Source organism: Dialister hominis (assembly GCF_007164725.1).
GTDB classification, from domain to species: domain Bacteria; phylum Bacillota; class Negativicutes; order Veillonellales; family Dialisteraceae; genus Dialister; species Dialister hominis.
Genome location: NZ_AP019697.1, coordinates 1,509,050 through 1,566,720 on the forward strand (window position 1 = coordinate 1,509,050; position 57,671 = coordinate 1,566,720).

The window sequence follows — 57,671 nt, forward strand, 5'->3', positions numbered from 1 at the left end:
TGAGCCGAACTTGATCATCCCGTACAATTCTCCTTTTTTCAGGGTATCGCCCAGGTTCTTCCAGGTAACGACCCTGCGGGCAAGGATACCCGCGATCAGAATGACCAGGATGGAGCGGTCGCGTCCTTCTATGCCGATCGCGCCTCTCTCGTTTTCAAAGCCGACTCCGTCCTTATAGGCAGGAATGAAGCGGCCCTGAACATACGACTGGTACTTGATTTCCCCTGCCATCGGCGAGCGGTTGCAGTGCACGTCGAAGATTGAGAGGAAAATCGTGATCTTATGGCATTTTTCTCCCAGGTATGTGTACTCATAGACATCATCAGACACGTCGACGACGGTACCGTCGGCCGGAGAAACGAGCACATCGTCTCCGGGCGGGATTTTCCCGTTGCGCGGCGGGCATCTGAAGAAATAGGTGAAATACACTGAGATCACGAGGGGGATCACCGCCAGGTAATACCATTTCATCCAGAAGAAGAAGCAGGCCAGAGCCATCGTCGCCAGGATGAACGGAAACCCCTCAGGCAAAATGAGTGGTTTTTTAAGCATTATTTTCTCCCTTGTTCCTTTTTCCATTTTTTGACAGCTCTCATGAATTTAGGAAGAGCCGTCATTCTTCCGATCCGGCTGGGCTGCAGATACAAGCGGTAAGCCCATTCCAGCCGGTGGTTTCGCATCCACATCGGTGCGCGCGGCAGTGTGCCGCTCATGACATCGAAGACGCCGCCGATGCCCATGGAGACCGGTACGCCCAGTTCATCCATGTGATCGCGGATCCATTTCTCCTGCTTTGGCACGCCCAGACCGGCCAGAAGGAGTTTGGCTCCGCTTTTCTTGATGTCTTTTATAATCTTTTTCTCTTCTTCGCTATCGAAGTAGCCTTCATGGCATCCTGCGAGCTTGAAGGGAACGTGAAGTTCCATGAAACGGGCTGCGGCTCTCTGGGCAATGCCCGGCGCGCCTCCCAGGAAATATACCGGCCACTCTTTTTCCGAGGCAATCTTCAGAAGTTCTTCAGCAAGGTCTGCGCCCGCCACCCTTTCCGGGAACGGCGTGCCAAGCTTTTCGCCTGCCCAGAGCACCCCGGCTCCGTCCGGAACGACCAGGTCGCACGTATTCAGGATTTCCTTAAGCTCGGGATCCTTCTGCGCAATCATGATCATTTCCGCATTCGCCGTAGCAATCATGCGGGGCTTTCCTTCAAGAACAGCTTCCTTTGCCCACTCGAGAGCGTCCTCCATGGTGACCGCATGCACGCGGACATCCATGACAATCTGCTGCTTTTTACTGATATCTGTCATTTGGCACTGTAGTTAGGCGCTTCTTTGGTGATCATCACATCATGCGGATGGCTTTCATCAAGGCTTGCGCTCGTAATCTGAATAAACTGCGCCTCTTCCCTCATAGCTGCGATGTCTTTGGCGCCGCAGTAGCTCATGGCTGCCTTGAGGCCGCCAGAGAGCTGGAAGAGCACGTCTGAAACATGACCCTTGTAAGGAACTCTTCCCTCAATGCCTTCGGGAGCTGTCTTTTCAAGGACGCCGCCGAAGAAACGGCCGCTGCCTGCTGCCCTGAAGGCGCCGGCAGAATCCATGCCGCGGTAGAGTTTATAATTTCTTCCCTGGAAAATCACCATCTCGCCGGGGCATTCATCTGTCCCTGCCAGAAGGTTTCCAAGCATGACGCAGGAAGCACCGGCTCCGATTGCCTTGGCAATATCGCCGGAATAACGCATGCCGCCGTCGGCAATGACGGGGATGCCCGCTTCTTCGCAGGCTCTTGCGCAGTCATAAATAGCTGTCACCTGCGGAACGCCTACGCCTGCAATGACGCTCGTCGTTCCCACCGATCCCGGTCCTACTCCGACCTTCACATCCGAAGCGCCGGCTTCAATGAGAGCCTTTGCCGCATCATAGGTCGCAGCATTTCCTGCAACGATTTCTGCATCAGGAGCGGATTTCCTGAGATTTCTTACGATTTCAAGCGTCCTCTTAGCGCCTCCGTGGAGAGCTTCCACGAAGAGCACGTCAGCGCCTGCTTTAAGGAGTGCTCTTCCGCGTTCTTCTGCATCATCGGAAGATCCGGTCGATGCACCGACGAGAAGGCGTCCTTCCTTATCCTTCACTGCATTCGGGTATTTCTTTGTCTTTTCGATATCACCGATTGTGATCAAACCCTTCAGGTAACCCTTGCTGTCAACGAGAGGCAGCTTTTCAATGCGGTGTGCCTGCAGGATCTTCTTCGCATCACGAAGCGATGTATGTTCCGGAGCCGTTACAAGGCCTTCCGAAGTCATGACTTCGCTGATCGGTTTTGAAAGATTTGTCTCGAAACGCATATCACGGATCGTGATGATGCCTACGAGCTTTCCGTCTTCCGTAATCGGAACGCCGGAAATATGGTACTTGTTCATGAGATCATCTGCATCAGACAGCATATCATCGGGGGAGAGGCAGACCGGATCCACGACGACGCCGTGTTCGGACCGCTTCACCAGCTGGACTTCGCGGCATTCCTCGCCGATGCTCATGTTGCTGTGAATGACGCCTAAGCCGCCTTCACGAGCCATGGCAACGGCCATTGCCGTCTCAGTCACTGTATCCATGCCTGCGCTGATGACCGGAATATTGAGAGAAATATTCTTTGTCAGACGGGTCGTCACATCGACCTGTCCGGGGAGCACTTCGGAATATGCAGGGACCAGCAGTACATCACTGAAGGTCAGTCCCTTCCTGCCAAACTTGTCTGCTCTCATCACAGCCTCCATTCCGGAAACAAAGTTTCCAATGTTGCCATTCCTAATTATCTGTCAATTTAATTATTATAGCATAATGCAAGTATACTTGTCATGGAACTTGCCCGCCCGCTGTCAAATCCGGCAGGATCTGCATTCCAGCGTGATTTTGGCTTATAAAAAATAAATTCAGCATGACCGAAACCTTGACCGGAAATTGACTTCCTTTTACAAATTCCGGGGCCGGTCTCCTTCTCTCAATATATGCTGTTTTCCCTTCACATGCAACACGAATTCAAATGCAGCATGCGATTCTAATGAAACAATAAAAAGCGCTCCGAAGAGCGCCTTATAAAAAAGTTAAATAAAATATTCAAACTCCTTATTCCTTCTCTGCTTCTTCCATTTTCTTGAAGAAGGCACCTCCGAAGCGGTGGCGGAGTTCTTCGGTGAAGTCCATGCCCTTATCGACGGCTTTGGCGGCTTCTCTTCTTGCTTCTTCAAGAAGGGGCAGGTCGCGGATGATGTCGGCGGCTTTCAGGTCCGGCATACCGTGCTGATGATAGCCGAAGAATTCACCGGAGCCTCTTAAGAGGAGATCCTTTTCTGAAAGGAGGAAACCATCGGAGATTTCGCACATGAGGCGCATGCGGAGCTGCGTGACTTCGTTCCTGTTATCCGTATAGAGGATGCAGTAGGACTGGCTGCTGCCGCGGCCGACGCGGCCTCTCAGCTGATGGAGCTGGGAAAGGCCGAAGCGGTCTGCGCCATAAACGAACATGATTGTCGCATTCGGTACGTTGATGCCGACTTCGATGACGGATGTCGCCGCCAGAAGTTTGATTTTCCCGTCCTTGAAGTCATTCATGACCTGGTCTTTTTCTGCGCCCTTCATGCGTCCGTGGACGAGGCCCACTTTGAAATCAGGAAATACTTTGTCCCGGAGTTCTTCATAGACGGCAACGGCCGAAGCCAGGTCCTGCTTCTCGCTCTTTTCAACGAGTGGGCAGACGACGTAGATCTGGTGGCCTGCCTGCATTTCCTTTCTCATGAAGTTGAAGACGCGCTTCAGGTACGAGCCGTCAATGGCATACGTTTTGACCGGATGGCGTCCGGGCGGCATGCCGCGGATGGCGGACACGTCGAGGTCCCCATAGACGGAAAGCGCCATGGTGCGCGGAATCGGCGTCGCTGTCATGACAAGGATGTGCGGAGACTCGCCCTTGCTTTCAAGCGCTTTTCTCTGCTTGACGCCGAAGCGGTGCTGCTCATCCATGATGACAAGACCGAGGTGCGCAAAGATGACGTCCTTTTCAATCAGGGCATGCGTGCCGATCAGGACGTCGATTTCCCCTTTCGCCAGTTTCTCAAGGATTTCATTTCTTTCGGATGTCTTCGTCTGTCCGGAAAGGTAAGCGACGCGGATGGGAAGGCCTTTATAGAATTGCTGGAATGTTTCATAATGCTGCCCGGCAAGGACTTCCGTCGGCACCATGAGCGCTCCCTGATAGCCGTTTTCGACGATCTTGGCAAGGGCAAGCGCCGCAACGGCCGTCTTGCCGCTTCCGACATCGCCCTGCACGAGACGCTGCATGGGGACGAGCCCTTCCATATCATCCTCGATATCACGGAAGGCGAGCTTCTGCCCGTCAGTCAGCTCGAAGGGGAAATTCTTAAGGACAGCGCGGACGAGCTTTCCCGAAGGCGCGCACTTGACCGAGGACGCTCCCTTTTCCCTCTTCCTTTTAAGGAGCAGGAGGCCTGCCTGCATGAAGAAGAGTTCTTCGAATGCCATTCTCTTCCTTGCCGCCTGCCGCATCGTTTCATTTTCAGGATTGTGCATGACGCGGATGGCTTCGGCGCGTTCCATGAGATGTTCTTTTCTCACCGTTTCGAGCGGAAGATTTTCGTCAAGGTCCTCCACGCGGTCGAGCGCTTCCTGGATCATCTGCCTCATGCGGTTGATCTTGATTCCTTCTGTCAGAGGATAGATCGGGACAAGCTTCTGGAAAGACGGCAGCTCTTCAGGTGTAACGGCTTCCGTTTCCGCATTGCCCATCTGTATTTTCCCATAGCCATATTCTGCCCTTCCGTAGGCAAGGACGTTCAGCCCACGGGAGAATTCATCCTTCTTCCATGGCTGGTTGAAGTAAGTGAGCGTCACGGCGCCCGTCCCGTCCGTCATGGTGACGTTCAGAATGGAAAGGCCCCTTCTTGGATGGATTTCCTTCACATCAAGGATTCTTCCGTAAATGACGGACTCTTCCCCGCTCACAAGGTCTTCCATCTTCGTGATCTGCGTCCAGTCCTGATATCTTCTCGGGTAAAAGGAAATGAGGTCTTCCACAGTGCGGATGCCAAGGTGTTCCAACCTTTCCGCCATTTTCGGGCCTACCCCTTTGACATATTTAACGGAATCTGATAATTTCATAGTATCTCCTTCTTGCCGGCGGAGGAACGCGCCGGCGGAAAGCGAATTAAGTCCGGAAACCAGAGCCGGTTTTCCGCTGACGGCGGATGGTACGGCATAGAGAGATCCAGAGCTTTATTTTTTTATTATAATTCTCTCTATATACTAATGTAAAATACTTGATTAAAAAAATGAATTGTGATATATTATGAATGTTGCAATCACGGAAGTGCAAGGAGGTGTGGCACATGGCTAATTATTGTGAAGTTTGCGGAAAGAAAACCGCTACAGGATTCAACGTATCCCATTCCCATTTGAAAACAAAAAGAACCTGGAAACCAAATATCCAGAGAGTGCGCGTACTGGTGGACGGACAGGTCAAGAGAATGAATGTCTGCACTCGTTGCCTTCGTTCTCATAAGGTAAACAGGGACATCTGATTTCTGCATGATCGGCCGGCAGCGGAGCCGGCCTTTTTTGCGCCTTGACGAGCGAAGAACAATAAGAATGGGGCTGTGACAAAATGGTTAATCATTTTGTTGCAGCCCCATTTTTGCGTGAGTATATTTGATTAGTGGATTATCCAACACATTTATATATTTTTGTTATCTGAAAACCTCGCTGCGCTCGAAGGAAATGAACCTCCTCAGGCGCTTCCAGCACCAGCTCCCCCTACAGGGCGAGCTCTGACACCCTTAAACCGAACTTCGTTCGAGAAAAGAGAAAGCAGTGCTTTAGCGAATTTTGTCACAGCCCCTTTTTATTTCCCCTGCTACGGATAAATGAACCCGAGCACAGGAGGCGCTTTCGTGATGGCCACAGGATGGACGTCGGGCAGAAGCTGTCCGTGGGAAGTCATCGTGCCAAGCGTTCCTTTGACGCGCACCCAGCTTCCCATCGGAAGCTTTCCATGATCGCTATAGGCAGCAATGCCGAATCTTGATGTATCGGCAATGCAGCAGGTCATGGCGACTCGCCCCACTGTCACGACGCCTTCAGGAAGCGAACGGTCGTCGCGGCTGACTTCGCCGGTCAGCAGGATCGTCCAGCCTTCATATTTCTTCGGGTCTTTGGAGATTTCAAGGATCGTCTTGTAGAAATTATCCGAGGACAGCTTGATCGTCTTGTTCCATTCATCGACGCTCCCCTCTTCCTCAACGGGCGCCTGCACGGCTCCCGGTTCAGGCGACTTTGCCTTGACGGCAGGAGGCGGAAGGAAGGGCGACGCAGCAAGGAGAAGGATGAGCGTCAGCGGTGCAAAGAGCGCGTGGTAATTTCTTTTATACGACCTTCTTCTCCATTCCCTGATAGCCAGAAAAAGCCAGGCAGCAAGGGCGAAAAGAGAGGCAAAAAGCGCATATCGTACGTAAGGCACCACATAATTCTGATACCCCTTTGCTGCGAAAAGTGCGAGAAGCGCAATCAGGAGAAAGGAAATGAAGACGCCTGCCATTCCCCTTTTATTAGAAAACAGTCCCATCATACCCCTCCTTTCAGGAATACGAAGAGCATCGAGCAGGCAAATGTCGTAAGGATCGTTACCAGTGCCCAGCGGATGACGAAGGATTTCCTGCACATGGAAGACATGAGAAGGACATTCCTGAGATCCATGACAGGACCTAAGAGAAGGAAGCCCATGACGGATGACGGTGCCATGGAGAGCGAAAGGCTCTTTCCGATCATGGCATCCGATGTCGCACAAAGCGAGAGGCAGAACGCGATCAGCATCATGCAGAGGACGGATGAAACACCGGACGTAAGGCCTGCGCCTTCGAGAATCGGTCGTATGGATACCTGGAATATGGCGGCGAGCCAGGCGCCCATGATGACATAGCGGAAGGTGTACCAGAATTCATATCGGCTGTGGAGAAGAAAGAGCGAGGCCTTCGAATCTTTTTCTGAAGGAATCAGCTCTTCTGTCCCCTGCGGCCCTGAAAAAGCCTTCAGCGGATTCTTCTTGTAGAAGGCAAAGGTAGCGCCGACGAGGACGGCATTCAGCCATCCAAGAAGAAGCCTTCCTCCCACCATCGAAAGGTCGCCGCCAAATGCATACCATGTGCTAACGAGGACGACCGGATTCGTCAGAGGGCCTGCCATGAGGAATATCATGGTAATCGCAACGGGCACGCCCCTTTTGCAGAAGCCCCTGAAAAGCGGCGTCAGCGCGCAGTCGCAGAAGGGAAAGAAGAACCCTCCGATGAGCGCAAGCGGCACAGAGAGAACCGGGTGCTTCCTGAGATAGATTTCCCACGGCGGACGCGAGCTGTACAGCTGCATGCCCGTCGAAAGGAGCACGCCGATCAGGACAAAAGGCAGTGTCTGCAGCGTGATGCCGACCGCCAGAAGAGAAATACGGAGAAGATTTTCCCCCCTCGTAAGAAGCGCTGCTGCCAGGAAAAGAAATGACCACAACAGGATAAAAATATCCAGCCTTCTCTGCCAGAGTCCTTTGAAATGGTCTGTGAACCTTCCGGACCTGACATACAAATTTCCGGCAGACTTCGGTGTCACGATGCGGAAAGAGGCGGAAGGATTCCATGCGGAAAGCTTTTTCCCGGCTTCCTTCACACCTTTTCCCTTTTCGTCATTGGCAAAGAAAAGAATCTCATCGGCAGATTCCAGCTGCGTTAAGATGGCTGTCCCCGTCTTTCCCAGAAAGAAATTCACAAAATTTTCATCGGCGGAAAAGTAAACGCGTTTCGGCTCCATCAGGCGGGAAAGATGCGTCTCATAGATAAGGTGCTCCCAGTCGGAGAAGGGACGCATGCCGTTCCATTCCCACCAGATTTCTCCGATCCAGTGGTCACGGATGATGCGGCCTGCTTTTTCAACAAGCTCTTCATCCGAAAGGGAACTCGCATCAAGGACGATCTTGTCCTCTGTCGAAACGTCCTTCCTCCCCTTTTCCGAAAGGATGACCAGACATTTTCTGTACCGCCTCTGGGCAAGGATATCGTTCAGCCGATGGCTCTTTCCGCTCCCCAGAAATCCCGTCATCACATAGACGGGAATCCTATCCATGAGAAGCTCCTGAAAGTTCTCCGGCCGCCTCCTCTGTCTTTTCGCTTCCGATAAGGACGAGTCCGGTCGGTTCCTTATCCGTACCTTTGATCAGGAGACTTCCCGGCGTCCCCTGTAAAAGAACCGGCTTTCCGCCAATGCGTATGATGCCCTTGGCGCGGATGAGTGAATAGCGGACCATAAGGCCCCTCAGTTTTCTCTTGAAAGATTCCACGGATTCATCCGGGAAATCGACCGTCACGATGGACTGCTGCAGCACTTCCTCTTCATGGTCATGGTCGTGTTCATGCTCGTGGTCGTGATCGTGCTCGTGTTCATGCTCATGGTCTGCTGTAACGGATCCAAGGTACTGGAAGGTCTGGTCTTCCTCAACTGATCCTTCCCCGATGAATCCTTTGACCCAGGCAGAAACTTCTTTTTCGTCCCAGTCCTTCATGAAGAATTCTGCTTTCTTTGCATGTTCAGCAAGAAGTTTCTGCAAGAAGGATTCCTGTCCTTCCGGGCAGCTCCTGACAAAAACGGCATCGGCTTCCTTGAGCTGGTCTTTGTAGAACATCCAGAAATTATGGATGTACATGGGAGCCGCTTCTCCGTCGACAAGCGTCACGACGCCTTTGACTTCACAGAGCCCTGCTTCTTCCGGTTCCTTCAAAGCGGACAGGACATCGGATGCCATAGCGACGCCGGACGGCTCGATCAGGAGCAGTTCAGGCGATGCAGCGGCGGCGACAGCCCTTACCGCATCCCTGAAATTTCCGCGAAGACTGCAGCAGATGCATCCTGCCGTCAGTTCATACAGAGAAAGCGGTTCGCCTTCCATCAAAGCACCGTCCACATTGACCTCGCCGAAATCATTCTCGATCAGTGCCAGTTTCCCCCGCACCGGATTGTGATCAATCAGCATTTTGATCCACGTCGTCTTGCCGGCTCCGAGGAACCCGCTGACGACTAAGACTTTCATTTTTCCAGTACTCATGATAACCCCCTTTATCATTTTTCTTGATGATAGCACATGATGGAAATGATTTCCATTTTCTAAATAAACGATACTATTGGCCGATTTTCCCGTATTGTCCTCTTCTAAATTCTTGTCAATTCTTCGTATTTTCCGCGTAAAAAAGGGGCTGTGACAAAATTATTACACATGTTGTCACAGCCCCTTCGTATTTATTTCCTGATCGTTACTGCTTTTTCACAGGACTTTCTGGGACGCATGCGCGGTGATTCGTCCGCATACCCGATGGCAAGCGCGGCATAAAGCTCGCCGTCTCCGCCCTGCCAGTCCCTGAGGCGCTTTAAGGCAAAGCAAATGTCTCAGATTCAGAGGCTTCCAAGCCCCAAAGCTGTCGCCATGAGGGCCATGTGCTCTACGGCGGAACCGATGGAAAGCGCATTGCAGATTTCCGACTCTCTTTCATCAATGGCAAGTTTCTCTTCCAGCACCTTCCCCAGCTTGTTTCGGATGAGGATGATGACAGGCGCTTCCTTCATGGCTGAATCATATTAAGAGCGGCTGTGAACTGCTGAGAGAAAAGGTCGCACAGGAGGTCGTGAAAATCCATCAGGAATATCCGGATATGGGATACCGCCGGATGAACGATTGGATCAAGAAGTATAGCGAGAGCCACCTTATGGTAAGTGACAGTCTGGTTCTTCGTGTCAGGCGGATACTTAATATTAAGTCCGTGATCAAATACAAGACCGATGGCTGCACTCGTAACGCAAAGGATCCAAAGTACATTTTTGAAAACCTGCTGAACCGTGATTTCGATGCAGGCGTATCCAATGCAAGATGGATGACGGATGTCACCGAATTCAAATACACAACGGCTGATGGAGTTTTGCATAAGTTATATTTAAGCGCCATTATTGATGGCCATGACCGTCGGATTGTCTCTTATGTCATCGGCGACAGAAACAATACTGCACTGGCTTTTGAGACAATGGAAAAGGCGCTTAAAGAGAATCCAGGAGCACATCCAATGATTCATACTGACCGCGGATTCCAGTATACAAGCAACGGATTCCATAAGATCGTTGAAAAAGCAGGACTGGTTCACAGCATGTCCCGCGTAGGCTGCTGTGCAGACAACGGTCTGATGGAAGGGTTCTGGGGAATGCTGAAGCGCGAACGTTACTACACACGTAAATTCACCAGCCGCAAAGCAGTGGTAAGCATGATCAACGGCTACATCTACTTCTACAACAACAAACGCATTCAGCGCAAATTACATCTTTTAGCCCCAATGGAAGTATTCAACGCAGCTCCAATGGCTGCATGATTAAGATTAAGGTACGATTAGATTTTTTATGATATTTATTTGTCTGTATTAACAAATCCGCACCAGAAGCAGAAGCATTAAAGGAATATACGAAAGAAACTAATAATCCAGAGCTCCAGAAGATGGCCAGGGAAAAGAGCCATGAAGAAAGGAAGCTTTATACCGAATTAAAGAAATCCCGATGGATACTGTTAAAGAAGGACGACCACCTGAATGAAAGGCAGAAAACTCATCTGTTGGATATCCTGAGCGAGCATAGGGATTTGGCGATTTGTTATGCCATGAAGCAGGAGATGACTCGTCTGTTCACATTGACTGACTATGAAGAAGCTCTCGCCGGATGGACAAAATGGATTCAGGCTGGACTGGAGAGCGGGATTCCTGCCCTGGTAAAGTTTGCCCGGCAAAAGCAGAAGCGAATCAAGGGACTGGCTGCTCATGCCCTGTATCCTATCAATACGGGGAAGCTTGAAGGATTCAATAATAAGATCAAGGTACTAAAAAGAATCGGATATGGGTACCGAAACATGGATTATTTCTTTACCCTTATCCGATTCCATTCTTTACCTAAAAATTATTCATCCCCCCAAATTTCCGTGAAGAGCCAAACCTAACGCTGCTCGACGGAAATGAATCATTAAGAACCGTATAACCGGACTTCGTCCGTCAGTAATCAACCCTATCCGCCCTTCGGGCACCTTCCCCGTCTGGGAAGGCGAGTTTGACTTCCGCTGGGACTTTTCCTGACTGGCGTTAATTTCCTGCAGCAAAAAAGCCGTGACAAAATGCAGGATCATTTCGTCACAGCTCTTTGTGATTCTTATTTATTTTTTGCCTTTTCTGAATGGAATGATTTTGGCTGGTTCAGCTTTTTTGGGTTCTTTGATATAGAATCCGTCCACGTTTTGAGAGAAGGGGTTCAGGATTACTTCCGGAAGGTCGCTGTTCTGAAGGGCGGGGATGATAGCCTCAAGTGCTTTTCTGATATCCCAGAGGATGAGGTCGATGTAGATGTGGTGAAGGCCTGTGGCCACGCCCATGACTGTGCCGTTCTTACCTATGAGGTCCTCAATGGTTTCTCTGACGTTGAAGAGTGTATCGGGTACGAGGTCTTCTTGTATGTCTTTTGTGGGTATGCAGAGGAAAACTGGTGCTACAGGGAGGTCCAACAAGTCGTCCAGGTTGCCGTCTTCACCAAATTCGTAGGATGTGACCAATTCTTTGCAGCGTGCTGTGCCTGCAAAGATGTCGCCTCTCCATCCGTCTTCATCATTGATGTCTGGTTCTCGTGTATAGGGGCGCTCTTCCCTCAGTTCCTCTTCCGGGTCGACATCAATTTCTTTTCCTTCTTTTCGGAGAAAGTCCGGAAGATCTGCCAGAGTCATGCGGATTCCTTTTTCGGGAAGTTTCTGAAATGAAAAGCTGTTGATATTTTCCTCAAAGGCATAATCTCCTATGGCTCTCATAAGGGCATCTACAGCCAGATCCGGTGCGTCATTTTTGACCACGTTTTCCAATTTATTATCAATTGTGATGTCGTAGTAGGTATTATTGTCAGGAAGCTGCATCTCTTCTACAGAAATATTGATTTCATTCCACGGTACATGAACTGTCCCGTCATCAATGGCTCCGTCTTTTTCTATTTTCCTGCCGACATGGATATTCCATTTCTTTGTGACCGATTTTGGTGCATGGTCTTTGATGCATTTCATTGCGTAGAGAATGTAAGGTCTGCCGAATAAGCGCAGGTAGAGATCATACTTCTTGCCCTTCCCATTTACGCTTTTACCGACGTTGATTCTGGGGAGGAAACCCAGTTCCCATGATGCATCCCTGACGTTTTCCATGGCTTTTAACCCCGGGAATTCACCGGTTCCGACCGGCCCTTTTTCTATTGCGTCAATAATTGCATTTTCATTTTTCTTGAATACTTTCCAGAAATCCTCTGCGCGCTTAACGAAGGAGTCATTGATATCAATTAAATCGTCATCATCATCGTAATCTTCGTCATCATCATCGAGACTGCCAGAGTCGTCAGAGCTATAGGGATCAGGCATCGCAGATAATCCTGCTGATATTCCTTCATATGTTTTCCGTATTTCTTCATATGTCAGACTGCCGAGGTCGGTGAATGGCTTTTCCTCAGGATCATCCTCGAAATCGTATTCGCCGATATCTCCGATGTCTTCTCCCATTTTGAGCAGCTTTATATTCAATTTCGAACCTTTGATCATTTCACGGATATCACTCTTAGATATAGTATCTCCGCCTTTCGGGTAAAGCTTCAGTGCCTGATTCAGATAGGGAAGTGCTTTCTCATCCTGGAAGGTAAGGGCGTAGAGGTGCCCCATGAAAAGATTCCAATCATAATCCTTTTTCATTTCATCCGCATGGCGCTGCATGATTGTGATGGCCCTTTTGCGGAATTTCGGATGATCGGGATTATCAAAGCTTCCAATTTGACTGTAAATTTTTGCCAAAAGCAGATCTATCTCTCCGGTATGAAGGCTTGGCGGAAGATATTCCAGTTCGGCCATGGCAGGTTTCAAATCTCCATTTTCCTGCATCTCGCCGGCAGCATCAAGAATTGCCTCCGTACACATCTGCTGCATCACTGGAGGAATCGCCTCATAGAAGTTCCTAATATGTTTGATAAGATTTACAGCGGCTTCCAGGTCCCTATCCTGTTCTTCATTATTTTTCTTCATGATCTTCCTCTTTATTCCAAATGCCAGTCGTCAACTTGATGAAATATGCCTTTTTCGTCACGCTCGAAGGCAGAGCCGCAGGGGGCTTTCAGGAGCGGGAGGACGTCGGGATCGATGGAAACGATGGTGATGAGTTTGTAGATGCCGGAGTTTTCCGGTTTGTCCATGTACTCATGGCTTTCATCGCCTGCCATGAAGCGCCAGCCGCTGTCCCATTCTCCGGCGGGTTTCGTGCGATAGCAGAAGCCTACCTGCATCTTTTCCACAGCGACACGCTTTGTGGAAATACAGCCGTCGGGCCCTTCCCATTCTGTAAGCTGGATTTTTCTGTCCTCCATGAAAACAGCCATTTTCATTCTGGATTCATTCAGGATCACGCCTTCTCTATATTTGCCACAGCGCATGACTGAGTCCTCCTTGTTCCCAGGATTGTTATCCTGTATATATTCATTCTATCAGATGAAAGCCCCCTCGTCATTGATTTCCATCGTTTTTGTTCATGATGATTCTATCGTTTTTGTTCATGATGATTCTATCGCTCTGGCAGCAGAGGCATTCTTTACCATTGGATAAGAAAAGCCGGGCAGCGTATTCAGTTTGCCCGGCTTTTAAAGTTCATATGAAATTAGCTGTTCTTTCCCGGGGATTTCTTTTTGGCATAGGTCCAGTCGCAGGAGCTTTCGCAGCGGTAGACTCGGCGGAGTTCATCCCTGACTTCCATCAGTGCAAAGCCGAGCATGTTCTCGCCTTTCCAGTCGCGCGGATCTCTTGCTTCTTCGTCGTAGGCGGATGCGCCGATGCCCCAGATGGTGTCATACGGGCTTGCTTCCACGATGATGTTCTCTCCTGTGGAAAGGAGAAAATCACGCAGTTTCTTGTTCTGTGTGAATTTGCGCCAGTTGCCGTTGACGACAATCGAGTGCTTGAATTCGTCCCAGACGTCCTGTTTCAGGTAAATGACAGTGCGGCCGAGGGCCTGAATGACAGCCGGGTCGTCGCTTTCAAATATCTTTTCCCTGACTTTTTCATCGCTGAAAAGGTCTGCTTTTTCGGCCATCATGTACTGCTCCATGCAGTTGTATTGATAGATGCCGACGGAAAATTTGGACGGATACCACTGGCTGAGGCAGGACTGCGTCAGCGTGCCGTCTTTTTCATCATGGTCCCAGAAGTAACAGAAAGGCCGCCTGTTTCCTTCTTCCCATTCTTTGATGAGCTGCGCCCTGGTGTACTTGGGCTTGCCGCCTTCGCGCCATGCGCAGGTCGAGTAATTCTTGTAACGCAGAAGTTCGGTTTTATCTTCTCCGTCCCACCAGCCTTTCCAGGTGATGCGTTCCGGGAACATTTCCCGATAGACTTTCTTTTCCTTTGGCGTCATCATTTTGAGCCATGTCTGGAACTTTTCTGCATAAGCTCCGCCGAAGCCTGTCCTCCAGCCGACGGATGAGCGTCGGATATATGGGCAGACCATCCAGGGCGGAGGCATGATCCTCCTGCCTTGGAATTCGTTATCCCCCGTAATATTCACTTTCATAGATCATTTCCTCCAGATTTAAAAATTCTCTTCCAAGATTTTCCCCCGAAAATCCGAAGAGGCATGACCTTATACGCTTATTTTATCAAAAATATACATGCACGTCATTATTATGACGATTTATTTAAATTTTTAAATAAATCTGCACAAAAAGCAGGTTCTTCCGTATAAGCATAGGAGCAAAAACGCACCGTATCTTGCAGTGTGTAGGTTTGTGGACGGAGGAATGAGGAAATAGAAAGTGGAGACTTTAAAAACTCACAAAAGAAGTATTGATGGATAAAACCGTACAACCAGCCTGCGGCTGATGGTAATTAACCCCTTTCTGCGTGAGAGGAATGGCTTTACTTAAAACTGCACCCCTTTCGGCCATTATGGAAATAACACAAACATTTCTGTGATTTCATATGTAATCATTGGTATAATGGCCACTTCCCCCGAAGGAGGCAGACTCGCAAGGAATAAAAGAAAGAATTCAACTCTTATTTGTTTGGAACCTTATGTAACCCCATCCCTACATACTCCTTCCCCTAACGGGGACAGCTAAATCTCGCCGCCCTCGCTTTTCCCCAATTTCCCAATGAAAAAAAGCGTCTTTCCATTTCTGGAAAGAACGCTTTTTCATTGTTGATTAGTAGAGTTTTGCGCCTGCCGGGATGTGGTTGTCGACCATGAGGAGGTGGAGTTTTTCTTCGCCTTCTTCTTCATGGATGGCAGAGAGGAGCATGCCGCAGGAGTCGATGCCCATCATAGCTCTCGGTGGCAGGTTGACAATCGCGATGAGGGTCTTGCCAACGAGTTCTTCCGGTTCATAGAATGCATGGATGCCGGAGAGGATGATGCGGTCGGTGCCTGTGCCGTCGTCGAGAACGAATTTCAGGAGTTTCTTGGATTTCTTGACGGCTTCGCAGCTCTTGACTTTGACTGCTCTGAAGTCAGATTTGCTGAATGTATCGAAGTCTACATAGTCTGTGAAGAGTGGTTCTACTTTGGCTTTGGAGAAGTCGATTTCGCTGTTCGGCTTGAAAAATCCATCGTTGCCTGTTTCTGCCATGGCAGCTTCTTCAGCAGCTTTCGCGTTTGCTTTTTCCTGTGCGGTTTCCGGTTTCATAGCCGGGAAGAGGATGATGTCGCGGATGCTGGAGGAGTCGGTCATGAGCATGAAGAGACGATCAAGGCCGATGCCGAGGCCGCCTGTAGGAGGCATGCCGTATTCGAGGGCGGTGAGGAAGTCTTCATCGATCGGATGAGCTTCGTCGTCGCCGTGTGCTCTTTCTTCTACCTGCATTTCGAAACGTTTTCTCTGATCGATCGGGTCGTTTAATTCGGAGAAGCCGTTTGCGAGTTCGCGGCCGTAGATATAGGATTCGAAGCGGATGGTGTATCTCGGGTCCTTCGGATCGAGTTTGGAAAGCGGGGATACTTCGATCGGGTGTTCAGTAATGTGAACTGGCTGGATCAGTTTTGCTTCTACGTATTCATCGAAGCAAGCGGAGAGGATCTTGCCGAATCCGTCGAATTCGCCGTATTCTACATGGAGTTTGTCAGCAATCTTGCGAGCGTCTTCGATGGTTTCGCATGCATCGAAGTCTTCACCTGTGTATTTCTTGACAGCGCCAGCCATGGTGAGTCTTGGCCACGGGCCTTTGACGTCGATTTCGGTGCCTTCATAGGTGACTTTGGTTGTGCCGTAGGATGCGAGTGCGCAGGCTTCGACGATTTCTTCTGTCTGTTTAATGACGTCTTCGATGTCGCCGTATGCCTGGTATGTTTCGATGGCTGTGAATTCCGGGTTGTGACGGGTATCCATGCCTTCGTTTCTGAAGTTTCTGGTGATTTCGAAAATTCTTTCATAGCCGCCCACGAGGAGTCTCTTCAGGTAGAGTTCCGGTGCAATGCGCAGGTACATGGTCATGTCGAGTGCATTGAAATGGGTGGTGAATGGCTTTGCGTTTGCGCCGCCATAGAGTGGCTGGAGAACCGGGGTTTCGACTTCGAGGAATCCGTGGTCGGTGTACCATTTGCGGATAGCTGCCATCATGGCTGCTCTCTTGACGAATGTGGTGCGGACTTCAGGATTGACCATGAGGTCGAGGTATCTCTGGCGATAACGCTGTTCCTTGTCAGTCAGGCCGTGCCATTTTTCCGGCAGCGGACGGAGGGATTTGGACAGCATGGTGAAGTGGTGTACGCGGACGGTGAGTTCACCGGTATGTGTGGTGAATACGACGCCTTCGATGCCAAGGATATCGCCCATGTCGACGAGCTTCCAGAGGTCCCATTCCTTTTCGGAGAGGACGTCTTTTCTGAAGTATAACTGGATGTCGCCTGTCTGGTCGCGGAGGACTGCAAATGCTGCCTTGCCTGCGCCGCGGCGGATCATGATGCGGCCGGCGATGCGGACCGTGGTTTCATTCTTTTCAAGTTCTTCTGCGTTTGCACGGATATCAGCTGCATGGTGGTCCCATTCAAACTTTTCACCGTATGGTTCAACGCCAAGAGCACGAATCTTGTCCAGCTTCTCACGGCGAACGATCATCTGGTCATTCAGCTTCGGGCCGCTGGTCTGTACGTTCTTGTTCTGATTATTCTCTGCCATTAGAAATTCCTTTCAACTAGTTTATTTCTTCATCAGGATCTTAGTCGTCGATGCTGATGACTTTGTACTTGATTACGCTGTTCGGAGCGTCTGCTTCAACGATGTCTCCAGCTTTAGCGCCTACGAGGGCACGGCCTACCGGGGATTCATTGGAGATGCGGCCTTCGAATGGGTTGGATTCAGCGCTGCCGACGATGGTAACGGTTTCTTTTACGTATTCTTCCATATCTTCGATGGTAACGGTAGAACCAACGTCAATGCGGTTCTTTTTGCCTTTGACGATGATCTGAGCGGTACGGATCTGCTGTTCCAACTGAACGATACGGCCTTCCAGGAATGCCTGGGCATTCTTTGCTTCATCATATTCGGAGTTTTCTGAAAGGTCGCCCATTGCAATGGCTTCCTTCAAACGCTGGGCTACTTCCGCACGTTTCGTGGTGCGAAGGTCTTCCAGCTCCTTCTGCATCTTTTCAAGGCCTTCTTTGGTAATCAGGGTCTTCTGCATTTCTGCCATGACAATTTGCCTCTTTTCTTAAGTATTTCTTAAACACAAACAAGACGCCCTGCGTAAGGGCATATTTCATAGTATATAGCAGAATAAAAAGTCATGTCAATGGAAATCGGGAAATATCGCGAGAAGGTTTCAAAAGTCTTTGAGATTCTTTATATATAAGGATATATATTATTAATATAATTAGTACATTATAGAGAAGGATGGAAATTTGGAAGGGACAGTGCTTGCTAAAAATGCTCTTTCAATTTTAAATGGTATCCTGATCGTTTGGAAATTTATGGGATGGAGAAAGAAAATAATACGACCGCGCTGCACCTTGAAAGAAATCAACCCGATCCAACTCTTTTAGAAAATGAACCCCTTTCGGCGCATGCGCGCCACTTTACCCTGACGGGGACAGCTTCACGCGGAATAAAAGAAAGAGCTCAGCTCTGATTTGTTTCGGACCTTTCGTACCCCATCCCATACTCCCTTCCCCGTCTGGGAAGGCAAGTTTAAACCAAACAACCGAGCTGCGCTCGTGGGAAATGAACTTCATCCGTCGCCTTCGGCGACACCTTCCTCTACGAGGCAAGGTCAAACACCCTTAACCCAAGGCTGCCTCTCTCCTCCCTTTTGCTTCTTTTTTGGCTGATTCTATGGGACTGGCGGGGATCTGGGGTGGGCTGCGGTCAATTTCGGGTCGGTGAGTACCCTTAAATTTCCTGAATTTCCTGTAAATTTCCGGGATAGATATGGATAGAGGATGATGGCGTGCGTTTTTCTTCGTTTTTCATTTTATTGATTTCCTGTTTTCTTTCGATTTTTCTCTCTGTAAAAAGTGGGGATTTCTTTGAGGCAGACTAGGAAATTTTTATATAAAATAATTCTTTACCTATGATAGCAAAAAAACTTTTATTCTCATTTTATCTTCTTTTTTCTCATTTAAAATTTGAAATTTTGCTCTGTGGGGTTATTTGGGGGCATTTTAGGCGTTTTCAGGCGCTGAGGGGCTAAATGGATTTTAGGCAGTATACAACATTGTGTATTTTTATTTTGTACATTGCATAATTATTTACATATAGATACTATGAAATTTGAGGTCAAAAGCTGAAATGCGCCATAAAATGGGCATTCTGAGATTTTCTGCATTTCTATGTCGCAAAAATGGATACATATTGATTTATAATGCCAATCCATGCCAATCCGTGATGGCTAGCGTTTTCTTCCGTTTTCCTCGTTTTTCCTTCAAAGTTCTCAAAAGTCCGTGGTACTTTGTGTTCAAAAACTTTACAAAAAAGTTTTAAAAAAGGTCTTGTCATACCCCTTCATCTGTGGTATATTTCAGTAAATAAAAATTCACCGCGCCCTGCAGAAGTGCAGTAGAGCAGCGCCTGGCGGTCTGCGTCAGATGGTTTTCTTTTTCACCCTGTTTCTTTCACCATAATGAAAGCAAATGGGGTTCATGCATGCCTTGATGATTTCACGACAGCATCATCCGGTTCATTCCGGGACAACTTTTTCCCCCTGTCAGAGGATTCCCTCTGATTATGGAAGCAACAAAAGAAAGAAGGGAACAACCTTGTCTAAGAGCAAAAAAATGGGAGTCGTCCAGTTAACGACAGTCACTGCCATCAACATGATGGGTTCCGGTATTATTCTTCTTCCAGCTACGCTGGCTGAAATCGGGACGGTCTCTATTTTCGCATGGATTCTTGCCTCCATCGGTGCAACTTTTCTCGCTTACGCTTTCTCTAAGTGCGGGATGTACACGAAAAAGGTAGGAGGCATGGGCGGTTACGCAGAATACCGCTTCGGGAGAGCCGGCAATTTCCTCTCCAACTTCTGCTACACGATTTCTCTGATCATCGCCAACGTTGCTATTGCAAGCGGCGTTGTCAGCTACGGTTCTTATGTTTTCGGTTTCAACCTTGATCCGGTTGAAGTCTGCCTGGCTACAATCGGCGTCCTTCTGGCCGCTGCTACGATCAGCCTCGTAGGACCTAAGAATTTCGGCAAGTTCTCCACCCTGGGCGTTATGTGCGTCGTAACCCCGGTCATCGGCCTGCTTTTCGCAGGTGCATTCTTCTTCAGCCCTGACGTCTATGTACAGGCTTGGAACCCGGGAGATCTTCCTTTCTACGAAACAATGAAGCAATCCATCGCAGTCATCCTCTGGGCTTTCCTTGGTCTTGAAACTGCATGCGCTAACTCCGACACTGTTGAAAATCCGGAAAAGAATGTTCCGATCGCTGTTCTTGCAGGCACACTGCTCGCAGGCGCTTGCTACACCACTTCCACCGCTATCATCGGCGGCCTCGTTCCTTACACTGAACTGATGAATGCCAATGCTCCTTTCGGCCTTGCATACGCTACCATGTTCGGACCAACCGCAGGCTACATCGTTTCCTGCATGCTCGTCTGCTCCTGCTTCGTATCCCTGACCGCTTGGCAGTTCACCGTTTCTGAAGTAGCTAGAGAAGCTTCCTCCATCGGACTCTTCCCGAAGTTCTTTTCCACTGTAAACCGTTTCCGTTCTCCATATGCAGCTATCGGTACTCTGGTAGCTATCCAGATCGTCATGACTCTCTCCACCATGAGCCCGACCCTGCTTAAGCAGTTCAACGTACTCATCAACTTGGCTGTCATGATCAACCTGATTCCTTACCTCCTGGCTATGGCAGCTGTCGCTGATCTCCAGAAGGTAGAAATGATTCCGCATGACAAAGCAAAACTTGCCAACATGGCAGCTATCGTCGGCGGCATCTACAGCGTATACGCAGTATACGGCTGCGGCTGGTCTGTCATTCTGGAAGGCGCCTTCGTAACAGCTATGGGTCTCCTGATTTACTTCATCGTTTCTCCAAAGCTCCGCTACAGCGCTCCGCGTATGGAAACCTATCCGCCAATCAAGAAATAATTGAACGTGAAAATCTCCGCAGAAATGCGGAGATTTTTTGTGGGCGGATTAAGGAATGATATCTGGGCTTGAGCCGGAGGGAAAACTGTAAACAGATACAGCATGTCCCCAGCCGCAGGCTGGTTGTGATGTTTAGCAATCATCCAGTCAGAAGTCATGAAAAACCGTACAACCGCGATAAGATCGCGCAGAACTGCACCCCTTTCTGCCGCATCCGCGCCATTCTTCCCCGTTGGGGCAGGTCAAAACCTTCCTGTACAGCTTCTTCCGCTATTATCAAATTCTTCATTGAAAAAGGCAGCCGTCGGCTGCCTTTTCATTTCCTTTCCCCTCTTATTTCATCTTGGGTTTCGGGAACATTTTCTCTTCTATTTCTTCTTTTGCTTTTCTGACGAAGGAGAGCATTTCACGGTCCAGGGGGTAGCGGATGACGCAGCCCGGGGAGACGATGATTCTTCTTCCTCCTGTCTGGCGAAGGGTTTCGTAGATTTGTCTTTCTATTTCGTTCTTATGGCCTTCTGTGATGTCCATGCGTTCGAGGCCTGCCATGAGGCATTTGCCTGTCAGGAGGGCCGCTTCGCCGATTTCCGGAAGGGATTCCCATGCGTGCCAGTTGAAAATCTGGACAGGGTATTTCCTTAAAAGCGGGAACATGATGTCCGGGCCGTGGGCGTGGAGGACGTTGCACCAGCCGGAGGAGGCGGAGAGGACGGCGAGGTCATAGGGCATGCCGTATTCTTTGTAGAAGGACTCTTCTGTCTTGGCATAGGAAGAGAGCTGTGTGGCGAAAAAGATGCCGTCAGCGCCCATTTCGATGACGCGTTGAACAAGTGCGCATGTCGTCTCGGTAATGGCTGTAAGGGCCTTTTTTACGCGTTCTCCGTGGCCTTCCTGGATGTGCTTCATCATGTCAGGGCAAAGCTTGGATGCTGTGGTGAGCGGGCTGAAGATGGTGAATACGACGGGGACTTCTCCCTGTGTCTTATCAAGGAGGAGACGCAGGTATTTCTGCTCGCGGGCCAGGGCGCCTTCATTGACGGAGACAGATGTGACTTTTTCCCAGTCTTCAGGAGTCTTGACGGGTGTGTCGACGCTCTTGGCTACGCCGCCTTTTTCTATTTCGGAGTAGTCGACTTTGACGCCGTAGTCCTCGACGCTGTACATGCCATTGTTCATGGTTTTCAGGATGTCCACGTCGTAAGTCTTGTAGAAATCATAGGTATGTTCTGCATTGGCTACAGGATCGAGATCGATGCCGGGCAGGTGCGACCAGAGGGAATAGGGAATGCGGTCGACGTGTTCACCAAGGATAACAGCTTCGATGCGTTCTTTCTTGGTCATGGGTTTCAGGATTTTCTTCTTTTTCATAATTCCTCCTTTACCAGGCAGCGACGGTGCCGTCGGCTCTTGGTTCTGTAGCGCCCATGAGGACGCCTTCTTCATTTCTCCAGATCATTTCTCCGCGTCCGAAGCCCTGCAGGTCATCTTTGATGATGATGTCATGGCCGCGTTTCCGGAGCTGTTCTACCAGGTATGGATCAAAGCCTCTTTCGACCTGGAATGATTTCCCGCCGACCCACTGCCAGCGCGGACAGTCGAGGGCCTCCTGCGGGTTCATGCCGAAGTCGAGTGTATTTGTGATGACTTGCAGATGGCCCTGCGGCTGCATGAAGCCTCCCATGACGCCAAAGGGTCCAACGGCTCTTCCCTCTTTTGTAAGGAAGCCGGGGATGATTGTATGGTAGGTGCGTTTCCTCGGTGCCAGGCAGTTGTCATGGTTTTCGTCCAGGCTGAAGTTGGCGCCTCTATCCTGAAGAGCAATGCCGGTCCCAGGGATGACGATGCCGCTTCCAAAGTAGTTGTAGTTGCTCTGGATAAAGGAAACCATGTTTCCTTCGCCGTCTGCCGTGGAAAGGTAAACGGTGCCGCCGCATCTGGGATCGCCGGCTTCAGGTTCCCTTGCCGTTTCTCCGATGAGGGATCTTCTTTCTTCGGCATAGCGGTCAGAGAGGAGTTCTTCTACGGTCCTTGTCATGCAGGATGGCTCGGTGATGTATTTCTTGCCGTCCGCATAGGCAAGCTTCATGGCTTCGAACTGGCGGTGCAGTGTCTCTACGGTGTCTCTTTCCGTGAAATCGTATCCTTTGAGGATGTTGAGCGCCATGAGAGGCACGATGCCATGGCCGTTCGGAGGAAGTTCCCATACGTCATAGCCTCTGTAATTGATGCTGACGGGATCGACCCATTCCGGATTCCATGCGGAGAGGTCTTCTTTCCGAAGGTACCCGCCGGTCTCTCTGGCAAAGGCATCGATGATGTCTGCAATGCATCCTGCATAGAGAGCAGCCGTCTCGGATTCTGCGATTTCTTCCAGCGTATCGGCATGGTCCTTCAGGCGGACGATTTCGCCCGGACGCGGCGCTCTTCCTGCATTAAGGAAGGTATCGAACCAGCCGGAAAAGGCAGGATCTTCTGCATAGACGGAAAGGGCTTTCCTCTCCTGCTCCCACTCGTGAGCAACGAAGGGCGAAATGGCATAGCCGTACCTGGCGTATCCGATGGCCGGTTCGAAGAGTTTCCTGAAGGGAAGGCGCCCGAAGCGGCGGGAGAGTTCTCTCCATGCGGCAGGCGCGCCCGGCACGGTGACGGGAAGCCAGCCGCGGATCGGCATTTCCGTGTGCCCCATGCCTCTTACGATGTCTGCACTGATAGCACCTGGGGCAAAGCCGCTGCTGTTTAATCCATAGAGATGATCCTTCATCCAGATGATGGCAAAAGCATCGCTTCCGATGCCATTGGACACCGGTTCTACAACGGTCAGGCAGATGGCTGTCGCAATCGCTGCGTCGACGGCGTTGCCGCCTGCTTTCAGCATGTCCATGCCTGCGCCGGCTGCGAGCTGGGATGCCGTAGCAACCATGCCGCAGTTTCCGAAGACGACGCTTCTTCTGGACGGATAGCGGTAGCGCTGCCCTAGATTAAAGTTTATATTCATGATTCCTCCCCTGATTTGCGGACTGGCCGCGTATTTCCCTCGAAAATACTGGGATTCTTCTTCTATTATACTTCATCGATGCACCCTTCCCCAACCCGTTTCGGGCAATAAAAAAAGACCCCGGTTGAGGAGCCTTTTTCTATCATTCTTATTTCATATTGGCAGCAGCCCAGTCAGCTTTGAAGCGTGCAATGCCGTTGTCTGTCAGCGGGTGTTTCATGGCATCCATGAGTACCTGGAACGGAACGGTAGCAATGTCAGCGCCTGCGAGTGCGCACTGGGAGATGTGCTGCGGCTTTCTGATGGAAGCAGCAATGATCTTTGTATCGATGTCGTGGATTTCAAAGATTTCAGAGATGGTCTGAATGAGTTCCACGCCGTCCCAGCCGATGTCATCGATGCGGCCAACGAACGGGCTGACGAAGGATGCGCCTGCGCGTGCTGCAAGCAGTGCCTGGTTAGCAGAGAAGACGAGGGTAACGTTTGTGCGGATGCCAAGTTTCTTCAGACCTTTGACGGCTTTCATGCCTTCCGGGGTCATCGGTACTTTGACAACTACATGCGGATCAAGGCCTGCGAGGACCTGTCCTTCTGCAATCATTCCTTCTGCGTCATCAGCGAGCACTTCAGCGGAAATAGGGCCGTCCACGATGGAGGCGATTTCCTTAATGACTGCATGGAAGTCCTTTCCTTCCTTGGCGATCAGGGACGGGTTCGTCGTTACGCCGGAAATGAATCCCATGTCATTGGCTTTGCGAATGGCTTCGACATCAGCGGTATCAATAAAAAATTCCATTTCTTTCTCCTTTTATCTTTATAATATATTCAGCATGTATTCCATTTTTGCACTGATTCGGCGGAATGTCAATAATAAAAGGAATGCATGTAAAAATAGCATACTAGAAACAGGATTTCATCCAGGACGATATAGGAGGAAATGCCGCAAAATACAGTGTTTTCCGGCATTTTTCACGATGAGGGAGCAAGACCTCCATTTCCCTTCCATGATGAAAAGACAAGCGTATACATTATGAGGCGCAGGGAAAATCCCCTCATGGGCATTCTCAGCCCTTTTCTATCTATAAAACGCGATGGGACGCCGTGAGAAGCGAATTTCTCGCTTATCTTCCCTTATTCACCCATATGTGGCGGAATTCATAGTCAAATGAATGATTTTATTGATGGATATCGTTTCGAATCGAGAAAATTTCATCAACTTGACGTGCAAGTAATAAATCTGCATGATAGTTGACTTATAATGCATATAATACCTTATTCATTGATTATTGATAGATAAACAGGTATAATTAGGGACAAAGTAATCAGATGCTTTTTTTATTCATTTCCATACCTGAACCTAGGAGGGTCCCATGAAATTAACACTCCTCGCTCTGAGCTATTTCCAGAAAACCGCCGAGCTGCAGCACCTGACGAAAGCTGCAGAGGCACTTCATATTTCACAGCCGTCCCTCTCCCACACGATCAAAGTGCTCGAGACCGAGCTGGGCGTGCCGCTTTTCTCCAGAAGCGGGCGCAATATCGTCCTCACGCGTTATGGTGAAATCCTTCTCCGCCACACGAACCGCATCATGCAGGAACTGAACGGCGCACAGAAGGAACTGGCCGACACGAAGGAAGCACAGAAGCTGACCGTCACGATCTCGCTTTTTGCTGCTTCCATGATCATCCCGGCTTTCCTCACCCGTTTCCGTCAGGAACATCCGGATATCCGCTTCGAAATCCTGCAGCAGCATAACAAGCCGGGCCAGACGAATCAGACGCACGTCGACCTCTCTCTTTCTTCTTCGATCAATCCGATCGAGAATGACCATTCTGTCACTCTCCTGAAGGAAGATATCATGCTGGCTATGCCTGATACCGATCCGCATGCCAAGAGACCATCTGTCAATCTGGACGAATTCGAAAAGGCAGGCTTCATCTCTTTGGAAGCAGGCGCAAGCCTTCGTACGATCACAGACTTCTACTGCCGCATGGCAGGCTTCGTCCCCCATGTCGTCCTTGAAAGCGACAGCCCGACGACAGTCCGTGAATTCATCCGCGCAGGCCTCGGCGTTTCCTTCGCTCCGAGAATCACCTGGCACGGCGTAGGCGGCGACCATGTAGCACTTGTCCCGATTGCTTCCCCGAACTGCCAGAGATACATTTCCCTTTCCTGGAAGAAGGGTGAAAAACTCTCTCCGCCAGCTGAACTGCTGAAGAATTATATCAAGGAAAACTTTGCTGACTTTGCCAGAGAATACGCGGGCCTTCCGCCGAAAAGATAATTAACTATAAAAAGATGTGAATGATCAGTTGTCATTCACATCCTTTTTTTGTGCGTTTTTGTGCAGTTATATTCGGCTGGAGGATATATTTGTGGTATCGGGAAGGATTAAAGGATGCTTCGCGTTGCTGGAAATGAACCCCTTTCGGCCCGTGCAAAACAATTGAGCCAGCACTGATATTAATATAGTGTCAATCGGTATACGATCCACTTTTTCCTGACGGGGACAGCCTCACAAAGAATAAAAGAAAGAGCTCAGCTCTTATTTGTTTGAAACCTTATATAACCCCATCCCTACCATACTCCTTCCCCTAACGGGGACAGCTTCGCATGGAATAAAAGAAAAAGCTCCGCTTTTATTTGTTTGAAACCTTATGTAATCCCATCCCTGCCATACTCCTTCCTCTAACGGGACAGCTATAACTGAAGTGCTCTGCTAAAGCTGGGCATAGGAGGGGTTAGAAAAAAGCTGTTTTATGCGCCTCCATATCGCCCCATCACTATTTCCTTCGGGCATAAAAAAAAGATGTGAAATCTGGTATCGGGATTTCACATCTTTTTTATGCCAAGCTGGTGGGAAGACCAGCATTTACAGCCTTAGACTCAGCCTCCGAGGAGTGCGAGCATGATACCGCCGGAAATAGCTGTACCAAATACGCCTGCCAGGTTCGGGCCCATAGCGTGCATCAGAAGGAATACGCTTCTGGATTCTCTCTGGCCAACGAGGTGGGATACACGAGCTGCGATCGGAACGGAAGCGATGCCTGCGGAACCGATGAGCGGGTTGATCTTGCCGTGGGAGAGTTTGCACATGATCTTAGCGCATACAACGCCGGATGCTGTGCCGAATGCAAATGCAACGAGACCGAGGAAAATGATGAGGACTGTCTTGTAGGTCAGGAAGGTTCCTGCTGCCATCGTGGAGCCGATTGCAACGGTCAGAACCATAGTTACGATGTTGAGAAGTGTGTTGGATGCTGTTTCAGCCAGTTTTGTAACAACGAGGCATTCACGAAGCAGGTTGCCGAGCATGAGCATGGTGATCAGCGGAGCAACTGGCGGCAGGAAAATGTTAACGATGACGCCGATAACGATCGGGAATGCAATCTTTTCAAGACGGGATACATAACGCGGCTGTTTCATCATGATCTTTCTTTCGTCAGAGTTGGTGAGCATCTTCATGATTGGCGGCTGGATGAGAGGCATCAGTGCCATGTAGGAGTATGCTGCAACGGAAATCTGAGGAAGAAGATGTGGAGCCAGTTTCATGGTGGTGTAGATAGCCATCGGGCCGTCTGCGCCGCCGATGATGCCGATGGAAGCAGCTTCGCCAAGGTTGAAGCCGAGGCAGTTAGCGCCGATCAGGGCAACGAAGATGCCGAGGTGGGCAGCTGCGCCAAGGATAACAAGGCTCGGGTTTGCGATCATAGGACCAAAGTCAGTCATTGCGCCTACGCCCAGGAAAATGAGCGGAGGAAGAATCAGCTGTTCTACGCCCTGATACGCAAAATAGAAGAGGCCACCAGGATTAGTCAGGGAAGAACCGCCAGCGTTGACGACGATACAAGAGAAGCCGATGCCGACCAGAAGGAATGGTTCGTACTTCTTTACAATACCAAGGTAAAGCAGGATGCATCCCGCGGTGATCATAATGAGATTTCCAAGAGTCAGGCCCAGGAGGTCTGTCTGATGAAGAAGTTCTGTGAGGAGAGCTGCTAAAAGCTGACCCATATCCATGTTATTAGTCTCTCCTTTCTTTTACTTCGCCGAGCTTGTTCAGAAGCGGGAAGAAGTGGAGGATTACTCCGATAAATGAGATGAATACGAATGAAAGAACGAAGTCGATAGCGGAGAGAAGGAGTGCACCTTCCAGCGTATCTGGAATCATTGTCATATTAGTTCATCTCCTTTATCTGTTCATTTGCCTGACGGATCATGAGGAGACGTGCTCTTTCTTCAACTTTCTTCAGTACGTCTTCTTTCAGGACAATGGCACGTCTGTGTGTGCCGTGAGCGATTTCGCCCTGTTCATCCCATGCTTTGACGTCGAGTGTTACGTCGTGATCAGTGATGGCAATGATAGCAGCATGTACGGTAACGGTCATGCCGATGCTTGTCGGAGCGGTATGAACGAAGCTGACGCCCAAGCTGATGGATGCATAGTCATCTGGGAGGTACGGATCGATAGCTTCGATGGAAGCATCGAGTGCCCAGTGAATCAGACGAGGGGTAGAAAGAAGTCCCTTGAAATCGTTTTCGTAGTTATCAGCGCAGTCGGACTGCTGAACAACTCTGCGGGCAATAGCATTCTGGCCAACGGCTAAGAAATCTTCCAAATTAATCATAGTAATTCCCTTTCCACATTTTCTGTGTAACAACCTTGAGGAGATTCACTCCCCGGCTTTGTAAAAGAAACGTTTCTCTTGAATTCGCCCTGAGTATACCCCATAAATCATATCGTGAATAATACATGTTTGAGGCCTAATTCATGCATTGTAGTCTATAACATAGACTACAATGCATGAATTAAATTGCATGTTTTTTACAATTTTGACCTTGCCAATACCCGATTTTATCGTATTTTTGCAAAAATTCATTTATAACATGTATGTTTGCAAATTAAATTCCTCGATAAGTCTTATACAAAATAATTTGTTCTGTAACTTTTTAAAATTCGTCTTTTATCTAATGGACGCATAAAAGGAACACGTTCGTATTCACTGAACGCATCCCTTTTTATGTTTTCTTTTATGTTTATTTTTATCTTTTATTCATGGCCGAATTTGACCTGTGCAGAGACAAGGAGTGTAAATATGCCTGTACCGCCTATGATATTTCCAAGTCCTGTCGGAATGAGGAAGCGGAAGAAGTAGTCTGAAACGGTAGAAGCGCCTGTCAGGACGGCATAGGCCGCCTCCCCTGACCCGACGACGACATGCGCAAATCCCCCGATGGCGATGAAGTAGGTAAAGGTTAGTATGGTGAAGAAGGAAAATCCGCGGGACATCGGCAGCATCCAGACGATTGCCGCGATGAGCATGCCGGCCGGAATGCCGCGGAAGATATTCTCCCCTGCCGAGAAGTGCATGACGTGGCCGGCGACGATGCCAAGCGACGTGGATATTTCATTTCCTGCAAAGTACGGCGAGGTCATGAAGAGCGCGGCAATGAAGGTGCCGACCATGTTCGAACCGAGGACGATCGCCCAGAGACGAAGGATCCGCATGAGCCTGTACCAGGACGGATGCTCCCAGAGCGGGATGACGGCCGTGATCGTGTGCTCGGTGAAGAGCTGCAGGCGGCCCAGGATCACGATGAGGAAGCCTGTCGTGTAGCCGATGCCGCTGATGGCATCCGCATAAGGCGCAGTGCCTGCGTACATGGCAAGGACGGCGCGGAAGTAAAAGGAGAAGGAGACCATGATGCCGGCTGCCAGCGCAGAGAAGAAGAGCGGCCCGGAATGGCGCTCGAGTTCCTTCTCCCCATCGTGGCGGATGATCTCGAAAAGCAGCTTGGACGACAGCTTTTCGTATTCTTCGACGGTGACTTTGGTCTTCGATTTCTCGTATTCTTTATCAAAATCTTCTTTGAGTATCGTCATACATTTCCCCCGATCTGGTTCTTTCTTTATTTAATATACATATATTATACCAAGTATTATACCAAGAAGAGGGATTTCATAACAACTTTTTTCGATATGATTTCAGTATGGGGTCATAGGACAAAACGTGTTGGTAATTAATCCCAGCCATGACTGGGATTAAATCCAGAATTATGTAATTCGTCCCACATTATGGCATCACCCCAAGCTGGGATTGAATCTGCCAGTCTTTGTTGTGAGCTTATGCTATTATAGATAATAGAAATGCTTTTATCGGTCGGCATAACCTTGAGTATTTCTGAGAGTGAAAGCGGTTTCGGTGAGTGCATGTAACACCACCAGAAAACCGCTTTTATTCGTCTTTCAACGAATAATCCACGATGGTTTCTGAGCATCGCTCGAAGCTGTGCATTTACACCGCCCTCTATGAGATTATTTGTCGCCGGATAAGGACTTGGGAATTCATCAGCCTCTTTCAGATAGGTGAAAAGATTCCCGGATTTTATCAGACTAATGAGCGATGTTTTTGCCTTTATGAGGCGTTCGTGGGTGTGTCGCATTACGCCTCTATCGTCCATTGTCATTTCTTTTAGAAATTCCTTATGCTTCATTGTCCAAGATTCAAATCGGCTTACCCATTTTTCTGCTTTTTTAAGAGTTTTTATCTCCAACAAATCCCTGGCAAGCATATACAGCTGGGCACCGGCAAGGGTTCTTGGACGAGTCGTTGTGTAACGTCGTACCTGGCAAAATACATGAAATATGCAGCGCTGCAGTCTGGCATTTGGCCAGACTTTTTTTAATGCCTTTTGGAAACCCGGACCACCGTCAGAAACGACTATACGTGGTTCAGCAATACGACTCATCAGGGCTTCCCAGGCAAAAGCACGTTCATATCTACATAAATACCATCCTAATACATGATGCTCATCACAACGGATCAGAATGCAGGCTTTTCTGGCAAGATAAATGCCATCAACATATACAGTTTCCCTCGGCTCTTCAATCTTCGGCGGCATGGCCCAGATATCCCAAAATTTCGCTGTTTTTCTTCGGAAATTACGCCCTTCACCTGTCATATCCTTCTGTGTATCCTTGCTGAATAACCAATCAAGAAACATACTGAAATCCTTCGCATCACGATTAATAGGAAAAGTAAATACATTCCCACATTCTCGGCACTTCCAGCGTTGTGTTCCTGCCCGTGTTTTTCCATATTTGTAGCAGGTAAAACCACAATAACGACATCTAACTTCTTTCATAAAATAACCTCCTAGAAAATAATTCATTTCCCAGGAAAGATAAAATACCATTTTAGCCCGTATTTACAAGGTGTCTGAGACTTTTTACCAACACGTTTTGTCCACCCTTTAAGAATCACTGAAAATCTTAAAATGCCGATGGAGCCCGATAAATACGGGTTCCATCGGCATTAAAACCAACACGAAATGTCCTATAAGCCTCAGTATGCATGACCCCGGAATCCGCATAAAAGCAGAAAAGGCTCCCCTCTTCGGAGAGCCTTTCCCGTGTGAAATTGTCTATACTAGGCGGAATGCCGTGGTTTCGTCTTAGTCCAGGAAAGCCATTTCTTCCTTCCAGGATGCGGAGGCTTCCTTCATCTTGGCGATGGTTTCGGAGGCATGGGCTTCCTGTCTTTCGATGGACTTGCGTCCGGTGCCGCCGTAGCTTTCACGGAGGTTGACGCAGTTTTCGATTTTCAGTGCTTCCAGGATATCTTCCTCAAAGAGAGGGCTCATGGATTTGAATTCGTCCATGGTGAGATCCAGGAGGTACTTATGGTGTTCGATGCAGTAATGGACGGCGCTGCCGACGACAGCATGGGCCTGGCGGAAAGGAAGTCCTTTCTTGGCAAGGTAGTCTGCCATGTCGGTGGCATTCGAGAAGTCGTGTTCAAGGGCTTCGCGTGTCTTGTCGCCATTGACGGTCATGGTGGAAATCATGCCGGCATAGATGTCGAGGGCAAAGTAGAGCGTGTCGATGGCATCAAATACGCCTTCCTTGTCTTCCTGCATGTCCTTGTCATAGGCAAGCGGCAGGCCCTTCATGACAGTGAGAAGGCCGATGAGATGCCCGTAGACACGGCCTGTCTTTCCGCGGATGAGTTCGCACATGTCCGGATTTTTCTTCTGGGGCATGATGGAGCTTCCTGTGGAATAGCCGTCGTCGAGTTCGATGAACTGGAATTCGCTGGTGCTCCAGTAAATGAATTCTTCGGACAGGCGGGACAGGTGCATGGCGCAGATGGATGCGAAGGACAGGAACTGCAGGAGGTAGTCTCTGTCAGAGACGGCATCCAGGCTGTTTCCATAGACGGAGGAGAAATGGAGGTCCTCTGCTTCTTCGAGCGAATTGGTGTCATAGGTTGTACCCGCCAGAGCGCATGCTCCGATCGGGGACATGTCGCAGGCTTCGTAGCAGTCTTCGAGGCGTTTGAAGTCTCTTTCGAGCATGGCAAAGTATGCAAGCATGTGGTGCGCGAAGTAGACAGGCTGCGCACGCTGCATATGGGTATATCCCGGGATGATGACGTCCTTGTACTTGACGGCGGCGGAGAGGAGCGCGCTCTCGACAGCGATGAGCTTTTCAGAGAGACGGCCGATCTGGCGCTTCATGTACATATGGAGATCCAGGGCGCACTGGTCGTTTCTGGATCTTGCGGTGTGCAGGCGGGCACCGGCATCGCCGATGTCGTCCGTCAGCCGCTTTTCGATATTCATATGGATATCTTCGAGTTCGATGGAGAAGTCAAACTGTCCCTCATCGATCTGTTTCTTGATTTTCTTGAGACCCGCTGTGATTTTTTCCTGATCTTCAGCGGAGATGATGCCGTGAGCAGCCAGCATTTTCGCATGGGCGATCGATCCGGCGATATCTTCCCTGTACATCCGGCAGTCGTAGGAAATGGAGGCGTTGAAATCCAGCGCATTCTTTTCCTCGGCTTTCGTGAAGCGGCCTCCCCACATCATTTCACTCATTTTTCATTCTTCTCCTTCATCAGGGCTCTGATGGTGAGCGGAAGTCCGAAGAGGTTGATGAAGCCTTCTGCATCAGCTTGGTTGTAAACGTCGTCTTCACCAAAGGTTACGAATTCTTCGTTGTAGAGGGAGTACGGGCTTGTTGCGCCTGCGCTCATGATGTTGCCCTTGTAGAGACGGAGTTTGACAGTACCGGTGACGGTTTCAGAGGTCTTGTCGGCAAATGCCTGCAGTGCTTCACGGAGCGGTGCAAACCACATGCCGTCGTATACGAGTTCGCTGTATTTGACAGCTGCGACTTCCTTGAAGTGGAAGGTAGCGCGGTCAAGGCAGAGTCTTTCGAGTTCGGTGTGTGCGTAGAAGAGGATGGATCCGCATGGGTTTTCATAAACGCCACGGGATTTCATGCCTACGAGTCTGTTTTCAACGAGGTCATTGATACCTACGCCGTTCTTTGCGCCGATGGCATTCAGTGTGTTGACGAGTTCGACGCCGTCCATCTTCTTGCCATTGACAGCAACCGGTACGCCCGCTTCGAAGTCGATGGAAACGAATTCCGGCTTGTCAGGAGCGTCTTCCGGATCGCAGGTAACGAGGTACATATCCTTGTGAGGAGCGTTTGCCGGGTTTTCCAGATCGTCGCCTTCATGGGACAGGTGCCACATATTCCAGTCCATGGAGTACGGGTATTTCTGGGCAGCTTTTTCTTCTTCGGACTGCTTTTCATCGTACTTGTCGATCGGCACGCCATGTTCTTCAGCGTACTTCATTTCATCTTCTCTGGACTTCATGTCCCAGATTCTCCAGGGAGCGATGATCTTCATATGCGGAGCGAGTGCTTTGATGGTCAGTTCGAAACGAACCTGGTCATTGCCCTTGCCGGTAGCGCCGTGGCAGATAGCGTCAGCGCCGTATTTCTTGGCCATGTCGACGAGGCATTTGCCGATGAGCGGACGAGCGAAGGAGGTGCCCAGGAGGTACTTGCCTTCATAGATGCCGTCAGCTTTCAGTACGTTGTAAGCGTATTCTTCGATGAATTCTTTTCTAACGTCGAGGGTTTCAGCGACGGATGCACCGGATTTCAGTGCTTTTTCATGGATGGCATCGAAGTCTTCCGGCTGCCCGAGGTTTACGGTGCAGGCAATAACTTCACAGCCATAATTTTCTTTCAGCCACGGAATGATAACGGATGTATCCAGTCCGCCGGAATAAGCAAGAACTACTTTTTTAACGCCATTGATATCTGTCATAATGATGACCGCCTTTCCAAATAAGTAATAGACAATTTCTCTGGCCCTTCACGGGGGCTTTTCTGAAGATGAAATAATTATACAACGCAATGTATAATTACGCAATAGGCAAAACTGTATTTTTTTCAACTTTTTTGGAATTTTCTGCATATATTTTGGAAATGACTCGTATTTATCGAATAAAATTGCATACATATTTTGTAAATTTCCAAAATCTTCATATGCATATTATGCAGTATATTGCGCATAAACGATCATTCAGGGCAAAAAAAGAGAGCCCTGGAACGGTCTCGTCCATAGGCTCTCTTATATGACTTATTCTTTTATTCTTTCTTCTTGGATCCAGCAGCGATAGCGACGCCGATCAGCGCAAGGATGCCTGCCATGATGGCAATCTTTCCGTAGGATGCCGGTTCCTTGAGGAGGAGTCTCTTCCTGACTGCATCAAGCTTGGTCATCGGCTTTACAGCCGTAAGAGCGAGGGCTCCCAGTTTGTAATCGGTATCCAGGTCGCGGAAACCTGCATTCAGGAAAAGTTCTTCGAGTTCTTCCTGATGGAAAATTTTCATGCCCGGGATGATCTTCTCGTAGATGTCATCAAGGGGGCAGGTGCCGCCTTTGGAATTGACGGCAAGGAAAATGCCGCCCGGCTTCAGTACGCGGAGGATTTCCCTGACGCATTCGTCCGGATTCTTCCAGAAGTACATCGTTTCCGATGCCATGACGAGATCGAAGCGGTTATCTCCGAAGGGGAGAATGTCTGCCGTTCCCTCATAGACGTCGCAGCGTCCGTCCGCAATGGCTTCGCGGTTCAGTGCAAAGGACATGGATACCGCTGTCTCGGACGGGTCGATGCCTGTCACATGGCCTTTCGGTGCTGCACGGAGAAGGCGCTGGATATTCCTGCCTCCGCCGCATCCGATATCCAGGATGTCAGCATCGTCATGGATTTCCACATGGGACAGTCCCCAGCGCGACAAGGGAATTGTCATCAAATTCATACCTTTGTACATAGCTTTCACTGCTTTTTCCCTTAAACAGGGACAATTGAGTTTCGTCAGGGACTCCATCATTACCGCCTCCGTTTTATACAACAGCCTTCGAACCTTTTCTATATTATATCGCCTCTATGGGCATAGAGACAATGGTACTCTTTTGGAAATCACTCACTTTCCATTTTCTGTCTCTTTCTCCCCCCTTCTATTTCGCCAGTCTGTTACAGGACAAATAGCAGTTTTAGTATATACTCTGCATCTATATTTTCACCTGTCACTTCCCCCGCTGATTCCTCTTCAAATGGTCTAAAAACTTCTGAAAATCAGCTGCCCGGTTTTGCGAAATTCTCCTGAGATCCGCCATTTTCCTTCATTTTGCGGTACTTTCCATTTCCCTATTTTACGATCCTATCCGCTGCTTTTTCATACCATTTTACCTTTTGTAGAATATAAATTAAATATAAAAGAGTTATTAAAATAATTTTACACTTATAATGAATCATGATAAAATTAGTGTAGGTACATATGCGAAGAACGAACCGGCATCCGCAGGTCTACGGGTTCTTCGGATTCTTTACTGCAAGAAGGATCTCATATGTCTATCAATATATCTATTCCTACCATCCTGCAGGTCAGCCTGGAATTCTGGGGGGTGCATCATTTCCCTCATCATCGCTCTCCTGACGACGCATAGGATCCCTGAAAATGACAAGCCGGGAAAACGTCTCTGGCTTCTGCTCCTGACGAATGTGCTGACGATTTCATGCGACAGCATGTCCTGCCTTTACCGCGGGGATGAATCGGAGCTAGGCATCTGGATTTCACAGTCGGCCAATATTGCCGTCTATGTCCTGATGCTCGTTTTTGCTGTAGAATTCACGTACTATCTCCATGCCCGTCTGAGAGTCCGTTCTGCCGTCTGGCTCTACTTCAATGAAGCGGCGGCAGCCATCGGACTTGTGCTCCTCGGCGTGACGCAGTTCACCGGGTTCTTCTATTTCTACGACATCCACAATAACTACCTGAGAGGTCCTGGATTCCTCTGCTTCTACGGCATTCTTGTTATCATTTATGGGCACTGCCTCTACAAAATCCATCAGCGCCGTGACCGTATCATCAAGGAAGACAGGTGCTGCCTGGCAGCTGTTTTCGGCGTGCTCATCATTTCCGGCATCCTTCAGCTTGCGTTCACGTCCTTTGCTTCTATCAATATCGGCGCAACGATCGGTACCATGATCCTTTACCTCTGGCATTTCTTCAAGGTACAGGACCTTGAAAGCGACCGTGATCTGCGCTTTGCCCTGACAGAACAGAAACGGACCATCAAGGCACTCGAGGAATCGCAGTCCCAGGAACGCAGGACAAGGGAAAAGCTCGACAAGTACAAGGGTATTTTCAAGAAACAGCAGGACGACCACCAGAAGACGCTCGAAGTGCTGGACCGTTCCGAAGCCAAGGCGAAGGAAACGCAGAAAGCGCTTGAAGAAGCGCAGTATAAAGAACGCAAGACAAAGCATGCTCTCAATGAGGAGCAGGACAGCCACAAGAAAACGATCGAAGCGCTGGACCGCTCTGAATCCAGGCAGAAAGAAACGCAGCAGGCCCTCGATGAAGCGAGAAGCCAGCTGGAGGATCTCAATGCCGGCGAAAGCGGAAAGGAGAGCCTATGAAACAGCTGCAAAAGCACTTGATCATCATACTGGTCATGGGCATCATGCTCGCAGCGGCGCTGATCGGCGGCATCTCCACTTTCACCTTCCGCGAAATCAGCAGCAATGATAACCGCGCCATCATGAAGTCCATCCAGCAGACGGATATGGAAGAGCTGAATGATACGCTGCGCGTAACGGCACAGACGGTCAATGCACTGACCGCCAGCTATGCGGACATCGTCCCTGACGACCTTTCTCTCCTGAAAGATCCCGAATTCCTCTCCGCTTACGAAGACAAGACGGAAAATCTTGGCTACCATCTTCTCTCTGAGAATTTCAAGATTGCTTCCCTCTACTACCGCTTGAGCCCGGAACTCACGAATAACCCGCAGGCAGGCTACACTGTAGCACGCTCGGCAGACGGGATCAGTGTCCTCAAACTGACACCGGTCAACCTGCATAAATTCGATGAAGACGACATGAACCATGTAGGCTGGTACTACGTGCCGGTTTCCCGCAAGGAACCGACCTGGCTTCCTCCTTACTACAATACGATGATGGGCGGCCAGTGTATTTCCTATGTCCGTCCGATTTACAAGGGCGATACCCTGATCAGCATCGTCGGCGCAGATATCGACTTCGATGAATTCTGCAAGCGCATCAACAACATGACGGCTTATGAATCAGGCTTTGCCGTTCTCTTCGGCCCGAGAGGAGATCTCCTCTTTGATGGCAACCGTTCTGTCCATATCCCGCAGGAAACAATCGACAAGATCATGGACCCCGCCCGTGACAGCCTCTCCACGAGCTACACGGATCACCAGAACCGCGTCTTCGTGGAAAGCAGCCAGATCAAAAATGGCATCCGTCTGGCCATCCTCGTCCCGGAAGCGGAACTGAACTACAAGCAGGATGTCATGACGTACACGATATTCCTTCTGACGGCAGCCATTTCCGCCATCCTGATCCTCACGATGACGAGTATCCTCCGCCGCATTTTCAAGATGTCCCATACCGATACGCTGACAGGCGCCGGCAACAGTTCTTCCTATATCGAACGCATCACGGAAATCGGGGACAAGATCAACGAAGGCACCGCTATCTTCTCTGTCATGGTCTTCGACGTCAATAACCTGAAGCATGTCAATGACACGCAGGGCCATGCAGCAGGCGACCACCTCATTAGGAACGGTTACCAGCTCCTGACGGAGGAATTCCCCCGCTCGGAAATCTACCGTATCGGCGGCGATGAATTTGTCATCATCATGGAAAACAAGCTTTCCGATCTCTGCGGCGAAATGATCCGCGGATTCCGGCAGAGAATGAGAGACCACTCCGAATCTTACCGTGAGCTCCCGGGCCAGGTCGTCCTCGCAGCCGGCATGGCAAGCTATGTGCCCGGCACGGACAACAGCTACATGGATGTCTTCCAGAGAGCGGATGAGAAAATGTACAAGAACAAATCCGAATTCTATGACCATCATCCTGAAATGGAAAGACGAGGCATATCGCCGGAAGAAACGAGATGGTATTAAGGGATAAATGATTCAGATTTCATAAAAAACGCCCTTCCTTGGGGGCCGGGCCTTCCCTCCCGGTCTCCTTTATTTTGCGCGTTATCAGACTGGGAAAGGCCCCTTTAAATGAGTTTTTAGAGAAATGGAAATCATATACTGGATTGGAAAATTCCAGCAAAAAAGAGACTGCAGAAATGCTCACTGGCACTTTTACAGTCTCTTTTATATTTTTTAGAAGCTCAGGTTTCCTTTGTAGAGGAGTTCCTTGATGAAGTTTGGCAGGACGAAGCAGCTCTTCTGGATCGTTCTGTTGTAGTACTTCATCGGCTGCGGAACCGGGCGTCTTACGCCGGTACGGAGCGGATCATGCACCTTGGATGCAAGCATGAAGGAATGCATGCAGGCCGGATAGATCGGCACGTGGGAGTAGTACATCCTGACGATCGGGAATACGTCTCCCATGGCTTTGTAGACGTCATGGACGGTCTTTTGCTGCACGATCGGGGACTCTGTCTGCTGGACGATGAGTCCGTCTTCGCGGAGGGCTTCATGCGCACTCTTGTAGAATTCGCGGGTGAAAAGGCCTTCACCGGGTCCGATCGGGTCGGAGCAGTCGATGATGATGACATCATAGAAGTCCTTGACGGATTTCGCAAAGGCGATGCCGTCTCCTACATGGACGTGAAGCTTTTCCGGCGGATCAAGGAGCGCGGATGCAATGGTCGGGAAGTATTCCTTGGAGAGTTCAATGACGCGGCCGTCGATGTCGCAGAGGTCGACCTGCTTGACGCAGTCGTGACGGCAGACTTCTCTGGCTACGCCGCCGTCACCGCCGCCGATGATGAGTACTCTTTCCGGATTCGGGTGCAGCATGAGCGGCACGTGGGAGATCATCTCGTGATATGTCCATTCATCTTTGACGGATGTCTGGAAAACGCCGTCAAGGATGAGCAGACGGCCGTATTCAAGGGTATCAGCAATCTGAATCTTCTGATACGGTGTCTGTTCTTCATGGAGCATTTTTGTGATTTTCAGTGTGAGGCCAAGGTTTTCATTGGCCCATTCGGTGACGTATTGTTTCTCTTCCATAGGCTTAGTCCTTCTTTTCCTCCTTCTTTACGGTTTCAGCAGCCACGTCGAATACGTTGGCGCCTTTTTCTTCTTTTTCTTCTTCTGTATCAGCAGCAGCCTCTTCTTCCGCTTCTGCGAAAGGTTCAGCTTCTGCTGTTTCAACGGTTTCTGCTGTTTCTTCAGCGCCTTCGGCAGTTTCTTCTGTCTGGACAGGAATGTCTTCAGCCGGTGCTTCTGCTGCAGGAGCTTCCTGAGCTGCTGGTACTTCCTGCGTCTTCGGCGCAGTCTGGATCGGCTGCGGAGCCTGTGCAGCTTTGGCAGATTCGATCAGGGAGAGTGCGGATTTGAAGTTGGACAGGAGCTTTTCGATATAAAGGTTCATGTCGCCTTCTGTTTTCAGAAGGTCTGCATTCATTTTACGGCGTGCTGCTTCAGCGTCGGAAACGATCTTTCTGGCTTCATTCTGTGCTTCGCGGATGGAGAGTTCTGCTTCCTTATTCGCATTTCTCTTCACGTTTTCAGCGGTCTGCTGAGCCATGACGAGGGTGCTGGACATGGTTTCTTCCATCTTTTCATAGTTGCGGAGCTTTGTCTTGATGGCGTCCATCTCTTCTTCCATTTCACGGTGTTCGCGGTAGATTCTTTCGTAATCGCCTGCGAGTTCTTCGAGGAAGCTGTTGACTTCTTCGGAAGAGTATCCCCTGATCTGTTTGGAGAATGTCTTGTTGTGAATGTCCATCGGTGTGATCATAAAATTTCCTCCTAGTGTACGATGTGTGACGCATGCCTCTATGGCAAAGGAAATGTCGGGTTTCCCCGGCCGGCGTGCAGCAGCTTCCTGCTTCCTCTGCCGCAAAATCTTAGCGGTATCTTTCTATCAAAACCCCGATGCGGCCTTTGCGGCTTTTACCGGTGATTTCCTTGATTTCAATTCTTCCGCGTCCTCTGACGCTGATGACGTCACCCGGCTTGACTGCCTGGGAGGCGCTTTTTGCCATCTGCCAGTTGACTTCTGTCCTCTGGTCGTCGACGAGCTGGACCATCTTCGTCCTGGAAAGGCCAAAGCCTGCAGCTCCGACGGCATCGAGGCGAAGGGAGGCGACGGTAGCACGTACTTCCTTGGCTGTCTTTTCCGGCGGATGGAGTTCTTCCATCGGGACTTCTTCGACGGTAACGGTGACCATGGCGACTTTATGGAAGTTGTCGATGATCCACTGTGCCATATCTGCATCGCAGAGGATCTGGCATCCGTTTTCCTGCATGAGGATGTCGCCCAGGACGGCACGGTCGATGCCAAGGCCCATGAGGGAGCCCAGGACATCCCTGTGTCCGATGAGGCGGTACCTGCCGTCCCATTTGACGGAGAGGAGTTTGATGCCAAAGTCTACGGGGCCTTCATAGCCGCCATCGACAAAGGCTACTTTTATTCTTTCAGCTTCGTGGTAACCGCCGAAGCTTTTGGCCGTGATGGTTCCCGCATGCGCGGCAATCGTCTGTCCGACCTGTGCGGCAAAGGGACTCATAAAAGGCCCTACAGCAAAAGGACGGCCGCGGTCTACCGCATCGGCGAGATCCAGCAGGCGAATGGCCATGTCCTTTGCTTCTTCGCCTGTTGCCGTAAAGTAGCGAAGAATTTTTTCTCTATCTTTCATGTATTCCTCAATTCCCCCCAAGATACCGGGAAATTCTTCCTGTATCCAAGGGTTTCTTTATTTCCCGGACATTTCGTCTGAGCGGTCGAGGCAGGCTTTCACGCCGTCAATCAGAGCGGCCCTGATGCCTCTCTTTTCCATGGCATAGATACCGGCGATCGTCGTTCCGCCCGGGCTTGTGACCTGATCGCGGAGTTCGGCCGGATGTTTTCCTGTCTCAAGGACCATCTTGGCTGCGCCGTAGAGTGTCTGCGCTGCGGCTTCGATGGCGAGTTTTCTTGGAAGTCCGACGAGGACGCCTGCATCCGCCAGAGCGTCAATGATAACGAATGCATATCCCGGGCCTGCTCCAGAGAGCGCGCCCAGTTCGTCGAGCTGTCTTTCTGTGACGACGGCAGCCTTCCCCAGTGCGGTGAAGATTTCTTCTGTCGTCTTTACGAGTTCATCCGATGCCTTCTTCCCTGGCGCTATGGCTGTCATGCCTTCGCCGACGGAAGCCGGTGTGTTTGGCATGACGCGGACGATTTCCGCATCCGGAAGTCCTTTTTCAAGGGTTTCCAAAGCAACGGCCGCTGCGATGGAAATGACTTTCTTCGGATGATGCGGACGGAGTTCTTCCAGGACGGAAGGAACGATGTTCGGCTTGACGGCAATAAGGACAAGATCGGCCGTTTCTGCCTCCTTGAGGTCATGGCAGACCTCTGTCCCGTACTGTTTTGCCTTTGCAGCGGAAGCTTCTTCGCTGTGTTCCCTCACGCTGACTTCTTCTTTTTTCCATATGTCATGGGCAAGGCACCCGGAGAGGATCGCTCCTCCCATGGCGCCGCACCCGATAATGATAACTTTCTTCATCCCTGCGGTCCTTTCCACATCGGAATGTCCGATACGGGGATGAACGTGTCTCTTTCGACGCGCACGGTATCGGGCGTGATAATCAAAACGTTGTCGTTCAGGAGTTCGATATCACCGTGCGTCAGGTAGACGGCGCCGGCCAGGAAGTCGACGAACCGTTTCGCTGTGTCGCTGTCCACGTTGTCTCCCAGGAGCACGACGACGACGAGCCCCTTTGCAAGGGCATCAGCGGCGCGTCCGGCATCCCGGTACTCACCCGGGACCATGGTGACGATTTCCAGAGGGCGGATACTCCTGACTGGCAGCGCGCCTGCCGGTACAGGCTTATCCCTTTCCAGTTCCGGTAAATCGTCTGTATCCTCTTCCTCCATGAAGAACCCGTCTGCCAGGTTCTTCAGGCTTGAGAATAAGCCTGCCATCAGATCCGCGGAGCCTGTGCGCCCTGATTCCACTGCGGAGCTTCAGGAGCGGCCTGTGGTTCAGGCTGAGGTGTCAGGGAATCCTGGGAAACACTGACATTGCTCGGCGCGCAGAGATAGATTTTGTCGGAAATGCGGTCCAGACGGCCGTCAAGCGCATACATGACGCCCTGTACGAAGTCTACGATTCTTTCTGCTTCGTCGTCATCTGTCTTTTCGATGTTCATGACAACAGGACGCATGGCTTTCAGATGGTCAGCGATTTTTTCAGCATCTGCGTATTCCTTAGGGGAAACGACGACCATGGTATATGGTTTGGATGTCTGGCGGACCGGTACTCCTGCGCGGCCTACGCTGCTGCGTACAGCCTGAGATCTCGGCGGTACAGGAGCGGATGGATTGACAGGAGAAGCAGGCATGCCTTCTTCTTCCATGCCCTCTTCTTCATCTAATTCTTCATCATCATCGTTGTCAACAAAATTACCTTTGAACTTGTCCAGTAAACTCATAATCATTTCTCCTCTCAGTGGTATTGCCGGGCTCCGAATATAGCGGTGCCTATGCGCACCATTGTTGCCCCTTCTTCAATGGCTATTTCAAAATCGTTCGTCATGCCCATGGACAGTATCGTGATCTGTCCTTCAGGAAATTCCTTTTTCATTTCAGTCCATAGCCTGCGGCCTTCCCGGAATACGGGGCGCGTCTTTTCAGGTTCTTCATTCGGCGCCATACACATCAGGCCTTTCACGCGCACATGCGTGCACGCTTTGGCCGCCTCCACGGCGTTTTTGAATTCTTCCGGGGAGAACCCATACTTGCTCTCCTCTCCGGAAATATTGAATTCCAGAAAAACGTCTTGCACCTTTCCCGCGCTTTCCGCTTTCTTGTCGATTTCCTTCAAGATCTCTTCCGAGTCACAGGACTGGATGAGATCCGCACAGGCTACGGCTTTTTTTACTTTGTTCTTTTGCAAATGTCCCTGTAAATTCCAGACGACAGGAGCTGACAGAGACCTTCTCTTCTCTTCCATTTCCTGCACTCGGTTCTCGCCCACCTGGGTAACGCCCAGACGGATGGCTTCTTCCATATCCTCCAGCGGATGGAACTTCGTCACAGCAACAAGCGTGACTTCCTGTCCGTAGGGAGATCTCCTTTCAGCCTCCGCGATGCGGGCTCTTACCTGGGCTAATCTTTCTTCTATTTCTGACATAGCCCCGCCTTCTTTACAGAATTTTTCAGCATATCCGTCCCGTACTTTTGCAGATAGATATACTTGTAAATATTATAGCACAGATATTTTTTGAGAAAAATAGTAAAACAACATAAATATTGGCGTTTTCACATGTATTCATAATTAATTTATCTTATGAAAAAGCTCGTTTTCTTCGGTTTTTTCAAAACTATTTTCTCTTGTTCCCCACTTCTTTCTTCCGAGGCGGTCAATTTTGGGTCACAGCCTCCCCTAAACTTTGTTTCTGCCCGTTTTTCATGCATAAAAAAGGCCGGTGCCATCGGAGGCGGCCGGCCTTTTCTTTTCGTTTGAATCTGTTTGATTCCTGTATGCCTTTTTATTTCTTTAGGATATCCCTATTTCAGACAAGTTTTGCCTTAGCTTTAAGAGCGTCAGGAATCTGAATTCCAAGGGTCTCTGCATCCTTCTTATTTTATTGATGACAGTGTCATATTCCTTCTGGTGGCGGATCGGTGCATCTGCCGGCTTCACTTTGCCGTCGAGGATGTCGGCAGCCAGTTCGCCTGTCTCAAGGCCGAGCTTGTAGTAATCCACGGAAAGAGCGGCAAGGGCTCCGTCTTTGGCCATGATGTCAGCACCGGCAATGACCGGAATCTTGCGGGCATCCTTCACTTTGACAAGGGCAGGGATGGCAGAGGCGATCGTATTGTCAGTCGGCGTGTAGATGAGATCGACCTGGCCGGCAAGGGATTCAGCGGTCTGCTGAATGTCGTTCACGTTATTGACGGTCTTTTCGACGACATTAAGGCCATTTGCTTTGCAGTAGTCCTTCACCATGTTTGCCTGGATTTCACTGTTCACTTCGCTGGAGCAGTAGATGAGCCCGATGTTCTTAGCATTCGGGACGAGCTCTCTGGCAAGATCCATCTGTGCATCGATTGATGCGAGGTCGCTGACGCCCGTCACGTTTCCGCCTGGCTTTTCATCGCTCTTGACGAGCTTGGCCGAGGTGTAGTCGGTAATGGCCGTCCTTACGATCGGGATGTCCTTGATCTCATTGGCAGCCGCCTGCGCAGCCGGGGTCGCAATGGCGCAGATCAGATTCGGCTTCGAGTCCTTGAAATGGGAAACGATGGTCTTCAGATTGGACTGGTCGCCCTGCGCGTTCTGCTGATCGACGACGATCTTGTCAGGGCCGTAGCCGCGTTTGGCAAGGCCGTCGATGAAGCCCTTATTGGCCTAATCCAGCGAGCCGTGCTGGACAATCTGGACGACGCCGATCTTGATCTTTCCTGCGTCAGAGCCTGCGCTCTTTGGCGCCTGCCCGCCGCATCCTCCGTATATGAGTGCTGAAGCCGTTAGAACTGCGGCAATGCCTGCTTTCATCCATTTTTTCATGATGCTTCTCCTCTCCTGCTGTCCTTCTATCATCCGATATACTTCTGTTCCATATTCTTCATCGTGCCGTTCGTTTCAAGCTCTGCCAGGAAGAAATTGACGTAGTTCAGGAATTCCTGATCGCCCTTCTGCATGAGAGCGCCGAAACGGTTCTTTGTGAACGGCTGGTTCACGAGCGGATCGGCCAGACGGGAATCCATCTTCGCATATTTCTTCGCTTCCATTGTTTCCGTGATCATGATGTCTGCTTTTCCTTCAGCGATAAGACCGGGGATTTCCGCATTCTGTTCATGAATGATGAGCGTGGCTTTCGGAAGGTATGCTTTGGCGAACTTTTCATTCGTTCCGCCCGGATTGACCATGACCTTCACTTCCGGCCTGTTAATGTCGGGAATGGATTTGTACTTCCCTGCATCGCCCTTCCTGCAGAGGATCGTCTTGCCGAAGAGGAGGTAGCCGTCCGACATGGACATGACGCGTTCCCTGTCGAAGGTCCTTGTGATGCCGCAGAGAGCCAGGTCGAATTTCCCTGCCTCTGTATCGGCTGTCAGTGTCTTCCAGGTCGTGGGGACGTATTCGACCTTCACGTGGAGGGAATCGGCAAGCCTTTCAGCAAGCTCGGCATCGAAGCCCTCGTATTTCCCTGTTTCCTTATCCTTGTAGGACATCGGACGGTAATCCCCGGTCGTCCCTACGCGGATCGTCCCTCTTGCCGTAATGTCTTCCAGATGCGCTGCGAGCGCTTCCATGCTTCCTCCCAATACCATGCCAGCTGCCATGACAGCTGCTGCTCCGTATTTCATCCATTTCTTCATGATATTTCCTCCTGCTCTTCCTCTCCGGTCATCCGGAACTCCATGCGGTCCAATAAAAAATCCCCTGCTTCAAAACAAGCAGGGGACGACGGAATCCGCCGCGGTACCACCCAAGTTATCTGATAAACACAAAAGGGTGGTACCCAAGGGACGGAAGTTCCGTGGTACCACCCTACTCGATCAGATCGACTCTCGATCCTGTAACGCGGATCACTCCGGCCGCTCCTACTCGACTTTCAGCGCGGCAGTTCGGGAAAGAACTTCCTTATTTTCTGGTTTCCGGCTCGCACCATCCGCCGGATCTCTGAGAAGCACTCCAATAAGTACTTTTTTCCGTCAATACTATTCCTGTATTGTGTACATTTTAGCCATTTCAGAAAAACTTGTCAAGAAAAATTTCAATATAAAAAGAGCCATGAAAACGGAAAGTTCTCACAGCTCTTTCATATCTTTATTTTTCCCCTTTCGGTATTTTCACTCCGTAGATCTGGCTGTAGAGCGCAGGCACGAAGAGAAGCCCGATGGCGGTGGCAAGAAGAAGCCCGCCGACAAAGGAGACGGCAAGCGGCCGCCAGAAGGGGTTCGTAATGAGAGGCACGAAGCCAAGGACGTCGGTCACCGAGGAAAGCATGATCGGACGGAAGCGGAGCACGGCCGATTTCACGACGGCATCATACGGCGTAAGCCCTGCTTCGAGGTGCTGCCGGATCTGGTCCAGAAGGATGATGCTGTTCCGGATGACCATGCCCGAAAGGGCAATCATGCCGATGATGGCAACGAATCCTATCGGCTGCCTTGTGATAAGGAGCGTCAAAATCGCCCCGATGAGACCGAACGGCCCGGTCACGATGGCGATGATGAGCTTGGGTATCGTCCCCAGCTCGAAGATGAGGACCATAAGAACGAAGAAGATCATGATCGGCACGGCCTGGAAGATGTACTTCATCGACTTGTCGCTCCATTCGGCGGATCCGTCTTTTTCAAGCGTGTATCCGTCGGGGAGGCTTGCCTTGAAGGAAGCGAAGTCGTCATTGTAGAGTTCCTGCATGAGGGAGTCTGCCATGACGCCGTCCTTGCAGTCAGCGCGGAGCGTGATCGTAGGCTTCAGGTCTCTTCTCCAGATGGTGCTGATTTCATTCTCATAGGAAATATCGGCAAACTGCCCGAGAGGCACGTAGCGTCCGTTTCCTACATGGACCGGCATGGAGGAAAGGTCGGGCAGCTGGGCCGCATTCTTTCCTTCGAGCTTGAAGGAAATCGGGACGAGCTGGTCGCCCTGGTACGATTCAGCGACCTTGTAGCCGGAAAGCTTCGAGTACAGGTCGAGCGATACGGCATAGTTGTCGATGCCGAGCTCGCGGACGCGGTCCTGATTGATTTTCAGCTTGATGGAAGGCATTTCTTCCGGCCAGTCAAGGCTTGCATTCACGATGTCCGGATTCTTCCTCATGATGTCGAGCGCTTTGCCGGCAAGCTCGGCTGTCTTCTTATTGTCCTCGCCGATCAGGCGGAACATGACAGGGTAATCGGATGGCGGGCCGGTCGTGATGAGCCTTGTATGCGCGCGGGCATCCGGATACTTGTCAGCGATGAACTGGTCGAGCTCGCTTCTGACATCGTCCCTGACGTCGTTTCCTGTCGTGACGATGATCATCTGCCCGTGGCCGTCTTCCGGTGCTGACGGATCAAAGAGAAGGATGAAACGGGGCGCGGAGTCTCCAACATAGGTCGAGAAGGACTCGATGCGCTTGTCCCCGTACAGGTTGTCTGCAATGCCTGCCATGACGCGCTTCGTTTCCTCGATGGAGGCGCCGGAGGGCAGATTCACGTCCAGGATGATTTCCGGACGTTTGGAGTTCGGGAAGAATTCCTGATTGACGGAGGGAAGGCACATCATGGTGACGGCAAAGAGAGCAAAGGTGCCGACGATGACAGATTTCCTGTACCTGATGCTTCCCTTGATGAGTCTGTCAAAGATCTGGTACGACTTCTCGCCGATCTTTTCCTTGATGCCCTTCTTCTTTTCCTTGGCGCGTTCTTCCTTCGATTTCACGCGGATGAATTTATAGCCGAGAACCGGTGAAACGAAGATGGAGGCCAGCCAGGAAATCAGGAGTGTCGAGCCGATGACCCAGAAGAAGGAGGAGGTATATTCGGCAGTCTGTCCCTGGGCAAGGCCGACAGGGATGAAGCCGGCGGCCGTGATGAGCGTACCGGCCAGCATAGGCTTCGCGCAGCCTTTGTAGGCCGCTTCTGCCGCTGCCATGCGGTCCATGCCCTCTTCGAGCTTGACCTGCATCATTTCGATGACGATGATCGCATCATCGACAAGAAGGCCCAGTGACACGATGAGGGATCCCAAAGATACGAGGTGAAGGTCGATCCCCTGCCATTTCATGAAAATGAAGGAGCCACAGACGACGACCGGGATGCAGAGGGCAAGAACGATGCCGCTCCAGAATCCGAGGGAAAGGAAGGAAGCTGCCATGACGATGATGATGGCTTCCAGCAAAGATTCCGTGAAATCGTGGATGGAATTATTGACGACCTTCGGCTGATCGGCGACGAGGCTGATTGTCATGCCGGCCGGGACTTCCTTCTGCGCTTTTTCGATTTCCGCATTCAGATGCTCGCCAAGCGTGAGGTTGTTTCCCCCATCTCTCATGGAAACGGCAATGCCGATCGCCGGTTTCCCGTCAAAGTAGAAGAGGGACGTTTCCGGGGTCGTATAGCTCTGCGTGATCTTGGCGATGTCGCCTAAATGGAACGATCTCTCGCCGACATGGATCGGCAGATTTTCGAGCGATTCAACGCTTCCAAGAAGCCCGTCGACGCGGATGGCCACATTTCTTGTGGACGTATGGATCATGCCCGAGGGCATCATCGCGGACTGTTGGGAAATCATTGTGAATACATCCGTCGGGCTCAAGCCGAACGTAGCGAGCTTGTTCTGGTCCATCTCGATGTAAATATTCTGTTCCTGCACGCCAAGAAGCTCGACCTTCTGCACGTCTTCCACGGACGTCAGACGGCGGCGGATTTTTTCAGCGTATTTTCTTTTTTCTTCATAGGAGAAATCGTCTCCTGTGACAGCATAAATCGAGCCGTACACATCATCGAAACGGTCGTCGATGAAAGGCCCCACGACGCCGGCCGGAAGGCTTCCCCATTCATCTTCGACGAGGTTCCTCATCTCATGCCAGCGTGTCTGTATGTCTTCCTTGGGCACATCGTCCTTGAGGTCGACATAGATGACCGTCTTGCCGTCATGCGTGAAAGACCTTAGGTAATCGAGCCCCTTCACGTCCTGCAGCGTCTTCTCGAGGGGATCGGTCACCTGCTCGGTGATCTGCTCTGCCGATGCGCCCGGCCAGGCCGCTGTTACGACGGCTTCGCGGATGGTGAAGGCAGGATCCTCGCTTCTCCCCAGAGAGAAGTAAGACATGATCCCTCCCAAGAGGATGAAAAAGATGAAGAAATAGACAATCTGCTTGTGCTTGATCGCCCATTCCGCCAGATTGATCTGCTTCATACGCGTACCTCTTCATCCTCACTCAGGCGGGCGACGCCGGCTGTCACGACGCGGTCTCCTTTCTTAAGACCCGAGGTGATTTCGACGGCATCCTTGCCGTAGCGTCCCGTTTCTACCTTCTGGAGATGCGCCTTGCCGTCACGGATAACCCAGACGGAAGGAGAGGCCTGCTGGGAAGCCATGGCCGAAAGCGGCACCATGAATCCCCTTGCGCTGTCAGGATCGGTGAATTTCACCTGTGCTGTCATGCCGACGACAACATCCTGCGGCGGGTTTTCAAGCGTGACTTTGGCATCATAAGTGCTTGTCACCGCATTCGGCGCTGCCGCCACTTCCCTGACCTTGCCCGCTACTTTGACCCCCGGAAGTGCCCAGAAGGTCACTTCGCAGGGCATGCCGACCGAGTAGAGCCCGTACTGTTTTTCTGTAAGAGAAATATACACGTCCAGCTTGGAGTCGTCGATGATCGTAACGACCGGCGTACCAGCGGCAACGACCTGCCCGACTTCATACAGTGTCGTCCCCACGATGCCGTCACGATCGGCGACAAGCGTCGTGAAGCCCAGATTGTTTTCTGCGCGCGAAAGAGCCGCCTCGGCTGACCGGTACTGCGTCAGCGCAAGGTCGTAGCTGTTCCTTGTCTGGTCCATGGCCAGATCGGAAATCGCATTGGCAGCATGGAGCTTTTCATACCTTGCCAGTGTCGACTGCGCAAGCTTCAGGGAAGCCCCTGCCGCATCAAGCGACGATCTGGCTGCTGCCGCCTGCTCTTCTGCATCCTTCGAATCGACACTGAAGAGTTCCTGTCCGGCCGTCACGCGCTCCCCGCTTGTGACATAGCGCTGCATGATTCGCCCGCCTGTCTGGAAAGCAAGCGGAGACTCGAAGAATCCGTGCACGGTGCCGGAGAATGTATCCTTCGCATCCTTTGCGTCTTCTCCGATGACGATCGTCTTCACGAGCGGCGCAGACGGTCCTTTATTGACGGCCTTTCCACATCCCGTCAGTGAAAGCGACATGCCAAGCATCACGGCTGCCGCTATTCCTGCCCATCGTTTCATACCCTTTTCCCCTTTTCAAATGCGGCCTTCCCTCAGCCGATTTCCTTATTCTTGATCCCGTTCATCAATACATCGAATGCCTGATGCATGTAAGAGTCTTCCGTGATTTCTTCCTTCACGGAGAAGCGCTTCTTGATTTCATTCATGAGGTAGTAGTAAGCGACCATGCCTGCCCAGGAAATACAGACTTCCGTAGGCTTTAAGTCCTTTCTGAAGCATCCTTCCTCAATGCCTTCGGTCAGGGCGCCCCTGAGGACGACGAGAACCATGGCGAAGCGTTCCTTCCCGATCGATGCGAAAACGTCGGTCGGGTGAATCATTTCCCAGGAAAAGATGCGGAGAATGTAGGGATGCTCCTTCATCAGACGGTAGAAGAAGCGGGAGTACATTTCCATGATTTCCATCGGCGTATGGTCGCCATGGGCCGCCTGCTCCACGAAGTCGACGAGAAGGGCGCTCCCCTTCTGAAGAATCGCAGAATAGAGCTCTCTCTTGCCTCCGAAGTAGTAGGAAATCGCCGCGCTGTTCACCCCGGCTTCCTTTCCTATGTCGCGGATGGAAACGTCCGAATAGCCCTTCAGCGCAAAGAGGCGGATCGCTGCGTTCTCGATCTGCTCGCGGCGCTTCGGTTCCTGCTGTGCCATATCTTCGGGGAAAAGTGTCTTGTACATGTTTTCCTTCGAGCCATAGTAGTAGGATACGGTAGAAACGCTGACGCCCGCTTCCCGGCTGATATCCCGAAGCGTTGTGCCGCTGTATCCCTTCTCGCGGAAAATCTGAATGGCAGCTTTCCTGATCAGTTCTTTCTTTGTCATGCCATGTCCCCCTGTTATTGTGGATTCTAAGATGATTTACTCTTATTATAATACGTTAGAATGGTAAATTAAAGCTAAACGATTAAACTGTTCGAATTCGCAACGTTCGATGGGATTCCATGAGATATACGCATATGAAAAAGGGGCTGCAGAAATGATTTCACATTTTTACAGCTCCTTTTGTGCGGATATATGCAATTAGAGGATACCAACATATTTATATTTTTGTGCTATCTAAAAACCATACCACCAGCCTTCGGCTGAGGAAATCAACCCTATCCACCGTGTTCCGCGGTCCCCCTACCCCGTCTGGGAAGGCGAAGTATCGATTTTACCGGATTCCTGAAGTCATTTTTTACCTGCACCATGGGAAAAGGGGCATGGCGAGTGTTTCTTCGATGCTCTCTTTTGTAATCGGCGAGAAGTAGACGCGAAGGAGACAGAGGCCTTCTGCCGGCGCTGTCATTCCCAGTTTCCTTCTGTCCTTTGCCGCAAGGATTTCTTCTATGTCTTTGACTGAAAGAAGCCCCATTCCTGCATCGACAAGGCAGCCTGCGATGTTCCTTACCATGTGGTAGAGGAAGCCTTCGCCTGTCACGTAGATGCGGACGAGATCCCCGTCTTTCTCTACGCGGATTTCATGGATGTTCCTGACCGGATCGGACGGCACGGAATTGTTTCCTCGGAAGGACGTGAAGTCATGGCGGCCTTCGAGAGCCCTTGCCGCCTTCCGCATTTTCTCAAGGTCGAGTTTCTTTCCCGTCCGCCAGATATAGCGCTTCAAGAACGGCGAGGCCTCCCTGCTTTCTGTCAGGAGGTAGCCGTACGTTTTTCCGTAATTTCTTCTTCTGACGGAGAAGTCCTCATCCATCTCGCAGCTCTTCGTCACGCGGATGTCGCCGCGAAGGCGTGCATTCATCGCATAGATGAAGCGGTCGCCCGGAATCGTCGAATCCGTATAGAAGGTGCATTCCTGCCCGTAAGCATGGACCCCTGCATCCGTCCTTGCGACGAAGTAGAGGGTGGTCTTTTCCCCTGTCAGCTCCAGAAGGCAGTTTTCCAGCATTTCCTGCACCGTCATGCGGTTTTCCTGCCGCTGGAAGCCTGCGTATCCGCTTCCCTCATAGGAAACGGTAATCCAAATGTTTCTCATGATTCTCCCTGCCAAAAAGGCCCGAAGCATCGCCCCGGCCCTTCTTATTTATCTGAAATATACGTAAAGTCCGATGAGCGCTGCGGTCACAAGTACGACAGCGATCATGGCATTTCTGTCTCTCCATGTGTAGGCGAGCTGGTGCATCTTCGTGCGTCCTTCGCCGCCCCTGTAGCAGCGCGCTTCCATGGCGGTCGCCAGGTCGTCTGCTCTTCTGAAAGCGGAAATGAAGAGCGGCACGAGGAGCGGAACCATGTTCTTCGCTCTCTGCCAGAGATTGCCATTCACGAAGTCCGCGCCTCTGGAGGACTGCGCCTTCATGATGCGGTCTGTTTCTTCCAGAAGTGTCGGGATGAAGCGGAGCGCAATTGTCATCATCATGGCCAGTTCATGCGCCGGAACGCCGATGCGCTTGAATGGCATGAGGAGTGCTTCGATGCCGTCCGTCAGGACGATCGGGCTCGTCGTGTAGGTCAAGAGCGAAGTGAAAGCGATCAGGAATACGAGACGGAGCGTCATTTCCACGCCGTTCCTGATACCTTCTTCGCTGATATGGATGAATTTCCAGGAAAAAAGCTCGGTTCCCGGTGTCGTGAATACGTGGATGGCCAGTGTGAAGAGAAGGATGAACCATAATGGCTTCACGGCTCTCCATACAAGCTTGTAAGGCACGCCGGATACGGAAATCGCGCCGAGCGTGAAAGCGGCCACGAGAAGGTAGGAAAACGGGTTATTGGCCAGGAATATCGCAATGATGAAGATCATCGTGCAGAGAATCTTCGCGCGGGGGTCCATCCTGTGCAGGAAAGAGTCGCCCGGGTAGTACTGTCCAAGCGTCATATCTGTCAGCATGATTTCTTCCCTCCCAGCATTTTTGCCATGCGGTCGATGGCTTCCTTTGTCGTCTTTGCGTCTTCCGGAACGGGGATACCGCGGGCTTTGAGCGCCTGCAGTGTCTGCGTCAGAGGCGGCGCGTCGACGCCGCATTCCTTCAGCTCTTCCCTGTGATTCAGGAAGATATCCATCGGATCGCCGTCAAGGACGAGCTTCCCCTTGTGCATGACAAGAAGCCTTGTCGCAAGGCGGGCAATGTCGTCCATATTATGGGAAACGAGGATGACAGAGAATACACCCTTATTGTACCAGTCCCAGATGCGGCTGAAGATTTCTCTTCTTCCAATCGGATCGAGACCGGCGGATGGTTCGTCAAGTATCAGGAAATCCGGATGCATGGCAATGACACCCGCTATGGCAACACGGCGCTGCTGTCCGCCGGAAAGACGGAACGGCGAGCGGCCTGCGAATTTTTCATAATCAATGCCGGCAAAGCGCATGGCGCTTTTGACACGCTTGTCCACTTCTTCCTCGTCGCATCCAAGGTTCTTCGGCCCGAAAGCGATATCCTGCGCTACGGTTTCTTCGAAGAGCTGATGCTCCGGGTACTGGAATACCATCCCGGCGGAATGGCGCTTGGACACGGCATCCTTCGTCTTTGCTGCAAGATCGATGCCGTCGATGGTGACTTTGCCGCTCGTCGGATGGATGAGCCCGTTCAAATGCTGGATGAGCGTGGACTTGCCGCTCCCCGTATGTCCGATGACGCCGATGAATTCGCCCTTATTGATCGTGAGATCGACATGCGAAAGCGCCGTCTTTTCAAACGGGGATCCTTTGCCGTAAATATAGCTTATATCTTCGACACGTATGGACATAACGCTTCTCCCAGCTCCTCATCGGTCAGGCAGTCTTCCGGAATCTTGAATCCCTTCTCGCGAAGGCCGTGCGCCAGGTCGGCTGCGACCGGCACATCAAGACCCATCTTTGTCAGCTTTTCTGCCTGAGAAAATACTTCTCTTGCCGTTCCCTGCATCTTGAGCTCGCTCTGGTCGACGACCAGAACGTGATCGGCAGTCACGGCTTCTTCCATGAAATGCGTAATGAGGACGATTGTGATGCCCTCTTTTTCATTCAGTTCATGAATCGTCTTCATGACCTCGGCTCTTCCCGAAGGATCGAGCATGGCCGTCGGTTCATCAAGGACGATGCAGTCCGGATGCATGGCAAGAATGCCTGCAATGGCGATTCTCTGCTTCTGCCCGCCGGAAAGCATGGCAGGTGCATGCGTGCGGAACTCGGTCATGCCGACTTTTTCAAGAGCGGCATCGACGCGGCGGCGGATTTCATCCGGAGGCACGCCCAGGTTTTCCGGGCCGAAAGCGACATCTTCCTCCACAATCGCAGCCACCAGCTGGTTGTCCGGATTTTGGAATACCATGCCTACCTTCTGCCTTATATCCCAGATATGGGAATAATCCGATGTGGACATTCCCTCGACGATCACTTCACCGGACGTAGGCATCATGAGCGCATTCAAATGACGGGCCAGCGTGGATTTGCCGCTCCCGTTCGTTCCGATGATCGCCGTGAAGGATCCCTTCATGATCTGGGCCGTCACGTCCTTCAGGGCATCGAACGTCTTGCCGTCCTCTGTCTCGAACGTGTGGGTCAAGTGACGGATGTCGAAGAGGACTTCCCCTTCTCCATCTTTCCTGATTTCTTTATCCATCTTTCCTCTTTCTCTTACTCAACAGGAAATCATTACAATTTAACAATCTATAATATAACAGAAGCGCGGCATTACAGTCAACCCGCAGCGCCGCGCTTAATTAACAAATATTTTATTCGCTTTGTATTGACAATCAAATCCAGCCAAACTTCTTGCAGGCGTAATAAATCCCGTCATCATCGGCTCTTTTCGTGATGTACTTCGCTTTTTCTTTGAGCTGCGGCTTCGCATTGCCCATAGCTATGCTGAACCATTCATCCCTGAACATGGAGCGGTCGTTCATGCCATCGCCGAAGACGACGACATCCTCATCTGAAAGGTTGTAGCGCTTCATGACTTCGAAGATGCCTCTTTCCTTATGGACCGGCTCGATCAGCATATTATCCTTCCTGAACCAGACATGCGGAAGCGTATGAAGCGGAATCTCAGGAAGATCATCCTTCGTGCAGGCAACGAAAATCTTGTGGATCGTGTCCACTTTCCTGAAGTCAAAGGAAGGATCGACGACCGTTTCATAGTACCTGTCCTTCACGCGGGAGAGGTACAAGTCCGAAGTCGCCACACGCATTTTCTTATTTTCCGGGCAGACAGCAAAAGGAAATCTCTCACTGTCGATTTCCGAAAGCGTCCTGATGCAGTCTTCAAGAGGAAGACCCTCATCATAAATCAGCTCCCCATGAATGGTCAGAGCATTTCCCCCGTCGGAAACAGCGGCGCAGATGCCAAGGGCCTTCGCCACTTCCCAGGCGTCCGCCTGCATCCTTCCCGTCGCAATCGCTACAAAATGACCGTTATCCTTCAGCTCCTTGATGGCCTCTCTCGTGCTGTCCGGATAATCGTTCGTCAGCGGTGTCGTCAATGTCCCGTCGATATCAAAGAAAAAGAATTTTCTTCCGTTCATCCTTACTCCTCCTGCCGTATAATCACTTTCATTATACTACATTCCGGAGACTTTACCGAATGATTCTTGCAAACCGGACAATAAAAAGAGCCGCCTCAGCGGCAGCTCTCTTTCATTCATGTATTACAGAAGTTTTTCAATAGCCGGAGCGATTTCTTCCGGTGTGGTGGTCGGTTCGAAACGTTCTACGACATTGCCTTCGCGGTCGATCAGGAATTTGGTGAAGTTCCATTTGATTCCGTCGCCTTCAAGAATTTCCGGATGTTTTTCCTTCAGCATCGGAACGAGTTTCGGTGCAATCGGATGATCCATGTTGAAGCCCTTGAAGCCTTTTTCCTTGGTCAGGTAAGCGAAGAGAGGCTGCGGGTTGTCACCGCGTACGTCGCCCTTCTTGAACATCTGGAAGGTAACGCCATAGTTGACCTTGCAGAATTCCTGGATTTCTTCATTGGTTCCCGGATCCTGTTCATTGAACTGGTTGCTCGGGAAGCCGAGGATTTCCAGGCCCTTGTCCTTGTATTCCTTATACAGTTTCTCAAGGCCTGCAAACTGCGGTGTGAATCCGCACTTGCTTGCTGTATTGACGATCAGAATAACCTTGCCTTTATACTGAGAGAGAGAAACTTCCTTGCCCTGCATGGTGGTGCATGTAAAATCATAAACGCTCATTATGTTTCCTCCTTTATATTAAAACATTGAAATGCCTTTATCTTTATTATATTGATTGATTTCGAAATAGTCAATGTGAAAAAAGTAATTTTTACGTCAAATTCAAAGGAAAAGGCTATGCTGAATCATCAAGATCTCCAGAATTTTTGCAAAAAAAAGAAGCGGTAGAGCCGCTTCAAAAGGGGATGGGCACCAGCCCCAAAAAATGAGAAACCTGTATAATAACACCTTGCAGCGTTATTACCTGAATTAGGAGATGCAGCTCTTTCCCTCAAGCTGCATATTAATGAACTCCGATATATGAGAACTTCCTTGCGGAAGGATCTGTAAAAAGTGAGGGTGATGATCGTATTTCCCTTTTACTCCATCTTTACTCCATCACCCGGAAGAAGAACCATGTCGGGACCCCTGTGGAGTAACCCTATCTATGTAAAGGTGCATAAGCGCCGTTTACAACTTGCTAACCTGCCCTTACTGCTGAAGCGCCTTTCCCTTGGCGCTCCAGCCGCAGGCGGAGAATGACGTTCCCTGGCGCCATCCTCCAGTCTTGCATGAATGACCCTGAATCCTCCTCATTCACCAAAAAATCCACTCTACCGACACGGATAGAGTGGACGCCAAAAAGACATTCTCACACCATCCTATCGCTCGTAGGTTTTTGCGGTGATTAAAAACAGGCAGTTCTCCTGACTCTGCTTCCTCGCTTCTCCTGTCTTCCCAATCTCCTCAGTGACATTACTGGAGTCGCTCCGCATTACAGTGGCGGGACCGTGCCGGCATTTCACCGGTCTTCCCTATTAAGCCCTGACGGGCACCTGTTTCCTTGATTCAGTTTATTCTCCTCAGTTAGTCAAACCGGAAATCCCCAATAAAAAAACCCTTTGCACGAACGCAAAGAGACATCATAGACATCCCCTTCCCATCGCTCGTGGGTACAATCGGTGACAAAAAACAGGCAGTTCTCCTGACTTTGCTTCAACGCTTCTCCTGCCTTCCCGGTTTCCCAGTGACATATTTGGAGTTGCTCCGCATTACAGTGGCGGGACCGTGCCGGCATTTCACCGGTCTTCCCTATTAAGCCCTGACGGGCACCTGTCTTATCCGTATTTAACTGTAGATATCATATCACTATATATTGTAGGTGTCAATGTGACAGATTCTCAAAATCACCTAAAAGTGCCATATATGCCTATTCTATATACACTGCGTGCTTCTTATCTATACAAGATTCCCGATATCTCGGTATTTCTCTGATTCTATCAAACAATCTGTTTCGCGCAAAATGCATATATTCGTGTGTACGATATTGAGTAAGATATTCCGGGAAGCATATATGGGAAATTAAAGCTGCTTCGTGCGATATCTTCTATATAAGGATCAGATCTCCTTCTGCCCGCAGCACATGCAGCACTAAAACACTTTTCAGGTAATTCCAACGGATCAGCTGTCAAAGGGCAAAAAACCTTGATGGCAAGTTCTAACAGCCTGACAGGCAAATCAGTTTCTCATTTCTTTTGTTCCTTTATATAAGAACCAGGAGTCATTGAAAGAAATATTCGCTCTCGGCTGCATTTAAAG

52 protein-coding genes, 2 riboswitches and 1 other annotated feature (1 of these 55 cut by a window edge) are annotated in these 57,671 nt (G+C 50.4%); of the genes, 9 read left to right on the forward strand and 43 right to left on the reverse strand.

All coding sequences use genetic code 11. The features are described 5' to 3' along the window. From Dia5BBH33_RS07020 to recG, 4 genes are all read right to left on the reverse strand, one after another. Positions 1-552 carry the 5' portion of a phosphatidylserine decarboxylase gene (locus Dia5BBH33_RS07020; RefSeq protein WP_022382607.1) on the reverse strand. It extends 96 nt beyond the left edge of the window, so 552 of the gene's 648 nt are visible here — the first part of the coding sequence; its start codon is at positions 550-552; its stop codon lies beyond the left edge, outside the window. Then, positions 552-1,304 carry a WecB/TagA/CpsF family glycosyltransferase gene (locus Dia5BBH33_RS07025; protein WP_108850762.1) on the reverse strand — a complete coding sequence of 251 codons (753 nt, stop codon included), beginning with the start codon at positions 1,302-1,304 and terminating at the stop codon, positions 552-554. Before Dia5BBH33_RS07025 ends, Dia5BBH33_RS07020 begins: the two co-directional genes overlap by 1 nt. Then, positions 1,301-2,758 (reverse strand): IMP dehydrogenase, encoded by a 1,458-nt coding sequence (gene guaB / locus Dia5BBH33_RS07030; RefSeq protein WP_108850761.1) that lies wholly within the window; start codon positions 2,756-2,758, stop codon positions 1,301-1,303. The genes Dia5BBH33_RS07025 and guaB overlap by 4 nt, the downstream gene beginning before the upstream one ends. A 361-nt stretch (positions 2,759-3,119) precedes the next feature. Further along, on the reverse strand, positions 3,120-5,168 hold the full coding sequence (gene recG / locus Dia5BBH33_RS07035) for an ATP-dependent DNA helicase RecG (protein WP_143332633.1): 2,049 nt from the start codon (positions 5,166-5,168) through the stop codon (positions 3,120-3,122). Positions 5,169-5,395: 227 nt separating this feature from the next. On the opposite strand from recG, the gene rpmB reads away from it, so the two are divergent. Further along, positions 5,396-5,587, forward strand: coding sequence for a 50S ribosomal protein L28 (rpmB, locus tag Dia5BBH33_RS07040; protein ID WP_008858613.1), 192 nt, complete (start codon positions 5,396-5,398; stop codon positions 5,585-5,587). Positions 5,588-5,919: 332 nt separating this feature from the next. Here rpmB and Dia5BBH33_RS07045 read toward each other — a convergent pair whose 3' ends face one another. The 4 genes from Dia5BBH33_RS07045 to Dia5BBH33_RS07060 all read right to left on the reverse strand — a co-directional run bounded on the left by Dia5BBH33_RS07045 (position 5,920) and on the right by Dia5BBH33_RS07060 (position 9,659). After that, positions 5,920-6,630, reverse strand: coding sequence for a TIGR03943 family putative permease subunit (locus Dia5BBH33_RS07045; protein ID WP_143332634.1), 711 nt, complete (start codon positions 6,628-6,630; stop codon positions 5,920-5,922). Next, complete coding sequence (locus tag Dia5BBH33_RS07050; RefSeq protein WP_143332635.1) at positions 6,627-8,168, reverse strand: permease; 1,542 nt, start codon at positions 8,166-8,168, stop codon at positions 6,627-6,629. The genes Dia5BBH33_RS07045 and Dia5BBH33_RS07050 overlap by 4 nt, the downstream gene beginning before the upstream one ends. Next, a complete protein-coding gene (locus tag Dia5BBH33_RS07055; protein WP_162501773.1) occupies positions 8,161-9,144 on the reverse strand; it encodes a GTP-binding protein in 984 nt (327 codons plus the stop codon). Before Dia5BBH33_RS07055 ends, Dia5BBH33_RS07050 begins: the two co-directional genes overlap by 8 nt. Positions 9,145-9,488: 344 nt before the next feature. Beyond that, the gene (locus tag Dia5BBH33_RS07060; RefSeq protein ID WP_108850759.1) at positions 9,489-9,659 is read right to left on the reverse strand and encodes a nitroreductase family protein; all 171 of its coding nucleotides are present in this window, start codon (positions 9,657-9,659) and stop codon (positions 9,489-9,491) included. A 59-nt stretch (positions 9,660-9,718) separates the two neighbouring features. On the opposite strand from Dia5BBH33_RS07060, the gene Dia5BBH33_RS07065 reads away from it, so the two are divergent. Both Dia5BBH33_RS07065 and Dia5BBH33_RS07070 read left to right on the forward strand, forming a co-directional pair. Further along, positions 9,719-10,450: an IS3 family transposase gene (locus tag Dia5BBH33_RS07065; protein WP_157952102.1), complete on the forward strand. Its 732-nt coding sequence runs from the start codon at positions 9,719-9,721 to the stop codon at positions 10,448-10,450. Between the two features lie 122 nt (positions 10,451-10,572). Continuing rightward, positions 10,573-11,064, forward strand: a complete 492-nt coding sequence (locus Dia5BBH33_RS07070) for a transposase (RefSeq protein WP_108850757.1) — start codon at positions 10,573-10,575, stop codon at positions 11,062-11,064. Positions 11,065-11,274: 210 nt separating this feature from the next. Here the strand turns inward: Dia5BBH33_RS07070 and Dia5BBH33_RS07075 are convergent, their stop codons facing one another. Together Dia5BBH33_RS07075 and Dia5BBH33_RS07080 are read right to left on the reverse strand one after the other, a co-directional pair. After that, complete coding sequence (locus Dia5BBH33_RS07075; protein ID WP_143332637.1) at positions 11,275-13,158, reverse strand: hypothetical protein; 1,884 nt, start codon at positions 13,156-13,158, stop codon at positions 11,275-11,277. A gap of 11 nt (positions 13,159-13,169) precedes the next feature. Beyond that, positions 13,170-13,562 carry a DUF2185 domain-containing protein gene (locus Dia5BBH33_RS07080; RefSeq protein WP_022382891.1) on the reverse strand — a complete coding sequence of 131 codons (393 nt, stop codon included), beginning with the start codon at positions 13,560-13,562 and terminating at the stop codon, positions 13,170-13,172. A gap of 25 nt (positions 13,563-13,587) precedes the next feature. Between Dia5BBH33_RS07080 and Dia5BBH33_RS11040 the strand changes: the two genes are divergently transcribed. Further along, positions 13,588-13,731, forward strand: coding sequence for a hypothetical protein (locus Dia5BBH33_RS11040; RefSeq protein ID WP_157952101.1), 144 nt, complete (start codon positions 13,588-13,590; stop codon positions 13,729-13,731). A 52-nt stretch (positions 13,732-13,783) separates the two neighbouring features. Here Dia5BBH33_RS11040 and Dia5BBH33_RS07085 read toward each other — a convergent pair whose 3' ends face one another. The 3 genes from Dia5BBH33_RS07085 to greA form a co-directional block, all read right to left on the reverse strand. Beyond that, complete coding sequence (locus Dia5BBH33_RS07085; protein ID WP_143332638.1) at positions 13,784-14,692, reverse strand: NADAR family protein; 909 nt, start codon at positions 14,690-14,692, stop codon at positions 13,784-13,786. Positions 14,693-15,323: 631 nt separating this feature from the next. Next, on the reverse strand, positions 15,324-17,291 hold the full coding sequence (lysS, locus tag Dia5BBH33_RS07090; protein WP_108850753.1) for a lysine--tRNA ligase: 1,968 nt from the start codon (positions 17,289-17,291) through the stop codon (positions 15,324-15,326). A 40-nt stretch (positions 17,292-17,331) separates the two neighbouring features. Beyond that, on the reverse strand, positions 17,332-17,805 hold the full coding sequence (gene greA / locus Dia5BBH33_RS07095) for a transcription elongation factor GreA (RefSeq protein WP_108850752.1): 474 nt from the start codon (positions 17,803-17,805) through the stop codon (positions 17,332-17,334). 282 nt (positions 17,806-18,087) lie between these two features. Between greA and Dia5BBH33_RS11045 the strand changes: the two genes are divergently transcribed. Both Dia5BBH33_RS11045 and potE read left to right on the forward strand, forming a co-directional pair. Then, positions 18,088-18,240: a hypothetical protein gene (locus Dia5BBH33_RS11045; protein WP_162501774.1), complete on the forward strand. Its 153-nt coding sequence runs from the start codon at positions 18,088-18,090 to the stop codon at positions 18,238-18,240. A 1,126-nt stretch (positions 18,241-19,366) separates the two neighbouring features. Next, entirely contained in the window at positions 19,367-20,704 is a 1,338-nt protein-coding gene (potE, locus tag Dia5BBH33_RS07100; protein ID WP_022382897.1) for a putrescine-ornithine antiporter, read from the forward strand. Between the two features lie 333 nt (positions 20,705-21,037). Here the strand turns inward: potE and Dia5BBH33_RS07105 are convergent, their stop codons facing one another. From Dia5BBH33_RS07105 to fsa, 3 genes are all read right to left on the reverse strand, one after another. Beyond that, positions 21,038-22,072, reverse strand: coding sequence for a uroporphyrinogen decarboxylase family protein (locus tag Dia5BBH33_RS07105; RefSeq protein ID WP_197710322.1), 1,035 nt, complete (start codon positions 22,070-22,072; stop codon positions 21,038-21,040). Positions 22,073-22,082: 10 nt separating this feature from the next. Continuing rightward, positions 22,083-23,699 (reverse strand): gamma-glutamyltransferase family protein, encoded by a 1,617-nt coding sequence (locus Dia5BBH33_RS07110; protein WP_143332639.1) that lies wholly within the window; start codon positions 23,697-23,699, stop codon positions 22,083-22,085. 148 nt (positions 23,700-23,847) lie between these two features. After that, positions 23,848-24,495 carry a fructose-6-phosphate aldolase gene (gene fsa, locus Dia5BBH33_RS07115; protein WP_022382707.1) on the reverse strand — a complete coding sequence of 216 codons (648 nt, stop codon included), beginning with the start codon at positions 24,493-24,495 and terminating at the stop codon, positions 23,848-23,850. Between the two features lie 574 nt (positions 24,496-25,069). Here fsa and Dia5BBH33_RS07120 point away from each other — a divergent pair. Beyond that, positions 25,070-25,984, forward strand: a complete 915-nt coding sequence (locus Dia5BBH33_RS07120) for a LysR family transcriptional regulator (protein WP_022382706.1) — start codon at positions 25,070-25,072, stop codon at positions 25,982-25,984. A gap of 602 nt (positions 25,985-26,586) precedes the next feature. Here the strand turns inward: Dia5BBH33_RS07120 and Dia5BBH33_RS07125 are convergent. The 8 genes from Dia5BBH33_RS07125 to Dia5BBH33_RS07160 all read right to left on the reverse strand — a co-directional run bounded on the left by Dia5BBH33_RS07125 (position 26,587) and on the right by Dia5BBH33_RS07160 (position 34,834). Further along, on the reverse strand, positions 26,587-27,720 hold the full coding sequence (locus Dia5BBH33_RS07125; RefSeq protein ID WP_198419598.1) for a sodium ion-translocating decarboxylase subunit beta: 1,134 nt from the start codon (positions 27,718-27,720) through the stop codon (positions 26,587-26,589). A 4-nt stretch (positions 27,721-27,724) separates the two neighbouring features. Beyond that, the gene (locus Dia5BBH33_RS07130) at positions 27,725-27,877 is read right to left on the reverse strand and encodes a hypothetical protein (protein WP_022382263.1); all 153 of its coding nucleotides are present in this window, start codon (positions 27,875-27,877) and stop codon (positions 27,725-27,727) included. Position 27,878: 1 nt separating this feature from the next. After that, positions 27,879-28,328: a thioesterase family protein gene (locus Dia5BBH33_RS07135; protein ID WP_022382264.1), complete on the reverse strand. Its 450-nt coding sequence runs from the start codon at positions 28,326-28,328 to the stop codon at positions 27,879-27,881. 422 nt (positions 28,329-28,750) lie between these two features. After that, positions 28,751-29,584 (reverse strand): formate/nitrite transporter family protein, encoded by an 834-nt coding sequence (locus Dia5BBH33_RS07140; protein ID WP_108850749.1) that lies wholly within the window; start codon positions 29,582-29,584, stop codon positions 28,751-28,753. Positions 29,585-29,721: 137 nt separating this feature from the next. Beyond that, entirely contained in the window at positions 29,722-30,846 is a 1,125-nt protein-coding gene (locus Dia5BBH33_RS07145) for an IS1249 family transposase (RefSeq protein ID WP_143332640.1), read from the reverse strand. 309 nt (positions 30,847-31,155) lie between these two features. After that, positions 31,156-32,583, reverse strand: coding sequence for an argininosuccinate lyase (gene argH / locus Dia5BBH33_RS07150; RefSeq protein ID WP_143332641.1), 1,428 nt, complete (start codon positions 32,581-32,583; stop codon positions 31,156-31,158). Next, the gene (locus Dia5BBH33_RS07155; protein ID WP_370797057.1) at positions 32,580-33,824 is read right to left on the reverse strand and encodes an argininosuccinate synthase; all 1,245 of its coding nucleotides are present in this window, start codon (positions 33,822-33,824) and stop codon (positions 32,580-32,582) included. The genes argH and Dia5BBH33_RS07155 overlap by 4 nt, the downstream gene beginning before the upstream one ends. 332 nt (positions 33,825-34,156) lie before the next feature. Continuing rightward, complete coding sequence (locus tag Dia5BBH33_RS07160) at positions 34,157-34,834, reverse strand: class I SAM-dependent methyltransferase (protein ID WP_157952100.1); 678 nt, start codon at positions 34,832-34,834, stop codon at positions 34,157-34,159. A gap of 743 nt (positions 34,835-35,577) precedes the next feature. On the opposite strand from Dia5BBH33_RS07160, the gene Dia5BBH33_RS07165 reads away from it, so the two are divergent. After that, entirely contained in the window at positions 35,578-36,498 is a 921-nt protein-coding gene (locus Dia5BBH33_RS07165) for a hypothetical protein (RefSeq protein ID WP_143332642.1), read from the forward strand. Then, complete coding sequence (locus Dia5BBH33_RS07170; protein WP_143332643.1) at positions 36,495-38,015, forward strand: sensor domain-containing diguanylate cyclase; 1,521 nt, start codon at positions 36,495-36,497, stop codon at positions 38,013-38,015. The genes Dia5BBH33_RS07165 and Dia5BBH33_RS07170 overlap by 4 nt, the downstream gene beginning before the upstream one ends. A gap of 213 nt (positions 38,016-38,228) precedes the next feature. Here the strand turns inward: Dia5BBH33_RS07170 and speE are convergent, their stop codons facing one another. From speE to Dia5BBH33_RS07260, 19 genes are all read right to left on the reverse strand, one after another. Then, positions 38,229-39,086 (reverse strand): polyamine aminopropyltransferase, encoded by an 858-nt coding sequence (gene speE / locus Dia5BBH33_RS07175; protein ID WP_022382327.1) that lies wholly within the window; start codon positions 39,084-39,086, stop codon positions 38,229-38,231. A gap of 4 nt (positions 39,087-39,090) precedes the next feature. Beyond that, on the reverse strand, positions 39,091-39,819 hold the full coding sequence (locus Dia5BBH33_RS07180) for a DivIVA domain-containing protein (RefSeq protein ID WP_108850744.1): 729 nt from the start codon (positions 39,817-39,819) through the stop codon (positions 39,091-39,093). 109 nt (positions 39,820-39,928) lie between these two features. Then, the gene (locus tag Dia5BBH33_RS07185; RefSeq protein ID WP_022382329.1) at positions 39,929-40,720 is read right to left on the reverse strand and encodes a YlmH family RNA-binding protein; all 792 of its coding nucleotides are present in this window, start codon (positions 40,718-40,720) and stop codon (positions 39,929-39,931) included. A gap of 57 nt (positions 40,721-40,777) precedes the next feature. Continuing rightward, complete coding sequence (gene proC, locus Dia5BBH33_RS07190; RefSeq protein WP_108850743.1) at positions 40,778-41,572, reverse strand: pyrroline-5-carboxylate reductase; 795 nt, start codon at positions 41,570-41,572, stop codon at positions 40,778-40,780. After that, positions 41,569-41,991 carry a cell division protein SepF gene (sepF, locus tag Dia5BBH33_RS07195; protein WP_022382331.1) on the reverse strand — a complete coding sequence of 141 codons (423 nt, stop codon included), beginning with the start codon at positions 41,989-41,991 and terminating at the stop codon, positions 41,569-41,571. The genes proC and sepF overlap by 4 nt, the downstream gene beginning before the upstream one ends. Next, complete coding sequence (locus Dia5BBH33_RS07200; protein ID WP_022382332.1) at positions 41,991-42,500, reverse strand: cell division protein SepF; 510 nt, start codon at positions 42,498-42,500, stop codon at positions 41,991-41,993. The genes sepF and Dia5BBH33_RS07200 overlap by 1 nt, the downstream gene beginning before the upstream one ends. 14 nt (positions 42,501-42,514) lie before the next feature. After that, complete coding sequence (locus Dia5BBH33_RS07205; protein WP_108850742.1) at positions 42,515-43,201, reverse strand: YggS family pyridoxal phosphate-dependent enzyme; 687 nt, start codon at positions 43,199-43,201, stop codon at positions 42,515-42,517. A gap of 366 nt (positions 43,202-43,567) precedes the next feature. Then, a complete protein-coding gene (locus Dia5BBH33_RS07210; RefSeq protein ID WP_332835638.1) occupies positions 43,568-44,407 on the reverse strand; it encodes an ABC transporter substrate-binding protein in 840 nt (279 codons plus the stop codon). Positions 44,408-44,422: 15 nt separating this feature from the next. Further along, positions 44,423-44,581 carry a hypothetical protein gene (locus tag Dia5BBH33_RS11295; protein WP_231939292.1) on the reverse strand — a complete coding sequence of 53 codons (159 nt, stop codon included), beginning with the start codon at positions 44,579-44,581 and terminating at the stop codon, positions 44,423-44,425. 29 nt (positions 44,582-44,610) lie between these two features. Then, complete coding sequence (locus Dia5BBH33_RS07215) at positions 44,611-45,396, reverse strand: transporter substrate-binding domain-containing protein (protein WP_232518027.1); 786 nt, start codon at positions 45,394-45,396, stop codon at positions 44,611-44,613. Between the two features lie 143 nt (positions 45,397-45,539). Next, positions 45,540-45,745: a binding site (T-box leader), on the reverse strand. Positions 45,746-45,847: 102 nt separating this feature from the next. Beyond that, a complete protein-coding gene (locus tag Dia5BBH33_RS07220) occupies positions 45,848-48,928 on the reverse strand; it encodes an efflux RND transporter permease subunit (protein WP_143332644.1) in 3,081 nt (1,026 codons plus the stop codon). Further along, complete coding sequence (locus tag Dia5BBH33_RS07225; protein ID WP_143332645.1) at positions 48,925-49,989, reverse strand: efflux RND transporter periplasmic adaptor subunit; 1,065 nt, start codon at positions 49,987-49,989, stop codon at positions 48,925-48,927. The genes Dia5BBH33_RS07220 and Dia5BBH33_RS07225 overlap by 4 nt, the downstream gene beginning before the upstream one ends. A gap of 32 nt (positions 49,990-50,021) precedes the next feature. Continuing rightward, positions 50,022-50,804: a TetR/AcrR family transcriptional regulator gene (locus Dia5BBH33_RS07230; RefSeq protein WP_022382339.1), complete on the reverse strand. Its 783-nt coding sequence runs from the start codon at positions 50,802-50,804 to the stop codon at positions 50,022-50,024. A gap of 355 nt (positions 50,805-51,159) precedes the next feature. Next, positions 51,160-51,957 carry a tRNA pseudouridine(38-40) synthase TruA gene (gene truA / locus Dia5BBH33_RS07235; protein ID WP_108850969.1) on the reverse strand — a complete coding sequence of 266 codons (798 nt, stop codon included), beginning with the start codon at positions 51,955-51,957 and terminating at the stop codon, positions 51,160-51,162. A gap of 48 nt (positions 51,958-52,005) precedes the next feature. Further along, on the reverse strand, positions 52,006-52,809 hold the full coding sequence (locus Dia5BBH33_RS07240) for an energy-coupling factor transporter transmembrane component T family protein (protein WP_108850739.1): 804 nt from the start codon (positions 52,807-52,809) through the stop codon (positions 52,006-52,008). Then, entirely contained in the window at positions 52,803-53,669 is an 867-nt protein-coding gene (locus tag Dia5BBH33_RS07245) for an energy-coupling factor transporter ATPase (protein ID WP_022382342.1), read from the reverse strand. Before Dia5BBH33_RS07245 ends, Dia5BBH33_RS07240 begins: the two co-directional genes overlap by 7 nt. Then, positions 53,645-54,523 (reverse strand): energy-coupling factor transporter ATPase, encoded by an 879-nt coding sequence (locus Dia5BBH33_RS07250; RefSeq protein WP_022382343.1) that lies wholly within the window; start codon positions 54,521-54,523, stop codon positions 53,645-53,647. The genes Dia5BBH33_RS07245 and Dia5BBH33_RS07250 overlap by 25 nt, the downstream gene beginning before the upstream one ends. Before the next feature lie 133 nt (positions 54,524-54,656). Beyond that, entirely contained in the window at positions 54,657-55,424 is a 768-nt protein-coding gene (locus Dia5BBH33_RS07255; protein ID WP_143332646.1) for an HAD-IIB family hydrolase, read from the reverse strand. Between the two features lie 123 nt (positions 55,425-55,547). Next, positions 55,548-56,093: a glutathione peroxidase gene (locus Dia5BBH33_RS07260; RefSeq protein WP_108850737.1), complete on the reverse strand. Its 546-nt coding sequence runs from the start codon at positions 56,091-56,093 to the stop codon at positions 55,548-55,550. A gap of 659 nt (positions 56,094-56,752) precedes the next feature. Next, positions 56,753-56,927, reverse strand: a riboswitch (cobalamin riboswitch). 103 nt (positions 56,928-57,030) lie between these two features. After that, positions 57,031-57,204: riboswitch (cobalamin riboswitch) on the reverse strand. Positions 57,205-57,671 lie beyond the last annotated feature (467 nt).

Excerpts from the sequence above, each read along its gene's own strand:
- Dia5BBH33_RS07025 (WP_108850762.1), bottom strand. The coding sequence starts at position 1,304 with ATGACAGATATCAGTAAAAAGCAGCAGATTGTCATGGATGTCCGCGTG.
- guaB (WP_108850761.1), bottom strand. The coding sequence starts at position 2,758 with ATGAGAGCAGACAAGTTTGGCAGGAAGGGACTGACCTTCAGTGATGTA.
- recG (WP_143332633.1), bottom strand. The coding sequence starts at position 5,168 with ATGAAATTATCAGATTCCGTTAAATATGTCAAAGGGGTAGGCCCGAAA.
- rpmB (WP_008858613.1), top strand. The coding sequence starts at position 5,396 with ATGGCTAATTATTGTGAAGTTTGCGGAAAGAAAACCGCTACAGGATTC.
- Dia5BBH33_RS07045 (WP_143332634.1), bottom strand. The coding sequence starts at position 6,630 with ATGATGGGACTGTTTTCTAATAAAAGGGGAATGGCAGGCGTCTTCATT.
- Dia5BBH33_RS07050 (WP_143332635.1), bottom strand. The coding sequence starts at position 8,168 with ATGGATAGGATTCCCGTCTATGTGATGACGGGATTTCTGGGGAGCGGA.
- Dia5BBH33_RS07055 (WP_162501773.1), bottom strand. The coding sequence starts at position 9,144 with ATGAGTACTGGAAAAATGAAAGTCTTAGTCGTCAGCGGGTTCCTCGGA.
- Dia5BBH33_RS07060 (WP_108850759.1), bottom strand. The coding sequence starts at position 9,659 with ATGAAGGAAGCGCCTGTCATCATCCTCATCCGAAACAAGCTGGGGAAG.
- Dia5BBH33_RS07070 (WP_108850757.1), top strand. The coding sequence starts at position 10,573 with ATGGCCAGGGAAAAGAGCCATGAAGAAAGGAAGCTTTATACCGAATTA.
- Dia5BBH33_RS07075 (WP_143332637.1), bottom strand. The coding sequence starts at position 13,158 with ATGAAGAAAAATAATGAAGAACAGGATAGGGACCTGGAAGCCGCTGTA.
- Dia5BBH33_RS07080 (WP_022382891.1), bottom strand. The coding sequence starts at position 13,562 with ATGCGCTGTGGCAAATATAGAGAAGGCGTGATCCTGAATGAATCCAGA.
- Dia5BBH33_RS07085 (WP_143332638.1), bottom strand. The coding sequence starts at position 14,692 with ATGAAAGTGAATATTACGGGGGATAACGAATTCCAAGGCAGGAGGATC.
- lysS (WP_108850753.1), bottom strand. The coding sequence starts at position 17,291 with ATGGCAGAGAATAATCAGAACAAGAACGTACAGACCAGCGGCCCGAAG.
- greA (WP_108850752.1), bottom strand. The coding sequence starts at position 17,805 with ATGGCAGAAATGCAGAAGACCCTGATTACCAAAGAAGGCCTTGAAAAG.
- Dia5BBH33_RS11045 (WP_162501774.1), top strand. The coding sequence starts at position 18,088 with ATGGAGAAAGAAAATAATACGACCGCGCTGCACCTTGAAAGAAATCAA.
- Dia5BBH33_RS07105 (WP_197710322.1), bottom strand. The coding sequence starts at position 22,072 with ATGAAAAAGAAGAAAATCCTGAAACCCATGACCAAGAAAGAACGCATC.
- Dia5BBH33_RS07110 (WP_143332639.1), bottom strand. The coding sequence starts at position 23,699 with ATGAATATAAACTTTAATCTAGGGCAGCGCTACCGCTATCCGTCCAGA.
- fsa (WP_022382707.1), bottom strand. The coding sequence starts at position 24,495 with ATGGAATTTTTTATTGATACCGCTGATGTCGAAGCCATTCGCAAAGCC.
- Dia5BBH33_RS07120 (WP_022382706.1), top strand. The coding sequence starts at position 25,070 with ATGAAATTAACACTCCTCGCTCTGAGCTATTTCCAGAAAACCGCCGAG.
- Dia5BBH33_RS07125 (WP_198419598.1), bottom strand. The coding sequence starts at position 27,720 with ATGGATATGGGTCAGCTTTTAGCAGCTCTCCTCACAGAACTTCTTCAT.
- Dia5BBH33_RS07130 (WP_022382263.1), bottom strand. The coding sequence starts at position 27,877 with ATGACAATGATTCCAGATACGCTGGAAGGTGCACTCCTTCTCTCCGCT.
- Dia5BBH33_RS07135 (WP_022382264.1), bottom strand. The coding sequence starts at position 28,328 with ATGATTAATTTGGAAGATTTCTTAGCCGTTGGCCAGAATGCTATTGCC.
- Dia5BBH33_RS07140 (WP_108850749.1), bottom strand. The coding sequence starts at position 29,584 with ATGACGATACTCAAAGAAGATTTTGATAAAGAATACGAGAAATCGAAG.
- Dia5BBH33_RS07145 (WP_143332640.1), bottom strand. The coding sequence starts at position 30,846 with ATGAAAGAAGTTAGATGTCGTTATTGTGGTTTTACCTGCTACAAATAT.
- argH (WP_143332641.1), bottom strand. The coding sequence starts at position 32,583 with ATGAGTGAAATGATGTGGGGAGGCCGCTTCACGAAAGCCGAGGAAAAG.
- Dia5BBH33_RS07160 (WP_157952100.1), bottom strand. The coding sequence starts at position 34,834 with ATGAATTTGATGACAATTCCCTTGTCGCGCTGGGGACTGTCCCATGTG.
- Dia5BBH33_RS07170 (WP_143332643.1), top strand. The coding sequence starts at position 36,495 with ATGAAACAGCTGCAAAAGCACTTGATCATCATACTGGTCATGGGCATC.
- speE (WP_022382327.1), bottom strand. The coding sequence starts at position 39,086 with ATGGAAGAGAAACAATACGTCACCGAATGGGCCAATGAAAACCTTGGC.
- Dia5BBH33_RS07180 (WP_108850744.1), bottom strand. The coding sequence starts at position 39,819 with ATGATCACACCGATGGACATTCACAACAAGACATTCTCCAAACAGATC.
- Dia5BBH33_RS07185 (WP_022382329.1), bottom strand. The coding sequence starts at position 40,720 with ATGAAAGATAGAGAAAAAATTCTTCGCTACTTTACGGCAACAGGCGAA.
- proC (WP_108850743.1), bottom strand. The coding sequence starts at position 41,572 with ATGAAGAAAGTTATCATTATCGGGTGCGGCGCCATGGGAGGAGCGATC.
- sepF (WP_022382331.1), bottom strand. The coding sequence starts at position 41,991 with ATGGCAGGCTTATTCTCAAGCCTGAAGAACCTGGCAGACGGGTTCTTC.
- Dia5BBH33_RS07200 (WP_022382332.1), bottom strand. The coding sequence starts at position 42,500 with ATGAGTTTACTGGACAAGTTCAAAGGTAATTTTGTTGACAACGATGAT.
- Dia5BBH33_RS07205 (WP_108850742.1), bottom strand. The coding sequence starts at position 43,201 with ATGTCAGAAATAGAAGAAAGATTAGCCCAGGTAAGAGCCCGCATCGCG.
- Dia5BBH33_RS11295 (WP_231939292.1), bottom strand. The coding sequence starts at position 44,581 with ATGAAAAAATGGATGAAAGCAGGCATTGCCGCAGTTCTAACGGCTTCA.
- Dia5BBH33_RS07215 (WP_232518027.1), bottom strand. The coding sequence starts at position 45,396 with ATGAAGAAATGGATGAAATACGGAGCAGCAGCTGTCATGGCAGCTGGC.
- Dia5BBH33_RS07220 (WP_143332644.1), bottom strand. The coding sequence starts at position 48,928 with ATGAAGCAGATCAATCTGGCGGAATGGGCGATCAAGCACAAGCAGATT.
- Dia5BBH33_RS07225 (WP_143332645.1), bottom strand. The coding sequence starts at position 49,989 with ATGAAACGATGGGCAGGAATAGCGGCAGCCGTGATGCTTGGCATGTCG.
- Dia5BBH33_RS07230 (WP_022382339.1), bottom strand. The coding sequence starts at position 50,804 with ATGACAAAGAAAGAACTGATCAGGAAAGCTGCCATTCAGATTTTCCGC.
- truA (WP_108850969.1), bottom strand. The coding sequence starts at position 51,957 with ATGAGAAACATTTGGATTACCGTTTCCTATGAGGGAAGCGGATACGCA.
- Dia5BBH33_RS07240 (WP_108850739.1), bottom strand. The coding sequence starts at position 52,809 with ATGCTGACAGATATGACGCTTGGACAGTACTACCCGGGCGACTCTTTC.
- Dia5BBH33_RS07245 (WP_022382342.1), bottom strand. The coding sequence starts at position 53,669 with ATGTCCATACGTGTCGAAGATATAAGCTATATTTACGGCAAAGGATCC.
- Dia5BBH33_RS07250 (WP_022382343.1), bottom strand. The coding sequence starts at position 54,523 with ATGGATAAAGAAATCAGGAAAGATGGAGAAGGGGAAGTCCTCTTCGAC.
- Dia5BBH33_RS07255 (WP_143332646.1), bottom strand. The coding sequence starts at position 55,424 with ATGAACGGAAGAAAATTCTTTTTCTTTGATATCGACGGGACATTGACG.
- Dia5BBH33_RS07260 (WP_108850737.1), bottom strand. The coding sequence starts at position 56,093 with ATGAGCGTTTATGATTTTACATGCACCACCATGCAGGGCAAGGAAGTT.